At 45.1% G+C, this 57671-nt stretch carries 57 protein-coding genes, 1 pseudogene and 2 riboswitches (1 of these 60 running past the window's edge); of the genes and pseudogenes, 57 read left to right on the top strand and 1 reads right to left on the bottom strand.

The features are described 5' to 3' along the window. The 3 genes from NQ117_RS23405 to rsmI form a co-directional block, all read left to right on the top strand. Window positions 1-54, top strand: partial view of an initiation-control protein YabA gene (locus tag NQ117_RS23405; RefSeq protein WP_258280420.1) — the 3' portion only. 333 nt of this gene lie to the left of the window's left edge; the window shows 54 of its 387 coding nt (coding positions 334-387); its start codon lies off the left edge, out of view; its stop codon occupies window positions 52-54. A 106-nt stretch (window positions 55-160) separates the two neighbouring features. Next, entirely contained in the window at window positions 161-937 is a 777-nt protein-coding gene (locus tag NQ117_RS23400) for a tRNA1(Val) (adenine(37)-N6)-methyltransferase (protein ID WP_258280419.1), read from the top strand. Then, window positions 930-1838, top strand: a complete 909-nt coding sequence (rsmI, locus tag NQ117_RS23395) for a 16S rRNA (cytidine(1402)-2'-O)-methyltransferase (protein ID WP_258280418.1) — start codon at window positions 930-932, stop codon at window positions 1836-1838. Before NQ117_RS23400 ends, rsmI begins: the two co-directional genes overlap by 8 nt. A 306-nt stretch (window positions 1839-2144) precedes the next feature. Here the strand turns inward: rsmI and NQ117_RS23390 are convergent, their stop codons facing one another. Then, window positions 2145-2399 (bottom strand): AbrB/MazE/SpoVT family DNA-binding domain-containing protein, encoded by a 255-nt coding sequence (locus tag NQ117_RS23390; RefSeq protein WP_028595217.1) that lies wholly within the window; start codon window positions 2397-2399, stop codon window positions 2145-2147. Between the two features lie 347 nt (window positions 2400-2746). Between NQ117_RS23390 and NQ117_RS23385 the strand changes: the two genes are divergently transcribed. The 54 genes and pseudogenes from NQ117_RS23385 to lysS all read left to right on the top strand — a co-directional run bounded on the left by NQ117_RS23385 (window position 2747) and on the right by lysS (window position 57275). Next, the gene (locus NQ117_RS23385; RefSeq protein WP_258280417.1) at window positions 2747-4045 is read left to right on the top strand and encodes an HD domain-containing protein; all 1299 of its coding nucleotides are present in this window, start codon (window positions 2747-2749) and stop codon (window positions 4043-4045) included. A 47-nt stretch (window positions 4046-4092) separates the two neighbouring features. Next, on the top strand, window positions 4093-4857 hold the full coding sequence (locus tag NQ117_RS23380; protein WP_258280416.1) for a TatD family hydrolase: 765 nt from the start codon (window positions 4093-4095) through the stop codon (window positions 4855-4857). Between the two features lie 194 nt (window positions 4858-5051). Next, window positions 5052-5244: riboswitch (cyclic di-AMP (ydaO/yuaA leader) on the top strand. A gap of 292 nt (window positions 5245-5536) precedes the next feature. Next, entirely contained in the window at window positions 5537-6658 is a 1122-nt protein-coding gene (locus NQ117_RS23375; RefSeq protein WP_258280415.1) for a resuscitation-promoting factor, read from the top strand. Between the two features lie 147 nt (window positions 6659-6805). Further along, on the top strand, window positions 6806-7381 hold the full coding sequence (gene rnmV / locus NQ117_RS23370) for a ribonuclease M5 (RefSeq protein WP_258280414.1): 576 nt from the start codon (window positions 6806-6808) through the stop codon (window positions 7379-7381). 32 nt (window positions 7382-7413) lie between these two features. Continuing rightward, complete coding sequence (gene rsmA, locus NQ117_RS23365) at window positions 7414-8307, top strand: 16S rRNA (adenine(1518)-N(6)/adenine(1519)-N(6))-dimethyltransferase RsmA (protein ID WP_309137911.1); 894 nt, start codon at window positions 7414-7416, stop codon at window positions 8305-8307. A gap of 123 nt (window positions 8308-8430) precedes the next feature. Next, complete coding sequence (yabG, locus tag NQ117_RS23360) at window positions 8431-9327, top strand: sporulation peptidase YabG (RefSeq protein ID WP_258280413.1); 897 nt, start codon at window positions 8431-8433, stop codon at window positions 9325-9327. Between the two features lie 155 nt (window positions 9328-9482). Further along, window positions 9483-9758 carry a biofilm formation stimulator Veg gene (veg, locus tag NQ117_RS23355; RefSeq protein ID WP_144995400.1) on the top strand — a complete coding sequence of 92 codons (276 nt, stop codon included), beginning with the start codon at window positions 9483-9485 and terminating at the stop codon, window positions 9756-9758. Between the two features lie 188 nt (window positions 9759-9946). After that, on the top strand, window positions 9947-10126 hold the full coding sequence (locus tag NQ117_RS23350; protein WP_258280412.1) for a small, acid-soluble spore protein, alpha/beta type: 180 nt from the start codon (window positions 9947-9949) through the stop codon (window positions 10124-10126). A gap of 159 nt (window positions 10127-10285) precedes the next feature. Continuing rightward, window positions 10286-11140: a 4-(cytidine 5'-diphospho)-2-C-methyl-D-erythritol kinase gene (gene ispE, locus NQ117_RS23345; RefSeq protein WP_258280411.1), complete on the top strand. Its 855-nt coding sequence runs from the start codon at window positions 10286-10288 to the stop codon at window positions 11138-11140. A gap of 127 nt (window positions 11141-11267) precedes the next feature. Further along, the gene (purR, locus tag NQ117_RS23340) at window positions 11268-12122 is read left to right on the top strand and encodes a pur operon repressor (RefSeq protein ID WP_258280410.1); all 855 of its coding nucleotides are present in this window, start codon (window positions 11268-11270) and stop codon (window positions 12120-12122) included. A gap of 24 nt (window positions 12123-12146) precedes the next feature. Next, on the top strand, window positions 12147-12530 hold the full coding sequence (locus NQ117_RS23335) for a RidA family protein (RefSeq protein WP_258280409.1): 384 nt from the start codon (window positions 12147-12149) through the stop codon (window positions 12528-12530). A 138-nt stretch (window positions 12531-12668) separates the two neighbouring features. Beyond that, window positions 12669-12953 (top strand): septation regulator SpoVG, encoded by a 285-nt coding sequence (spoVG, locus tag NQ117_RS23330; protein ID WP_028595205.1) that lies wholly within the window; start codon window positions 12669-12671, stop codon window positions 12951-12953. A gap of 114 nt (window positions 12954-13067) precedes the next feature. Further along, entirely contained in the window at window positions 13068-14465 is a 1398-nt protein-coding gene (glmU, locus tag NQ117_RS23325; protein ID WP_309137910.1) for a bifunctional UDP-N-acetylglucosamine diphosphorylase/glucosamine-1-phosphate N-acetyltransferase GlmU, read from the top strand. 67 nt (window positions 14466-14532) lie between these two features. After that, window positions 14533-15486: a ribose-phosphate diphosphokinase gene (locus tag NQ117_RS23320; protein ID WP_144995412.1), complete on the top strand. Its 954-nt coding sequence runs from the start codon at window positions 14533-14535 to the stop codon at window positions 15484-15486. A gap of 150 nt (window positions 15487-15636) precedes the next feature. After that, window positions 15637-16197, top strand: coding sequence for an aminoacyl-tRNA hydrolase (gene pth / locus NQ117_RS23315; RefSeq protein WP_258280408.1), 561 nt, complete (start codon window positions 15637-15639; stop codon window positions 16195-16197). 64 nt (window positions 16198-16261) lie between these two features. Next, complete coding sequence (locus tag NQ117_RS23310; protein ID WP_144995416.1) at window positions 16262-16492, top strand: anti-sigma-F factor Fin; 231 nt, start codon at window positions 16262-16264, stop codon at window positions 16490-16492. A gap of 272 nt (window positions 16493-16764) precedes the next feature. Continuing rightward, on the top strand, window positions 16765-20292 hold the full coding sequence (mfd, locus tag NQ117_RS23305; RefSeq protein ID WP_258280433.1) for a transcription-repair coupling factor: 3528 nt from the start codon (window positions 16765-16767) through the stop codon (window positions 20290-20292). Beyond that, the gene (locus NQ117_RS23300; protein WP_258280407.1) at window positions 20279-21406 is read left to right on the top strand and encodes a peptidylprolyl isomerase; all 1128 of its coding nucleotides are present in this window, start codon (window positions 20279-20281) and stop codon (window positions 21404-21406) included. Before mfd ends, NQ117_RS23300 begins: the two co-directional genes overlap by 14 nt. 611 nt (window positions 21407-22017) lie before the next feature. Further along, a complete protein-coding gene (gene spoVT / locus NQ117_RS23295) occupies window positions 22018-22560 on the top strand; it encodes a stage V sporulation protein T (RefSeq protein ID WP_258280406.1) in 543 nt (180 codons plus the stop codon). A gap of 416 nt (window positions 22561-22976) precedes the next feature. Then, window positions 22977-24632 (top strand): putative polysaccharide biosynthesis protein, encoded by a 1656-nt coding sequence (locus NQ117_RS23290; protein ID WP_258280405.1) that lies wholly within the window; start codon window positions 22977-22979, stop codon window positions 24630-24632. Window positions 24633-24802: 170 nt separating this feature from the next. Further along, on the top strand, window positions 24803-26293 hold the full coding sequence (gene yabN / locus NQ117_RS23285) for a bifunctional methyltransferase/pyrophosphohydrolase YabN (protein ID WP_258280404.1): 1491 nt from the start codon (window positions 24803-24805) through the stop codon (window positions 26291-26293). Between the two features lie 201 nt (window positions 26294-26494). After that, the gene (locus NQ117_RS23280; RefSeq protein WP_028595195.1) at window positions 26495-26767 is read left to right on the top strand and encodes an HU family DNA-binding protein; all 273 of its coding nucleotides are present in this window, start codon (window positions 26495-26497) and stop codon (window positions 26765-26767) included. Then, a complete protein-coding gene (locus tag NQ117_RS23275) occupies window positions 26767-27045 on the top strand; it encodes an RNA-binding S4 domain-containing protein (protein WP_258280403.1) in 279 nt (92 codons plus the stop codon). Before NQ117_RS23280 ends, NQ117_RS23275 begins: the two co-directional genes overlap by 1 nt. A gap of 162 nt (window positions 27046-27207) precedes the next feature. Further along, entirely contained in the window at window positions 27208-27666 is a 459-nt protein-coding gene (locus NQ117_RS23270; protein WP_258280402.1) for a hypothetical protein, read from the top strand. A 34-nt stretch (window positions 27667-27700) separates the two neighbouring features. Then, window positions 27701-27744: riboswitch (PreQ1 riboswitch) on the top strand. Between the two features lie 153 nt (window positions 27745-27897). Beyond that, a pseudogene (queC, locus tag NQ117_RS23265) lies at window positions 27898-28542 on the top strand (7-cyano-7-deazaguanine synthase QueC); the annotation flags it as partial. Between the two features lie 80 nt (window positions 28543-28622). Then, complete coding sequence (queD, locus tag NQ117_RS23260; RefSeq protein WP_258280401.1) at window positions 28623-29111, top strand: 6-carboxytetrahydropterin synthase QueD; 489 nt, start codon at window positions 28623-28625, stop codon at window positions 29109-29111. Then, window positions 29108-29875 (top strand): 7-carboxy-7-deazaguanine synthase QueE, encoded by a 768-nt coding sequence (queE, locus tag NQ117_RS23255; RefSeq protein WP_258280400.1) that lies wholly within the window; start codon window positions 29108-29110, stop codon window positions 29873-29875. The genes queD and queE overlap by 4 nt, the downstream gene beginning before the upstream one ends. 68 nt (window positions 29876-29943) lie before the next feature. After that, window positions 29944-30435 carry a preQ(1) synthase gene (gene queF, locus NQ117_RS23250; RefSeq protein ID WP_192026949.1) on the top strand — a complete coding sequence of 164 codons (492 nt, stop codon included), beginning with the start codon at window positions 29944-29946 and terminating at the stop codon, window positions 30433-30435. A gap of 111 nt (window positions 30436-30546) precedes the next feature. Beyond that, window positions 30547-30831: a sporulation protein YabP gene (gene yabP / locus NQ117_RS23245; protein ID WP_028595190.1), complete on the top strand. Its 285-nt coding sequence runs from the start codon at window positions 30547-30549 to the stop codon at window positions 30829-30831. Then, the gene (yabQ, locus tag NQ117_RS23240; RefSeq protein WP_258280399.1) at window positions 30828-31496 is read left to right on the top strand and encodes a spore cortex biosynthesis protein YabQ; all 669 of its coding nucleotides are present in this window, start codon (window positions 30828-30830) and stop codon (window positions 31494-31496) included. Before yabP ends, yabQ begins: the two co-directional genes overlap by 4 nt. Window positions 31497-31510: 14 nt before the next feature. Beyond that, complete coding sequence (locus NQ117_RS23235) at window positions 31511-31879, top strand: FtsB family cell division protein (RefSeq protein WP_258280398.1); 369 nt, start codon at window positions 31511-31513, stop codon at window positions 31877-31879. A gap of 183 nt (window positions 31880-32062) precedes the next feature. Beyond that, window positions 32063-32557: a S1 domain-containing RNA-binding protein gene (locus NQ117_RS23230; RefSeq protein WP_258280397.1), complete on the top strand. Its 495-nt coding sequence runs from the start codon at window positions 32063-32065 to the stop codon at window positions 32555-32557. A gap of 534 nt (window positions 32558-33091) precedes the next feature. Then, window positions 33092-35593, top strand: coding sequence for a stage II sporulation protein E (spoIIE, locus tag NQ117_RS23225; protein WP_258280396.1), 2502 nt, complete (start codon window positions 33092-33094; stop codon window positions 35591-35593). Window positions 35594-35794: 201 nt separating this feature from the next. Next, window positions 35795-36565, top strand: a complete 771-nt coding sequence (locus NQ117_RS23220; protein ID WP_258280432.1) for a vWA domain-containing protein — start codon at window positions 35795-35797, stop codon at window positions 36563-36565. Further along, window positions 36549-37592 (top strand): protein kinase domain-containing protein, encoded by a 1044-nt coding sequence (locus NQ117_RS23215; protein WP_258280395.1) that lies wholly within the window; start codon window positions 36549-36551, stop codon window positions 37590-37592. The genes NQ117_RS23220 and NQ117_RS23215 overlap by 17 nt, the downstream gene beginning before the upstream one ends. A gap of 65 nt (window positions 37593-37657) precedes the next feature. Beyond that, window positions 37658-39238 (top strand): tRNA lysidine(34) synthetase TilS, encoded by a 1581-nt coding sequence (tilS, locus tag NQ117_RS23210; RefSeq protein ID WP_258280394.1) that lies wholly within the window; start codon window positions 37658-37660, stop codon window positions 39236-39238. A 168-nt stretch (window positions 39239-39406) separates the two neighbouring features. Continuing rightward, window positions 39407-39946 (top strand): hypoxanthine phosphoribosyltransferase, encoded by a 540-nt coding sequence (gene hpt / locus NQ117_RS23205; protein ID WP_258280393.1) that lies wholly within the window; start codon window positions 39407-39409, stop codon window positions 39944-39946. 96 nt (window positions 39947-40042) lie between these two features. Next, the gene (ftsH, locus tag NQ117_RS23200) at window positions 40043-42187 is read left to right on the top strand and encodes an ATP-dependent zinc metalloprotease FtsH (RefSeq protein ID WP_258280392.1); all 2145 of its coding nucleotides are present in this window, start codon (window positions 40043-40045) and stop codon (window positions 42185-42187) included. Between the two features lie 189 nt (window positions 42188-42376). Further along, complete coding sequence (nadA, locus tag NQ117_RS23195; RefSeq protein ID WP_258280431.1) at window positions 42377-43366, top strand: quinolinate synthase NadA; 990 nt, start codon at window positions 42377-42379, stop codon at window positions 43364-43366. A 69-nt stretch (window positions 43367-43435) separates the two neighbouring features. After that, the gene (gene nadB, locus NQ117_RS23190; RefSeq protein WP_258280391.1) at window positions 43436-45052 is read left to right on the top strand and encodes an L-aspartate oxidase; all 1617 of its coding nucleotides are present in this window, start codon (window positions 43436-43438) and stop codon (window positions 45050-45052) included. Then, window positions 45045-45908 carry a carboxylating nicotinate-nucleotide diphosphorylase gene (nadC, locus tag NQ117_RS23185; RefSeq protein WP_258280390.1) on the top strand — a complete coding sequence of 288 codons (864 nt, stop codon included), beginning with the start codon at window positions 45045-45047 and terminating at the stop codon, window positions 45906-45908. The genes nadB and nadC overlap by 8 nt, the downstream gene beginning before the upstream one ends. 4 nt (window positions 45909-45912) lie before the next feature. After that, the gene (locus tag NQ117_RS23180; protein ID WP_258280389.1) at window positions 45913-46683 is read left to right on the top strand and encodes a type III pantothenate kinase; all 771 of its coding nucleotides are present in this window, start codon (window positions 45913-45915) and stop codon (window positions 46681-46683) included. 117 nt (window positions 46684-46800) lie between these two features. Further along, entirely contained in the window at window positions 46801-47721 is a 921-nt protein-coding gene (gene hslO, locus NQ117_RS23175; protein WP_258280388.1) for an Hsp33 family molecular chaperone HslO, read from the top strand. A gap of 48 nt (window positions 47722-47769) precedes the next feature. Beyond that, the gene (locus NQ117_RS23170) at window positions 47770-48702 is read left to right on the top strand and encodes a peptidyl-prolyl cis-trans isomerase (protein WP_258280387.1); all 933 of its coding nucleotides are present in this window, start codon (window positions 47770-47772) and stop codon (window positions 48700-48702) included. Between the two features lie 172 nt (window positions 48703-48874). Next, window positions 48875-49813, top strand: a complete 939-nt coding sequence (cysK, locus tag NQ117_RS23165; RefSeq protein ID WP_258280386.1) for a cysteine synthase A — start codon at window positions 48875-48877, stop codon at window positions 49811-49813. A 233-nt stretch (window positions 49814-50046) separates the two neighbouring features. Continuing rightward, complete coding sequence (locus NQ117_RS23160; RefSeq protein WP_258280385.1) at window positions 50047-50622, top strand: anthranilate synthase component II; 576 nt, start codon at window positions 50047-50049, stop codon at window positions 50620-50622. After that, complete coding sequence (locus tag NQ117_RS23155; RefSeq protein ID WP_258280384.1) at window positions 50623-51504, top strand: aminotransferase class IV; 882 nt, start codon at window positions 50623-50625, stop codon at window positions 51502-51504. A 34-nt stretch (window positions 51505-51538) separates the two neighbouring features. Further along, a complete protein-coding gene (gene folP / locus NQ117_RS23150) occupies window positions 51539-52399 on the top strand; it encodes a dihydropteroate synthase (protein WP_258280430.1) in 861 nt (286 codons plus the stop codon). A gap of 164 nt (window positions 52400-52563) precedes the next feature. After that, a complete protein-coding gene (gene folB / locus NQ117_RS23145; RefSeq protein ID WP_258280429.1) occupies window positions 52564-52941 on the top strand; it encodes a dihydroneopterin aldolase in 378 nt (125 codons plus the stop codon). Beyond that, complete coding sequence (gene folK, locus NQ117_RS23140) at window positions 52942-53505, top strand: 2-amino-4-hydroxy-6-hydroxymethyldihydropteridine diphosphokinase (protein WP_258280383.1); 564 nt, start codon at window positions 52942-52944, stop codon at window positions 53503-53505. Further along, window positions 53502-53651 carry a helix-turn-helix domain-containing protein gene (locus NQ117_RS23135; protein ID WP_309137909.1) on the top strand — a complete coding sequence of 50 codons (150 nt, stop codon included), beginning with the start codon at window positions 53502-53504 and terminating at the stop codon, window positions 53649-53651. Before folK ends, NQ117_RS23135 begins: the two co-directional genes overlap by 4 nt. Window positions 53652-53707: 56 nt before the next feature. Further along, complete coding sequence (gene dusB, locus NQ117_RS23130) at window positions 53708-54739, top strand: tRNA dihydrouridine synthase DusB (protein WP_258280382.1); 1032 nt, start codon at window positions 53708-53710, stop codon at window positions 54737-54739. A 289-nt stretch (window positions 54740-55028) separates the two neighbouring features. After that, on the top strand, window positions 55029-55505 hold the full coding sequence (greA, locus tag NQ117_RS23125) for a transcription elongation factor GreA (RefSeq protein WP_258280381.1): 477 nt from the start codon (window positions 55029-55031) through the stop codon (window positions 55503-55505). A gap of 261 nt (window positions 55506-55766) precedes the next feature. After that, a complete protein-coding gene (gene lysS / locus NQ117_RS23120) occupies window positions 55767-57275 on the top strand; it encodes a lysine--tRNA ligase (protein ID WP_258280428.1) in 1509 nt (502 codons plus the stop codon). The last annotated feature ends 396 nt before the right edge of the window (window positions 57276-57671 follow it).

Raw genomic sequence — 57671 nt, 5'->3', positions numbered from 1 at the left:
CACTTGCGGACAGAGGGCGACTGTTTGTTCTGCCTTTCTTTCCTCAACAAATAAACAATGCCGTAGGTAAAGGAACTTGGCGTTCCTCGGCCTACGGTTTTTGTGTATTGATAGGCATGTAAGTTCCACTAACGATTTATGAAGGAGAAGCGCAATACAAATGACTGAAGATTCCGTTATGTTGGAGCCGTCCGAACGGCTAGATTATTTACTAACCCATGATATGCGTATTATTCAAAGTGATGAAGTATTTAGCTTTTCAATAGACGCAGTACTATTGGCTCGATTTGTCTCTCTTCCTCCACGTGGAAGAGTACTTGATCTTTGTACAGGCAATGGAGTTATCCCATTACTGCTCTCGACAAGAACATCCGCTCATATTGATGGGATTGAGATTCAACCGCGCCTTGCGAATATGGCTCAACGAAGTGTGCAGCTAAATGGATTAGAGTCACGTATTGAGATTAAGCAAGGGGACTTAAAGGAGCTAATGCCTGAAGGCGACAAATCGTATTATGACTGTATAACCGTGAATCCGCCTTATATGCCGCTTACAACAGGCGAAGCCAAGGAGAACACCTACAAAGCGATGGCTCGACATGAAATTGGATGCACGCTTGAGGATGTTATTGCCTGCGCAGCAAGATTGCTGCAAACGGGTGGCAAGTTGGCGATGGTGCATCGACCAGCTCGGTTAACGGATATATTGGACCTAATGCGTCGTTATAAATTAGAGCCAAAGCGTATTCGCTTTGTACATTCTCGCATAGATACGGAAGCCAATATGGTGCTTGTAGAAGCGATTCGCAATGGGAAGCCTGATGTTCGTTTGCTGCCGCCATTGATCGTATATACTGATACCAACGAGTATGTTGAAGAACTAAACGATATTTATTATGGCAGACGTAGTGAATTGAGGAATGGTGATCATGGATAAAAACTGCACAATTCAAAATAGTTATTTGTCCACGGACAGCAAGCAAGGTGAGTTGTATTTGGTTGCTACCCCTATAGGTAACTTGGAGGATATGACTTACCGTGCTGTACGTATGCTGCAGGAAGCGGATCTAATTGCTGCAGAGGATACACGTGAAACGAGGAAACTGCTTTCTCACTTTGAGATTCAAGGGAAGACCTTATACAGCTATCACGAGCATAACAAGGATGCAAGCGGACCAGAGCTTGTAAGGCTGATGCAGGAAGGGCGCAAATTGGCGCTTGTTAGCGATGCCGGACTTCCGGCAATATCAGATCCAGGTGCAGATCTTGTACGACTCGCTATTGAAGCGGGATTGTCTGTTATTCCTATACCAGGGGCGAACGCAGCGCTTAGCGCGTTAATTGCTTCTGGCTTGCCTACGGATCGATTTACTTTTGTTGGCTTCCTTCCACGCGATAAGAAGCGTCAGGAGGAAATACTGCAGTCTGTTCAACGCGATAGAAATACATTGCTTTTCTATGAATCTCCTCATCGCATTGTGAAGACAATTGAGCGTATGCTTGAACAGCTAGGAGATCGTGAAATAGCAGTTGCCAGAGAGCTTACCAAGCGTTATGAGCAGTTTGTACGTGGATCAATCAGTTCTTGTCTACGTCAATTTGAAGAAGTAGCCCCTATAGGTGAATGCTGTATTGTTGTGCAGGGGGCAGTCGGTCAATGGGAGCTTCCACCGGAACAATCGGCATGGTGGGAGTCGTTGTCTGTGGCTGAGCATGTAGCACGCTACGAAGAAGAGCAGGGTGTAACGCATAAAGAAGCTATGAAGCTTGCAGCGAAGGATCGCGGGGTCTCCAGACGTGATATTTATCAGCAGTTGCTTGCTGGGGAAGAGGCATAAGACTAGATAAGGGTATAAAATGATAATGCAGCAAGGATATATTACATTATCATGAAATAAAAGAGGGCTTAATTGTGAACGATTTGTGAACATTAAGTGAAAAAGCTAAAAAGTTTGGGGAAAACCACTTATTTACAGACTTTCATAGTGATTTTGAGTCATTTTAGCGTCTTTGGGATTGGTCCATTTCTTCATATTTGCAAAAAAAGACGCCTTCACGGTGGGTTCAAAACCGTGAAGGCGCAAGGAAGATATGAAAAAGGTTAGAATTAACATATGTGATAAAACTATTATAACCTATTTTTTTTATTTTGTCACAGGTTGTGGAATATCAGAAATACACTCGTGACAAACAATCTTACCTTTGAAGTATGTAACTTTTTCTGCATTACCACAGAAGATGCACGCAGGCTCATATTTCTTAAGCATGATGCGCTCACCATCTACATAGATTTCTAGCGCGTCTTTCTCACCGATTCCCAATGTCCGGCGTAGTTCAATTGGAATGACAACACGACCGAGTTCGTCGACCTTACGGACGATACCTGTTGACTTCATCATGAATCATCGCTCTCCTCTTTTAGAAACACATAATAGTGTCATTATTCGACAAATTTTGATGTTCTGTGCTTTATATCGTACCAACCATTCCCATATTAGTCAACATGCAAAATGATAGGTTCTTGTGTTAATTTATGGTTTTTATCATATTTTTAAGTTGTTGAACAGGTGAAAATGAGTCTATGAATTGAAATATCAGGAAATAAGAAGGCCGATAGCGCGAAAAATCAGGAACTTAAAGAATAATATGACAATTTAGTCGTAACGTCAACATTTATATGAGATTGTCGAATCTAGGCGCCAAATTACACAAGGAATCCCTAATTTGCACAAAGGAGGAACACGTCATGCACTCTTTATTAACAGAAGAGAAAGTATTTAAGGATCCAATTCATAATTATGTTCATGTTCAAGATCAGACCATCTGGGATCTTATTAATACGAAGGAGTTCCAAAGACTACGGCGGATACGTCAATTAGGGACGTCGTATTTTACTTTTCATGGAGCTGAGCATAGTCGGTTCTCTCATTCTTTAGGTGTATACGAGATTACAAGGCGCATTATTTCGCAATTTGAACGCCAGGGCTATGAGGATTGGTCTAAGGAAGAGAGACTCGTAACATTATGTGCCGCACTACTGCACGATGTTGGCCATGGCCCATTCTCTCATTCTATTGAGGAAGCGTTCGATATTCATCATGAGGATTGGACATGCCGCATTTTGCTTGAAAATACAGAAGTTCACCATGTCCTGGAACAGGTTGAAAAAGGGTTTTCAGAACGGGTTGCTTCTATTATATGCAAAACATACCCAAATCCGATTGTTGTTGATCTGGTGACAGGTCCATTAGATGCAGATCGTATGGATTATTTACTACGAGATGCGTATTATACAGGTGTTCACTATGGTACGTTTGATTTGGACCGCATATTGCGGGTATTGCGGCCATATAAGGGCAGGGTGGTCGTAAAAGAGAGCGGCATGCATGCCGTTGAACATTATTTAATGTCTCGCTATCAGATGTACTGGCAAGTGTATTTCCATCCAGTCACACGGAGCTCAGAACTTATGCTGAGGCTTATATTCCAGCGGGCCACGGAGCTGTATCGATCGGGATACCGTTTTAAATACTTTTTACCGCCACTTGATTCCTTATTTGAAGGGACTCTTAACGCGCAACAATATGTGCAGCTCGATGAGGCATTTGTACAAACCATGTTCACGCAGTGGATGTCAGAAGAAGATGAACGTTTGGCAGAGTTAAGTCAGCGGTTTATGGAACGTAAATTGTACAAGTACGTGGAGCTTGATGAAATGAAAGAATCGTACAAGACGCTTCTTCGTGAGCAATGGGAACGAGTTGGATTAGATCCAGCCTATGATCTATGGTTTGATTATCCTACAGATATGCCGTATGATGTGTATCGCTCGGGTGAAGTTCCTTCTCAACAGCATATAGTGCTGCTTGATCACCAGTATGAGCTGGTAGAGCTGTCGAAACGATCAGATATTGTACATTCGATTAGCGGCTTAAGACGAGGTAAGGCCTATATTTATTACCCGCTAGACAAGCTGATGCGTGTAAAAGATAAGCTGTCTGAAGAGGCGAAGCAGTTGTTGCGATTTGATCGACACATCAAATAAATACCCATTGTTCATCATGGAGAAACACAGCGTAAAGGAGATCATCCATGTTATTTGATACACATACCCATTTAGATAATGAAAAATTCAACGAAGATCGTCATGAGGTAATTACTCGTGCCTATGAGCAGGGTGTAACGCGTATGGTCAATATCGGATTCAATCGGGAGACGATTCCAACCACTATGGAGTTGGCTGAAAAGTATCCATTTATCTACGCAGCTGTTGGCTGGCATCCAGTTGATGCGATTGATATGCGACCAGAAGATATCGATTGGATCGCAAAGCTGACAGAGCATGAAAAAGTCGTTGCTATCGGAGAGATAGGTTTAGACTATTATTGGGATACGTCGCCAAAGGATGTTCAACAGCGTGTATTCCGTCAGCAAATCGGGCTGGCGCGTGAGTTGAAACTACCTATTATTATTCATAACCGCGACGCACACGAGGATGTCGTGCGTATACTAAAAGAAGAGAAGGCACATGAAGTTGGTGGTATTATGCATGCGTTCTCTGGTAGCTGGGAAACGGCCAAGCAGTGTTTGGACATGAACTTCTATATTTCCTTTGGTGGGCCAGTAACCTTTAAAAATGCAAAACAGCCAAAAGAGGTGCTAAAGCAAGTTCCAAATGATCGTTTATTAGTGGAAACAGATGCGCCTTATTTAACACCTCATCCATTCCGAGGGAAAAGGAATGAGTCCGCTTATGTTCGCTATGTTGCAGAAGTAGCTGCTGAGATTAAAAGTATGGAATTTGAAGAAATTTGCAAAATAACGACGACTAATGCTCTAACATGTTTTGACATGTAATGAAAATCGGTGAAAATAGCATGAAAAAAAGTTCTATGGCAAGAGATAAGTGGATTTCTTCGATAAAAAGCCGAATTGTTACTTTTTTTTAATCATTTTTAACGAAAAACGGAATTGCGGGGAACTTTACAACTTTGTCATAAAAACGTTATGATGCTCACAGATGTTTGAATCAACTTGAATAATATTCCAACTAACCAGTATCGCTGAGTCTCCAGTTATGGAGAGCGGGGGAACCAAAAGCTTGATGCGAGTGCCACGCATCGGTAGGATTGATTCCTTGGGGTGAATTGTGAATGGCCGAGCCATGAGCCGGGCATTTGCTTAGGGCGACTCTCATAGCCCGAACCCGACAGCTAACCTCGCAAGCGTTTGGAGAGAGGTCGCTCTTCTGAGTTCCTAAACGGTTACGTTTCGTTTGGGTCACCTATGAAGCCGTCACAGAGACACCTCTTGAGACAGGCTTCTTTTGTTATTTACGCCTCAAAAGCTTGCATAATAGTTACAGCAAGTTCATAGGTTGTAAGAAACAGGAGGTGAACTAGACCTTAGCTGCTAGTTGGCGTGGAGAGTTATGCAGCATAATCCTAGTAGGCTCTCTGCAAAAATACTTTATAGTCGCGTCAGATGTATCATGCACAACTCTCGACGGCGGGACTATGTAAGGAGGTCCGAGAAAGTGGGCAAACTCGTTCATAACGAACCCCATGAACCCCGATCATCCAGCAAGTCATTCGCAATGCGGTGGAAGCATGAAAATATGCGTATTATTTCAGTTATAACGCTTATAGTTGTTGCTATAACAGTCGTTAGTATTTTAGTCGGGTTCAGTTACGCAAAGAAATCCGTCTCTATCGTCATTGACGATGTTGAAAGACAGGTAGAGTCCCGTAAGCAGACGATTGGCGATGTTTTGGATGAGCATGCCATCGTTGTAGGTGCACATGATGAATTGTCACCTAAAATGGATACGAAAGTAGAAGAGGGGTCACGCATTACGATTGAGCGTGCGCTGCCTATCAACGTGAAAGTAGATGGCAAGAGTAAGAAGCTATTTACGACTAAGGATGAAGTAGGAGAAGCACTTCAATCGAACAAGATTCAGCTTAATAAAGCAGATAAGGTGTATCCAAGCCAAGATGCAGCCATCAAACGTGATATGAATATCCGTATTGTTCGAGTAAAGAAGGATATTGTAAAGCGTGAAGTGAAAGTTCCTTATACGGTCGTTAAGAAAGCCGACCCGAATATGAAAAAAGGAACGAAGAAGACGGTTCAAAAGGGCAAAGCAGGACTTGTCGTTCAGCAAGTTGAAAAGACGTATGAAGATGGTAAGCTCGTATATAAGAAGATGATTGATAAAAGCGTAAAGACGAAGGCAGTGCCTCAAGTCATTACGTATGGAACGAAGAAAGTTCCTGAAGTATCGGTTCTATCGGCAGATGGAGATATCGAAGGCAATGTGCTTAAAGATGGTGTTAACTTCGATTACAAGCGGAAGCTAGGCAATTTCCAATTAACTGCCTACACAGAAACGCCAGGCTCGGCTGGGGCAACAACTGCCTCCGGTACCAAAGTAACCGCAGGGAGAACGATATCTGTTGACCCGAAGGTTATCCCGCTTGGCTGGTGGGTCTATATTGAAGGTATCGGTTTCCGTCGTGCTGAGGACACAGGCGGTGCCGTTAAAGGAAAGATTATAGACCTATACTTTGACAGCTCTAAGCAAGTAAATCGCTTCGGTCGTAAGAAAGGGTATACGGTATACATTATCGGCCCTGTGAAACCGGAGGCAAACTAAACGATACAGACTGCACGTCGCTGTTTAAAATGCAGCTGTTGATTTAACATATAGTAATTCACAACGGTTTATGTCATGCTAAGAAGAGGGGACTCCCTCTTCTTTTTTGCGTAAATGGAGTTGACAAAGGAAAGGGGTACTATTTGCTTGATTCGGGAACTAATAGTAGTGGAAGGCAGAGATGATACCGTTGCCATTAAGCGTGCCGTAGAGGCGGATACGATTGAGACCGGAGGATCTGCACTCAATGAGATGACTTTCCGCAAAATTGCTCTTGCACAGGAGCGGCGAGGTGTCATTATCTTTACCGACCCTGATTTTGCAGGTGAGCGGATTCGAAAGGCGATCGCAGCAAGAGTGCCTGGCTGCAAGCATGCTTTTATCACAAGAGACAAAGCAACAGCCAACGGAGATATCGGGGTGGAAAATGCCTCCCCTGAACATATAAGAGAAGCGCTAGCCCGTGTAAAGAGTGAAATGGGTGCTTTCCAGGGCACAGTGTTGTCGTGGACAGATCTGATCGAAGCGGGATTAACTACGCATCCTGGTTCTGCCGACCGTCGCATGCGGCTCGGTGAGCTGCTCGGTATTGGCTATTGCAATGCTAAGCAATTTCTAAAACGTTGTACGGCATTCCAGATTAGTCGAGAAGAGTTCGAGGATGCTTTAACTCATTTGTATCGAGAGATTGAGCAAGCCAAGCATAAAGAAGAACAGCAGTAAGGATAGTAAGAGAGGATGGCTGGGAATACAAGATGACGCGTTCAATGATGGATATCGCGACACCGTCGCGTACGAAAGAGATTATTAAGAAGCACGGATTTTCCTTTAAGAAAAGTTTGGGGCAGAACTTCCTTGTCGATATGAATATTATGCGCAGAATTGTTCAATCTGCTGAGTTGGATGAAAAGACAGGGGCTCTAGAGATTGGCCCTGGTATTGGTGCATTAACAGAACAGCTAGCTCGTGAAGCAGGGAAAGTAACGGCTGTTGAGATCGATCAGCGTCTTATTCCGATACTCGCTGAGGTAATGGAGCCGTATGCTAACGTGAGTGTTGTAAATAATGATGTCCTTAAGGTGAATCTACAGGCTCTGTTTGAAGAGCAGTTCTCTGGAATGGAAAAGGTAAGTGTTGTCGCTAACTTACCGTATTATGTGACAACGCCTATTATGATGAAGTTGTTAGAAGAGCGATTGCCGCTTAAAAATATCGTCGTTATGATCCAAAAAGAAGTCGCTGAACGTATGGCGGCATCTCCGGGCAGCAAGGATTACGGCAGCTTAACGGTAGCTGTTCAATATTACAGCGAGCCGGAAATTGTATGTACGGTGCCTCATACGGTATTTATTCCACAGCCAAACGTAGAATCAGCTGTTATTCGCTTGAAGGTTCGTGAGAATCCACCTGTACAAGTGAATGACGAGAAGTTGTTCTTTGACGTGGTACAAGCCAGCTTCGCACAGCGCCGTAAAACGCTGTGGAACAACCTTAAGGCTCGATATGGTGCTGAGGCGGGCTTAGAGGGGCTTCAGGCAGCTTTAGAGACGGCTGAAATTAATCCGCAGCGTCGAGGAGAGACACTGTCACTTGAAGAGTTTGCGCGTCTTAGCGATGCAATTGGATCGCTGCCGAAGCAATCAGAATAGAAATGAACGGATAACGCACAATGGGAAGCAGGAACTGCTGCTTATACCTATTGTGCGTTTTTGTATTGGTCATGAACCAAATCAAGCTCTTGCCCATACCATAGTCAAAGAGGTGATGAACCTATGAAGGTAGGAGACTTGGTCGTGCGCAAGTCCTACGGCGGAGATATTACATTTCGTGTAGAGCAGGTTATGAACCAGATGACGCTCCTTAAAGGAACGGACTATCGTTTAATCGCAGATTCTCCGTTGAACGACCTCCTTACCGTGTCAGATACGACACTAAGGCGTCGCACAAGACAAGCGCAAATTAAGATGATACAGTCAGTTGAATCGATACAACAGCATCGCAAGCGTCAAACAGAACGCCGCAAGAATGATATCCAATCATCAGCAGAAACAACGAGTAAGGCCTCCTATTTTGAGATGCCAGGCAAAATTCTTCACTTGGATGGAGATGCTTCTTATTTACGTAAAAGCATGGCTGTATATCATCAACTGCGCGTACCGGCTGAGGGGCATTACGTGCCGGAGTCGAAGATGTCTGATACTGTTGCGCAGCTGCTTCCCCGTGTAAAGCCGGATATCCTCGTTATTACAGGACACGATGGTGTACTGAAGGGTTTAAAGCATCGCGACCTGTATAGCCTGCAAAGCTACAAAAACTCGCAGCATTTCGTGAATGCGGTAAGAACTGCTCGACAATATGAGAAGCATTATGATTTGCTCAATGTTGTTGCAGGGGCATGTCAGTCTCATTTTGAAGCATTACTGCAAATTGGAGCTAACTTCGCCAGTTCGCCTGGACGTATTATGATACATGCACTCGATCCTGTTTATGTAGCTGCTAAAGCAGCGTATACTTCTGTGAAAGATACGGTACAGATGGCCGATATTGCGCCACATATGATTACAGGCATGGAGGGCTTGGGAGGAGTTGAGACAAGAGGCAGCTACCGAGTTGGGATGCCAAAGTGGAAAGACCTTTCAAGTTTGCAGGTTACTCCATCCATGATATGAGATAGGAATAAAACAAGTAGGCATCGGGTAAGCTACAAAATTGGGTAAAAAATTAGATTGACATTAAAACATGGTTGTTGCTATAATTATTTGTTTAACTTGACATAACCTCTTTTGTTCGTTATAATGGGACAAGGAAAGAGGTGGTAGTACCAATGGCGAAAAATGCGCTTTTGGAAATACGACGCAATCTAGAATCTCACGTCGGCCAGAAGATTTTGCTTCGTGCAAATGGTGGCCGTCGCAAGACGATTGAGCGTACAGGCGTATTGGAAGAGACCTACCATTCTGTTTTTATTGTTAAGCTGGATGAGGAACAGAATGCGTTCAAACGAGTATCCTACAGCTATGCAGATATATTGACGGAGTCGGTAGAGATTACCGTCTGCGCAGATAACGGCGAATTAAAGATCGAATATATTCGTGGTTAAGTATAACCAGCTTCAATTGCAGCCCTTATGGGCTGCTTTTTTCTTTTACATGATGGCTTGTTGGTTAGACCCATCAGCTTTATAACCCATACATAATGGTCGCGTGGACGCACAAACTAATACAGGAGGTTATCCTACTCTGTTGCCATACGGTCTTATTACTTTTTATCCTGAGGGGGGGTTGTATCATGAGTCGACGCAGACGCAGTACGATGTCAGAAGAGCTAAAGATTGAATTAGCTAAAGAATTAGGTTTCTATGATACGGTCCAAAAGGAAGGTTGGGGCGGTATCCGCGCCAAGGATGCAGGCAATATGATCAAGCGAGCTATTCAAATAGCCGAGGAAGCAGCTGCGCGTAAAGGATAATGATTTTGGTGGAAGCGAGCCATGTCTCTTTGTTTCAGAAGAGCCGGTTCGCTTTCGTTGTATGACCGCTCGTTGTACAGGCTGTTCTCGAATGACTTGATTCGGAGAGTCTGTTATAATAACGAAAGCGATCCGTAGGATAAAGAAGGGTGAAGGCCGGTGAAAATATACGAGAAAGCGCCAGCTAAGATCAACTTGATGCTGGACGTATTGCATAAGCGGGAAGATGGCTTCCATGAGGTCGAAATGGTCATGACGATGGTTGATTTGGCAGACCGATTGGAAATGGAGGAACTTCCACGAGACACCATTATCATATCCAGCCAAGCAGGCTACATACCTCTTGATGAGAAGAACTTGGCTTTCCAAGCTGCGAAACTCATCAAGGAACGCTATGACGTCCGTAAGGGCGTATACATTCACTTGGATAAGCATATCCCAGTTGCAGCTGGACTTGCTGGTGGTAGTAGTGATGCAGCAGCAGCGCTGCGAGGACTAAATCGATTGTGGCAGCTCAATATCCCGCAAGAAGAGCTCTTGAAGCTAGGGGCTGAGCTTGGTTCTGATGTACCGTTCTGTGTCACAGGCGGAACAGCAATTGCACGTGGACGCGGTGAACAGTTAGAGCAAATCATCAATCCCCCGCAGTGCTGGGTTATTCTAGCTAAGCCACCTATTAACGTATCTACGGCAGATGTGTACGGGAACTTCAAGGTAGATCGAATTGATAAGCATCCAAGTTTAACTCATATGGTACAAGCGATTGAACAGCAATCTTTCGCAGATATATGCGCTCATGTAGGGAATGTATTGGAAGATGTCACGTTACCGATGCATCCGGAGGTGCTGCAGCTCAAAGAAGCGATGATTCGACTTGGTGCTGATGGAGTGCTTATGTCCGGAAGCGGACCTACTGTGTTTGGGCTTGTATCGAAAGAATCAAAGGTTGCAAGAATTTATAATGGCCTGCGCGGTTTTTGCAAAGAAGTGTACGCGGTGCGCATGCTTACGTAGGTTATATCTCTAAGTCATTTAAATATGTAAATAAATGAAAACTATACAATGCGGTTTTCCTTGAAAAATAACGAACATTAATGTATTATACCGAATATAATATTCGGTTTTAGCGAGGAAGAACGTGATGAAAAAATTAAAAAGAAGTGCCCGTCTTGTGGAAATGACGCAGTATTTAATGTCCAAACCGCATACGCTCATTCCATTGACTACGTTTGCAGAGCGTTATGGTGCAGCCAAGTCCTCTATAAGTGAAGACTTGGGGATCATTAAAGAAGTGTGCGAGAGCGAAGGTACGGGCGAGCTGCTTACCTTGGCGGGTGCAGCCGGCGGAGTAAAGTTTATCCCGAAGTGCTCCAAAGAAAAGGCACTTGAACTTATCGAAGGGCTCTGTAACGAATTGCAGCAGCCAGATCGAATGTTGCCAGGTGGATATTATTATTTGACTGATATACTCGGCCAGCCTGGCCTAATGAATGAAATTGGACGGATGTTTGCCTCTGTATTCGCAGGGCAAGATATCGATTGTGTGATGACAGTGGAGACAAAGGGCATTCCGATTGCGTATGCAACTGCTGCTCATCTCAATTTGCCCGTTGTGCTTGTCAGACGTGACCATGTCGTAACAGAAGGTTCTGCTGTAAGTATTAATTATGTATCCGGCTCGCAGAAGAGTATTCATACGATGACTTTGGCTCGTCGTGCGCTGAAGGAGCGCTCACGTGTGTTAGTTGTTGATGACTTCATGCGTGCAGGTGGAACAATAAACGGTATGATTGAACTGCTTAAGGAATTCAATGCTACCGTAGCGGGCGTAGGCGTGCTTGTAGAGTCCAAGGACGTGACAAGTGATGAACGACTGCTGCATGACTATGTATCGCTTATGCGTGTTGGAACGATTGACACAAGGACACGCCAGATGTCGGTGAAACCTGGTAACTTATTTGACAAGAATATGGAGTTCGGCACAGAAGAAGCTTAATCCATCCCAAGGAGAGTGTTTAAGATGTCTCAACTGATTCATACAGTAGCAACATCGGATGCACCGCAAGCTATTGGTCCTTATTCGCAAGCGGTTACTTATGGTGACCTTGTTCTTACTTCAGGTCAGATTGCGCTGCTTCCAGACGGTTCTCTCGTAGAGGGAGGTATCGAGGAACAGGCTCATCAAGTGTTCCAGAATTTGCAGGCTGTTCTACAGGAGGCAGGGTCTTCGTTCGATCGCGTATTGAAGGCGACCGTGTTTTTGAAAGATATGAATCAATTTGCACAAGTGAACGCAATCTATGAAACGTATTTCGGTTCGCATAAGCCATCACGTTCAACTGTTGAAGTGGCTAGGCTGCCTAAAGATGTACTTGTCGAAATCGAGTTAATTGCTACGAAGTGAATCGAACCCTGTCGAAATGATTAAAAACGAAGTAAAAGTTCAAACAAAAGTTAATTTCTTGGCAAAATAAAGAAGGATTTTGTTTGCGCGTGTGGAATATTACACCAAGTCTTGTATGGAAAAAGGTGGTGAACACACGTGCAAATTACTGATGTTAGACTCCGCCGCGTCAACACTGAGGGGAGAATGAAAGCAATCGCATCAATTACGATCGATAACGAGTTTGTAGTTCATGACATTCGAGTTATCGACGGCAACAACGGAATGTTTGTGGCAATGCCTAGCAAACGAACGCCAGATGGCGAATTCCGCGACATTGCCCATCCTATATCTTCAGGAACTCGCGAAAAGATTCAAGCTGCGGTACTGGCTGAATATGAGCGTGCTGCAACAGAAGAGGAAGTTATTGAAGAGGGCGCTTAATCAAGGGAATATTTGGGGTTACAAAGAAAGAGGGCCAATCATGGGGCTCTCTTTTCTTTTTTGCTATAATAGGATATATTCTAGTATGGATACAGGAGCAGGAGGTCGGACACTTTGAAAAGAATGGCCATTGTGCTAGCCGCAGGACAAGGCAAGCGAATGAAGTCTAAATTGTATAAAGTTCTGCATCCGGTATGCGGAATGCCGATGGTTGGTCATGTTATGACGGCTGTTGAGCAAGTACAGTGTGAACGTAAGGTTGTCGTTGTAGGACATGGTGCAGAAGCCGTTCAAGGCTACGTGGGGGATCGAGCAGAATTCGTCCTTCAAGCCGAACAGCTTGGTACGGGTCACGCGGTCAAGCAAGCAAAGGCTCTTCTTGATGAAGAGCAAGGTACGACAATTGTGATCTGTGGTGATACACCGCTCGTTACATCTGTTACACTAGAGATGTTAATGAAGCTGCATCAAGAATCAGGCGCTTCGGCAACGATTTTGACGGCTGAACTGGATAATCCTCAAGGATATGGGCGTATTATTCGAGCAGAAGATGGTTCGGTCATGAAAATTGTTGAGCAGAAAGATGCGACAGAGCAAGAACAACTCGTTAACGAAATTAATACAGGTACGTATTGCTTCGATAATGCTAAGCTGTTTGCCGCGCTTGAACAGGTGACGAATGCGAATGCACAGCAAGAGTACTATTTGACAGATGTCATCGGCATCATGAAGGCGCAAGGTGATATTGTGCGTGCTTACTGCACGGCAGATGCTGGAGAGTCTATTGGAGTAAATGATCGCCTGGCTCTGTCTGAAGCAGAACGACTCATGAAAGAGCGTATTAATAAGCAGCATATGTTGAATGGTGTAACCATTATCGATCCAGCTCAGACGTATATTGAGTCTACTGTAAGCATTGGAGCAGATACGATTCTGTATCCTGGAACGATGCTTAAAGGCAATACAGTAATCGGTATTGATTCCACGATTGGTCCTAACGTCGAGATTGCAGATTCTACAATTGGTGATCGAGTGAGCGTGAAACAATCTGTACTTACAGAGGCTGAGGTTGGGCATGACAGCTCAATTGGTCCGTATGCTTACTTGCGTCCAGGTTCACGTATTGGACAAGACGTAAAGATCGGTGACTTCGTAGAAATCAAAAATGCGACAATAGATGATCATTCCAAAGTATCGCATCTTAGTTATATTGGCGATGCTAAGGTTGGCAAGAATGTAAACATTGGCTGTGGTGCAATAACCGTAAACTATGACGGATATAATAAATCTGTTACAGAGATTGGCGATGATGCTTTTGTAGGCAGCAATGTCAATTTGATTGCCCCTATAACAGTCGGTAATGGTGCTTACGTCGTTGCTGGGTCTACAATTACGCAAAATGTCGAAGACAATGATTTGGCGATTGCGCGTGAAAGACAAGTAAACAAGCCAGGTTATGCTGAGAAGCTTCGTTCTCGTGCGAAAGCGAAGAAAGCAAGAACAGATTCTTAATTGCTATTAGTAATAAGTAATTTTAAAATAAATTGAACTTAAACCAGCCGGAGGGTAAACAACGATTATGACGTATTGTGATTCCAAGCTGAAACTATTCACTTGTAACTCGAATCCTAAGCTAGCACAGCAAATTGCCGATTATATTGGTATTCCACTAGGAGATGCGAATACAAATAGCTTTAGTGATGGTGAGATCCAGACGAATTTGCATGAAAGTGTGCGCGGTTGCGACGTATATGTTGTCCAATCAACTTGTGCACCTGTAAACGATAACTTAATGGAACTTCTCGTCATGGTAGACGCGTTGAAGCGTGCTTCTGCAAAGAGCATCAACGTCGTTATTCCTTACTATGGCTATGCTCGTCAAGACCGTAAGGCACGTTCCCGTGATCCTATCACTGCGAAATTGGTTGCGAACTTGATCGAGACAGCAGGAGCTCATCGCGTCATTACGATGGATTTGCATGCTACACAGATTCAAGGCTTCTTCGATATTCCGGTTGATCATTTGCTTGGTGTACCAATCTTGGCACAATACTTCCGCTCCAAACAAATGGAGAACGTTGTGGTTGTTTCTCCTGACCATGGCGGTGTTGTTCGTGCACGTAAATTGGCAGACTTCTTGAACGCTCCGCTTGCGATTATTGACAAGCGTCGTCCAGAGCCAAACGTGAGCGAAGTTATGAATATCATCGGAGATATTAAAGGCAAAACAGCTATCATTATCGATGATATTATCGATACAGCAGGTACAATTGTACTTGGTGCAAATGCACTCGTTGAAGCTGGTGTGAAAGAAGTTTATGCTGCTTGTACTCACCCTGTATTGTCAGGTCCTGCTATGCAGCGTATTGAAGACTCTCCATTTAAGGAAGTCGTTGTAACGGACACAATTCCGGTTACCCATCCTAACCCATCAAGTAAAATTCGCACGTTGTCAGTGGCTCCGCTTATGGGCGAAGCTATCATTCGTGTTCATGAAGAAATTTCAATCAGTAAATTGTTCGAGATTGAGTAATACCGTATAGGGATTTATTCCCATAGCAGAAGGGTTACATCAACCGGTTCATCATCGGTAGATGTAACCCTTGTCAGCATTCTCCAGCAGCTCCAATAGGAATCCCTTTAGGAGCTAGGGGGTGCAAGATGCTTAGAAGGGTGAGAGAGCATGAAGTGGATTGTTGGACTCGGGAATCCGGGTGCAAAATATGCGAATACACGCCATAATATTGGATTTATGGCGGTCGATGAGTTGGCAAGAAGATTCAATATTGAAGTGAAAGAAAGTAAGTTTAAGGCTTTATTCGGAGAAGGACGTGTAGGTACGGAGAAGGTTGTATTAATCAAGCCGATGACTTATATGAATTTGTCAGGTGAATCGATCCGTGCTTATATGGATTTTTACAAAGCGAGTCTTGATGATTTTATCGTATTGTATGATGATATGGATACAGAGCTTGGAAAAGTACGTCTCCGTTATCAAGGCAGCGCAGGTGGACATAACGGGATTAAGTCTATTATTGCGCATACAGGGACGCAGTCCTTTAATCGAGTGCGTATGGGTATTTCCCGGCCGATGCCTGGGCGCGATATTGCGGATTATGTACTGGAAGCGTTTCCGAAGGCAGATGCTTCTTTATTGGAGCAGACTGTTGAGCGTACTTGTGACGCGGTGCAATATGCATTAACCAATAGCTTTGAGCAGACGATGGCAAAATACAACGGTTAATCGGCTAATGATGGCAACTGTGGGGCATAATAGACGGTATATTGCGTTCTGAGGAGGCATATACATGTCGGTGAATTATGTTTGCGAGCATTGCCACTCGCTGCTAGGTCGACTAGAAGCAGCGATAGCAGATGATGAGAGGCTTGGATTCCATCAGCTCACGGAGGAGGAGCGCCGTCACTATGTTCAGCATCAAGAAGATGGCAACATAACGGTGCGAATGACATGTGATTTATGTCAGGAAGCTTATACCAGACATCCAGAACTAGCATTTCTAGCTTCTCCCCTTCAATAGTGATATGGCTTCGCCTATTTTCGTTAAGGTCGTTCTGCTAGCCTTGGCTAATTAGCCGAGGCTCTTTTGGTGCGAATGTCATAAGCATGTACCTATTGTTTATCCGTACTACAGCAAGATAGGCTTTCATGAGACGGAGCACAACATGGTTGTTAGTCAATTGAATATGGCGATGATGATCGCAATCATATTCGTAATGATATAGGAGCATGGATTCCCGAGGGGGCTTTGCTCGTTATTTCTTGGTTGGTTACAGAAAGAGGTGCCTATCTTTGTTAAATGCACTCATGCAAGCATTATCTACTGAGAGCGATATGAATTCTATCGTATCTGGCGTTCGTGCCGGTATGAAAGAACAACTTGTATCTGGCTTATCCGGCTCTGCACGTCAAGTGATGATGGCATCATTGGCAGAGCAACTAGACCGTCCAGTACTTGTGGTGACACATAATATGTTCTCTGCACAGAAAGTAACGGAAGATTTACAAGAGTGTCTATCTCCAGACCAAGTCCTCTTATACCCTGCCAATGAATTGGTAGCGGCTGAAGCAGCCATTTCAAGCCCAGAAGTAATTGCCCAGAGAATTGAAGCAATGACACGCTTGGCTAAAGGTTTCCGAGGGATTGTTGTAACTCCTTATGCCGGGCTGCGCAGATATTTACCAGCTAAGGAAGTAATGGCAAAGGTAGAAATGACGATTGCTGTTGATCAAGAACAGCCGCTTGAACAATTACTTTCATTTTTGGTATCAGTCGGCTATGAGCGTACAGAACGCGTTGAGTCCAAGGGTGAGATGAGTGTTCGCGGTGGAATATTGGATATTTATCCATACACCTCGGAACTGCCATATCGTTTGGAATGGTTTGATGATACGGTAGAGTCTATTCGTTCTTTCGATCCAACTGATCAGCGATCATTGGAAAAATTGGACCGTTTACTTATTACGCCTAGCAAAGAGCTAATTGGCGAACGCAGCCAGTTCGAACAGGCTGCTGATCGAGCAGCGCAATTACTGGAGGAGCAGCTTGCGAAGATGAGCGATCGCCAAGTAAAAGATCGACTGCGCCAAGAAATTCATCATGAGATCGATCGCTTACGTGAAGGTATGTATTTCAATGAGATGTACAAATATGTAACCTTGATGTATCCAGAAGGTAATACATTGTATGACTACATGCCTAATGACACGCTACTTATCATTGATGAACCTGCACGTGTGTTGGAAACGGCTAAGCAGCTAGAGCGGGATGAAGTAGAGTGGAATACTCATTTGCTTCAGCATGGCAAGACACTGCCTGCATTGGGGCTTGGGAAATCTTCCGATGAAGTGTTGACGAAGAGACCATTCCAGACCATTTTCGTTGCGTTGTTCCTTCGCCAAGTACCTAATACACATCCTCAAAATATCGTCAATGTCATGTGCCGTTCCATGCAGAACTTCCATGGGCAAATGAATGTGCTAAAAGCAGAGATGGAGCGTTGGAGAAAGTCGAATGCGAAAGTCATTATTTTAGCTAATGGAGACGAGCGTGTAGATCGAGTGCGCCGGGTGTTAGAAGACTATCAAATTCCTGAACCAACAATTATGAAGGGGAATTTGCAAAGTGGCTTTGAGCTTCCTTCGATCCATTTAATCGTCATTACTGAAGCGGAAATGTTCTCGCAGAAGCAGCGAAAAACAGTGCGCAGAACTGATGCCAAAGTAGATAATGCTGAGAGAATCAGAAGCTATTCTGAATTGAAGGTGGGCGATTATGTCGTTCATCACAATCACGGAATCGGCAAATATGTAGGTATAGGTACACTTGAGATTAACGGTATCCATAAAGACTACCTGCATATTTTGTATGCTGGGGGCGATAAGTTATCCGTCCCTGTTGATCAGTTGCACCTGATTCAGCGTTATGTAAGCTCTGAAGAAAAAGAACCGAAGATTAATAAGCTTGGTGGTACGGAATGGACGAAAGTAAAAAATAAAGTTCGTTCTTCGGTTAAAGATATCGCAGATGATTTAATTAAATTGTATGCTTCAAGGCAGTCTTCACCAGGCTATGCTTTTGAAAAAGATACATCCGAGCAGCAGCAGTTTGAGGATATGTTCCCTTATGACGAGACACGGGATCAAGTTCGCGCCATTGAGGAAATTAAGAAAGATATGGAGATGTCTCGTCCAATGGATCGTTTACTGTGCGGAGACGTAGGATACGGAAAGACGGAGGTAGCGATTCGTGCTGCTTTCAAGTCAGCTATTGAAGGTAAACAGGTAGCTGTGCTCGTTCCTACAACAATTTTAGCACAGCAGCACTACGAAACGTTCCGTGAGCGCTTTGCCGACTATCCATTCAACATACAGGTATTAAGTCGCTTCCGCTCTCGTAAGGAGCAAAATGAAACGATGAAGGGCATTAAGTCAGGTGTTGTTGATGTCATTATTGGCACGCATCGCTTGCTTTCCCAAGACGTTGTATTTAAGGACCTTGGCTTGCTGATTGTAGATGAAGAGCAGCGCTTTGGTGTTACGCATAAAGAGAAGCTGAAGAAGCTGAAAATGAACGTGGACGTGCTGACGTTAACGGCTACTCCAATTCCTAGAACGTTGCATATGTCGATGCTTGGTGTTCGGGATTTGTCTGTTATTGAAACACCGCCAGAAAATCGCTTCCCGGTCCAGACCTACGTATTGGAACACAGTGATGCGCTTGTGCGAGAAGCAATAGAACGTGAGCTGGCGCGCGGTGGACAGGTGTATTATTTGTATAACCGTGTACAAGGGATAACACAAATGGCGGATCATATTAAAATGCTCGTTCCTGAAGCAAAAGTAACCGTTGGACATGGGCAAATGTCTGAACAGGAGCTGGAGAAGGCGATTCTTGATTTCCTAGATGGCGAGCATGACGTGTTGGTAAGCACAAGTATTATCGAGACTGGTGTTGATATACCTAACGTAAATACACTTATTGTTCATGATGCAGATAAAATGGGCCTTTCTCAGTTGTATCAGCTGAGGGGCCGCGTTGGGCGCTCGAATCGGATTGCTTATGCGTACTTTACGTATCAGCGCGACAAAGTACTAAACGAATTAGCAGAGAAGCGTCTCCAGTCCATTAAAGAGTTCACCGAGCTAGGATCGGGCTTTAAGATCGCAATGCGTGATCTATCTATTCGTGGTGCTGGCAATTTATTAGGTGCAGAACAACACGGGTTTATTGCGTCAGTCGGCTTTGATTTGTACTCTCAAATGTTGAGCGATGAAGTGGCGAAGCGCAAAGCGGAGTTGGATGGCATCGTTATGGAGGAACAGCAGGATTGGACAACGTTAATCGATCTGAACATTGATGCCTATTTGCCCGGCGATTATATTTATGATAGTATTCAAAAGATTGAAATATATAAAAAAGTTGCTGGCCTTTCTTCACTTGATGAAGTTGAGGGGCTGCGTGATGAGTTGGTCGATCGCTTCGGTGAGCCACCGCTTGCAGTGCTGCAATTGCTAGCTGTTTCGCGTCTAAAATGGTACGCGAAGCAGTATGGCTTTGAAGCGCTGTCACAGCGCGGTGATGATGTGCAGCTGAAGGTACATCCTTTGGCAGAAGCGCGTCTTGATCGTAAGAAGATGGCTGCTTTAGCCACTGGTATCGACAGACGCTTCGTCGTAGACCAAAATGTCAACGGTCCAATTAAGTTGCAAGCTCGAGGCTACGATGGAATGCAGCTCTTGATGAAGCTAGAGCAATTGATGCAAGAAGCAAAAGATGCAATAAAATCGAAGGGAGAACTCCAAAATGTCACAAAATAACAAAAAACGTTCCTGGAAAGGAATGCTGATGACACTAACGCTTGTATTTGCGCTTGTCGTAACAGGCTGTGGAGCTGGTTCTGATAACAACGCTGGAGAGACTAAAGAAGGCACAAAGACAGAAGCTAAAAAAGACAACAGCAAAGTGGTTGCTACGTATGAGGGCGGCCAACTTACAGAAAACGAGTTCAATAAAGAAATTGCAATTCGCTCTATTTTCGACCCGCAATCTGCACAGTTACTTCAAATTGAGCAATTCCGTGAGCATTTTGCAAAAGAAACGATCGCTTATAAGTATCTAGCTGAGAAAGCAACAGATAAAGCGAAAGAAGAAGGAAAGAAAAAAGCGAACGAGCAAATCGATGCAATTAAGAAACAGCTTGGTGATGAGCAGTTCAAAAAGATGCTTGAAGCTCAAAAAGTAACAGAAGCTGAAATGAGAGATTTCACAGCCCGTATCTTGACGGTTGTAGCAGATATGAATCAAAAAGTAACAGACGAGCAGTTGAAGGCTGAGTTCGAGAAAGTTAAGAACGAAATGACTACAGCAAGCGTGCGTCACATTCTTGTACAATTCAAGCCTGAAGGCGGTAAAGAGCGTACAAAGGAAGAAGCACTGAAAATTGCTAAAGGGTATGAGGCTCGTCTGAAGAAGGGTGAAGACTTCGCGAAGCTTGCTAGCGAAGTATCCGAAGACGGCGGTTCTAAGGCTAATGGCGGCTTGTATGCAGATGCACAAGTAGGACAATGGGTACCTGCTTTCAAGGAAGCGGCATTGACATTGGAACTAAATAAAATTTCTGAGCCGGTTGAGACAGAGTATGGCTATCATGTTATGCGTGTCGAAAAGCGTACAGAGAAACAGTTTGATAAGTTGACAGAGGAAGAAATGAACATGGTGCGTGCAACTGCTGCTACGCAATACATGGATAAGTTCATGAAAGATGAGTTGCCAAAACTTATTAAGAAACTTGAGCTTCCTCCTGTTCCACAGCCAGAAGCACCTAAAGCTGAAGAGCCTAAGGCTGAGCAACCAAAAGCAGAGCAACCAGCTGATAACAAAGAAGCTGACAAACCTGCTGCAGGTACAGAAGCGGACAAGCCAGCTGAATAAGCAGACAAAAAATAGTTCTTAGGACCTATTTGTGAATAAATATTACTACATGGTTCTAAATAATCGACAGCCATCCTTTCAAAAAAGGATGGCTGTTTTCTTGTGTAACGAAAAGGAGAACGTAAATAACGGACAAGATATTACCTAAAAATTGTCTACTCACAATAGACGTAAATACATTCCAGGTAAACACTCTAATGATTGAAATTGGTAACAATGTTGATTTATCGGTATAAAACTTACGTTATTTATGCAAGAATGTAAAAAAATCGTCCTCCAAAGGTGGACATTTTTGGGATAATCGAGTAAGATGTCAAAGGTGGATTTTTGAAAGGGATACTTGACCTATTTTCTGGTTTTTTCATAAATGATAGATGAATATGTGAAAACTTTTTGAAAACAGCAATGTTTTTTGTCGCACAGTGTCGAAAAATGTGATTTTATTTGTAACCTGGATCAGTTTCCCTACGTATTATGAAGTATGTATAAGAACATGGAGGCAGTTGAATACTATGGTCAGTTTAACAGTCCATATCGTTATCGCCTCTGATTACCAATAATACTTAAGCAAGTCCTAACCACACACATTGTGAAAGCGAGGCATATATGTCATGAAAGCTACTGGTATTGTTCGTCGTATTGATGATCTTGGACGTGTCGTTATCCCTAAGGAAATTCGTCGCACGTTGCGCATCCGCGAGGGAGATCCGCTTGAGATCTTCGTTGACCGTGATGGAGAAGTAATCTTGAAGAAATACTCCCCAATCGGTGAGTTGGGCGACTTCGCTAAGGAGTACGCAGAGTCTCTTTATGAGAGCACAAACCACATTACAATTATTTCTGACCGTGATACGGTAATTACATTGGCTGGTGGATCCAAGAAAGAATTTTTGGACAAGCAGATCGGCATGTTGTTGGAAAACTGCATGGAAAACCGCAAGACAGTTACAGAAACAAATGCTGGTTCTTATGAAATTGTAAAAGATGGCAGTGAGGCGTTGTCTTCCTATGTTATCGCTCCAATTATCTCCGGTGGAGACCCAATTGGTACAGTTGTATTGATGAACAAAGACGAGTCTGTAAAAATGGGACTTATGGAACAAAAAATGGCTGAAACAGCTGCTGCTTTCTTGGGCAAGCAAATGGAACAATAAGATTCATCTTATGAAACAGCCAGAAACACTCGCATCTTGCATGATGAGTGGTTCAACCTATACTTAAGCGATAAAGACTCCTTGTCGTAAAACGTGAGCGCATGCGAAAACGTTAATACGGCGGGGGTTTTTTCACGTTAAGGGGAACAAAAAGGCGTAATTTTTTTGGATCGTTGATAGTAAGTGCAGTGTACAGCGGGGCTTCAATGATGCTTAGTTAGAGCGATTTAGAAGGGCACACGTATAAAGGTGTCCGTACTGACACATCTTGAAGATAAGAACACATGCAGATGCGTTGCTCAGCTCATTACTACAGCTAATCTCTCCTATAAAGGTATCGTTGGTGGACTTGGGCATATTAAATGCTTATAATACTTCACGAAATGATTCGAACTTTATCAAAGGCGTGATTGGTCGTGAAGGAACAACATACGGCCCATACAGGGGTTGTTGTGCAGGGGGCCTTATTGCTGGGCTTGGCTACAGTTACCTCCAAGCTGCTAGGGACACTGCAGAAGATTCCACTGCAAAATATTGCGGGCGATGGTGTGTTTGGTATTTATAACACGGTCTACCCGTTCTATATTTTATTAACGGTCATTGCGACGGCAGGCATACCTGTCGCAGTTGCTAGATTGGTGGCGGATGCGGAAGCTGATCATGATCGTACAAGCTCATATCAAATAGCCGCTGCTGGCCTTATGATGATGTCTATTTCTGGTGTTGTTGGGTTTATCGCGATGTATTTGGGAGCAGGGACGCTTGCAGGTTGGATTGGAAACATGCATACAGAAGCAGCAATACGAGCATCTTCATTCGCGATGCTGATTCTTCCGGTGCTAGCGGTTCTGCGCGGTTATGATCAAGGCCGTGGCCGCATGGTAACCACCGCCGTATCACAGGTTATTGAGCAAACAGCTCGTGTCATCGTCATGATCATGCTGCTGTTTCTCTTATATATTTATGAGTCGACGGAAGCAGAAATGGCTGCAGGAGCGACATTTGGTTCCTTTGCAGGCGCATTGTTTGCCTTTATTGTACTTCTAATTACAATGGGCCGGAGAAGATGGCGAGCCGTACAGGACATACATGCGGTAGGCGAAAGCTCTGATTCAAATATCATCACTTCGGTATTTAATGTATCTGGAATTTGGTTGTGGATGAAGCGGCTTGCGTGGACTGCATTGCCCATATGTCTTGGTGCTATCGTCGTTCCTATGATGAATGTGGTGGATACGTTCACACTGCCACGCTTGCTGCATAGCAGTGGCTGGAGTGAGATGGAGGCTATGGAACAGCTCGGTGTGTATAGTCGAGCGTTCCCACTGGTACAGCTCGTTACGATGGTCGCTAGTTCGCTGGCCGTTGGTCTTGTGCCAGCGCTTGTGTTGGCTCGGCGGAGTGGTGACGCCAAGCAGGTACAAGCTTTGACGGCGGCCGCGATGAAGTGGACGTGGCTGCTTGCCGCTGCTTCTGCGGTCGGATTGACCGCCTTAGCGGCGCATGTAAACGCCGCGCTGTATATGGAGGACAAGGGCACGCTTGTATTCGTGCTCGTGTCCTGCACAGCGCTGCCAGGCGCCCTGCAGGCGGTGTGTGCCGCGATGCTGCAGGGCGTCGGTGCAGTGGTTGCACCAGCGCTGCATCTGTTAGCAGCGGCGCTGGTGAAGGTGAGCCTGAACGTCTGGCTTGTGCCGACGTTGGGCTTGGAAGGCGCGGCGTTGTCCGCGCTGGCATCGCTTACGGTTGCGGCGATGCTAGGAGCACGCGCACTTGCGCGTGCAGGCGGCGCAGGCCCTGCCGTATGGGCGTGGGGCCCGGCGCGCTTAGCGCTGGCGCTAGCCGCTATGGGCGGCGCGGTGTGGCTAACCGCCAGCGCGGTTGCCCACCTTTGCGGCGGCGGCCGTGGCGGTGCCAGTGCCGCTACCGCCATAGGCGTCCTGCTCGGCGCGATTCTATTCGGCGCGCTCGCAGTGACGCTGCGGCTTGTGCGGCCGGCTGAGCTTGCCGCACTGCCTAAAGTAGGCCAGCGTCTAGCTGCGCTGGCTGCGCGCTTAACACGCGTCAAATAGGCTGTGGTGCAATGCGCCACAGCCTAAGCAAATGCACGAAACTCGCGCTGCAGCGTCGTACATCCTAGAACGTCAGGGATTCGTCCTTACGTATTAGCTCATGTGCATCGCTTTCGCGTGTTTTAACTTATTTCTACTATCCTTAGCCCTAGAAGGAGGCTGCATTCACGATGAGCGGACAATTGATCGCCGTCGGCCTAGGCTCCGGCGACGAGAGCCAGCTGACGCTTGGCATTGCAAGGCAGCTGCGCAACGCAGCACATCTATACCTTCGAACAGAAGACCATCCTGTTGTCGAATGGCTCCGTGCAGAAGGCATCTCATATACAACTTTTGATAGTGTATATACGGAGCATGACAGCTTCCCAGCGGTATACGACGATATCGCTGAGCGACTTATTGCGCAAGCGCGTGCTACTGAAGGAACGATCGTTTACGCGGTGCCGGGGCATCCGCGAGTAGCGGAGTCAACGGTCAGCCTATTGTCTGAACGCTGTCCATCCCAAGGCATTGAATTAACTGTGCTTGGGGGAGAAAGCTTCCTTGATCAAGCCTTTGTTCGACTTGGCTTTGATCCCATCGATGGTTTCCAATTGCTTGATGCAACGATGCTAAATCCAGCGTCTCTATCTCCCCGTTTGCATATCGTCATCGGACAGGTGTACGATATGTTTACGGCTTCAGATGTAAAGCTCAGTCTGATGGAAGTATACCCTGATGACTACGAGGTCGTTGTAGGACATGCACTTGGTATTCATGGAGCAGAACAAATTCTTCGCGTGCCGCTGTATGAGCTGGACCGTGTAGAAGGATATGGAAATCTTTCTCTCATATATGTCCCGCGTACAGAAGATGAAGCGGTGCGCAATAGGACCTTTGAACGATTGCATGAAATCATCGGTATTTTGCGCAGTCCAGATGGCTGTCCATGGGATCAAGAGCAGACCCATCAATCGATTCGTAAGAACTTGATCGAAGAAACGTATGAAGTGTTAGAGACGATTGATGATGATGATCCGACTGCGATGCAGGAGGAGCTTGGCGATCTAATGCTTCAAATTATGCTTCACTCCCAGATGGAAGAAGAAGTAGGAAGTTTTACGGTGTATGATGTTATCCAGAGTTTGAATGAAAAGCTGCTCTTCCGTCACCCGCATGTGTTTGGCGACAAATCGGCGAATGATGCTGAAGCTGCGCTCAAAAATTGGGAGCAAATGAAGGCAGAAGAGAAGCGTTTGAAGGGAACCGATCAGGCTTCTGCGTCCGTTTTAGACGGTATACCGCGTGATATTCCAGCCCTTATGAAAGCTTACAAAATCCAGAAGAAGGCATCAAAAGTTGGATTTGATTGGGAGCGCGTAGAAGATGTACTTGACAAAGTAGCTGAAGAATTGCAAGAATTGCGAGAGGCAATTCTTTCAGACGACACAAGTCAAGAGGATACGCTGCTAGAGCTGGGCGACTTGCTGTTCGCTGCTGTGAATGTATCGCGCTTTATCGAGGGAGATCCTGAAGAAGCCCTTACAGGCACGAATCGCAAGTTTGTAAAAAGATTTCGTTATATAGAAGATCAGCTTCGTATAAACGGAAAATCTTTTGACCAGACTGATTTACTAGAAATGGAGAAGTGGTGGCAAGAGGCTAAACTGATAGAATCGTAATCCAAGCGAGTGCTGGCTCTTATAATTCTTTAATTTTCGTCAAATTTCGAAAAAGTGCCGTGCTTGGGGAGGAATTTACTAATTAAGCAAGAATACATACATGCAACGTATTTCATATTGCTTGTTAGTAAAGACGATTGCAGGTCTGCGGTTGCCGCAACGACTCTATTATTGATTTAAAAAATTGGGAGGCCAATAGACATGAACAAAACAGATTTGGTGAACAACATTGCAACGAAAAGCGGTTTGACTAAGAAAGACGTAGAAGCAGTATTGAACGGTTTCTTCGGCGAAGTAACTGACGCACTTGTTAAAGGTGACAAAGTTCAATTGATCGGCTTCGGTACATTCGAAACTCGCAAACGCGCTGGCCGTACTGGTCGCAACCCACAAACAGGTAAAACAATCGAGATCCCAGAATCCACAATTCCTGCATTCAAAGCAGGTAACAAGCTTAAAGAAGCAGTTAAGTAATGAGACTCGATAAGTTCCTGAAAGTATCTAGACTCATCAAGCGACGGACTGTTGCTAAGGATGTATCTGGACAAGGGCGCGTTGTGTTGAATGGCCGCGAAGCGAAGCCTAGCAGTACCGTAAAAGTAGGCGACGAAATTATGGTTCAGTTCGGGCAGAAATACGTAACCATCCGTGTTGAGCGTCTCCAAGAGACGACCAAGAAGGATGAGGCCGCTGGCATGTATACGCTGCTGCGAGAGGAACCGATTCCAAAGCAAGATGACTTTGGATGGTAAATGAGTAATGAATAGAGGCAATCGTGATGCTGTTGGAAGGCGGCTCACGGTTGCCTTTTTGTTATTTTGGGATTAATCTATAGTAGGATTTATATGGAAAACTTGCGGGTTGTAACAATTTCATCTCAATACATAACCTGAATGAGAGGGTGGATAGCATCTATGACTGACATCACTTTTGATAAGCCCAAATCTTACTCAATTGTCCTTTTTATTTTGTGGTTTAATTTTTTAGTTAGTGTTCTGTTTTTGTTGTTAGGGACATCGGTTCTGATCCCCTATCAGCAAGAAATATGGGCAGTTTTTCGCGAGGGATGGGTATACGGTGCTTTTGGCATATCATTTGAGCAATATCAAGCTGAGTTTGCTTATTACTTCGTTTTGTTGATTGCTCCTGTTCTTATTGCAATAGGGACGCTTTATGCTTCTCGAAAATCGTCGATTGCCCTGATCTTCCTACTTGCACTTTTATTTATCACGTCTGTTGGAAGAGGATCGGAAGTTTTTGTCATGATCGATTTCGTATCCGTTGCCTGTGCAGCAAGCAGATCGTCAAGACAGTACATTCGCAGTGTAAGGTTGAGAGGGGTAGCAGATGATTGCAAGGGTATGATATACTGACCCTTACAACTTCATCAAATCCGTACGAATTCGTACGGGAGAGGTTCGCAATCTCCCTCTATAAAAAACTAAGGCCACAGCTCTGGACGGGTGAAATTTTACTTGGATCCATGCTGTATATTTGTTGACGTTTAGTTTAAGGAGATGTGCGATGCGCATCTCCTTTTTTGCGTTTACATAGCAGGTCTGCCTTTCACCGATTGAGGGAAACGAAAGGATGAGACAATCAAGATGAAACAAGACAAAGCGGTCGTCGTCTTTAGCGGCGGTCAAGACAGCACCACCTGCTTATGGTGGGCATTGAAGCAATTTAAAGAAGTTGAGGCTATTTCATTCGACTATGGCCAAAGGCATCATACGGAGCTGGAGTATGCAAGTCGCATCGCAGAGGAGTTGAATATTCCACATCGTATTTTGGATATGTCCCTGCTTAATCAGCTGGCCCCAAATGCACTTACACGCAGTGATATGGCAATTGAACATGAAGATGGGGAACTGCCGAATACATTTGTAGATGGGAGAAACTTGCTCTTTATTTCCTTTGCAGCGGTCTATGCGAAGCAATTAGGCGCTAAGCATCTAATTGTAGGTGTTTGCGAAACAGACTTTAGCGGTTATCCAGACTGTCGAGATGTATTTATTAAGTCATTAAACGTAACGCTCAATTTATCGATGGATACGAACTTTGTTATTCATACGCCGCTCATGTGGCTTGATAAGGCGCAAACATGGCGTATGGCAGATGAGTTGGGGGCGCTTGACTTCATCCGCGAAAAGACGGTTACGTGCTATGAAGGATTGGCTGGGGATGGCTGTGGAGAGTGTCCAGCGTGCAAATTGCGTCGAGCTGGCTTGGAAGCTTATTTGAATGAGCGGGGCCAGGAGCAAGAATGTACGATAAAGCCGCAGGGCCAAGAGAGCGCTGCAACTACAGCGGAATCAGTGGAGGCGGGTCGATGAAACAGCCAGGGGCATTTCATATTGTTGATCAACTTCAGCGCTACGGTGTAGATATTGAGGAGCATCAGTTGCGTTACAAGCAGAAGCGGGTCATGGTCAGCAAGGCATTTACCTTTGATGCTGCACATCATTTGCATGCTTACGAGGGCAAGTGCAAAAATCTGCATGGCCATACGTATAAAGTCGAATTTGGTATTAGCAGCATGATTAATGACATTGGTCTGGCGCTTGATTTCGGCGACATTAAACATATATGGAAAGAGCGGATCGAACCTTATCTGGATCACCGCTATTTAAATGAAACGCTGCCGCCTATGAATACGACCGCAGAAAATATGGTGATTTGGCTGTTTGAGCAGATAGATGCTGCATTAGCCGTAGAGCCATACAAGAGCAGTTGTATAGGAGGCAGAACAGAATTTGTGCGTTTGTATGAAACCCCGACGAGCTATGCGGAAGCTAGACGGGAGTGGATGATGGAATGAGTGTGCTAGAACGGGAGCTGCGAGATAGGGAGAAGCAGAAGGTACGCCTCCCTGTACTTGAGATATTCGGTCCTACCGTACAGGGGGAAGGCCTGCTTGTTGGACAAAAGACGATGTTTGTGCGAACAGCAGGCTGTGATTATCGTTGTTCTTGGTGCGATTCTGCATTTACGTGGGACGGGAGCGCCAAAAATGAGATACAGATGCTCACAGCAGAACAAGTATGGGAGCAATTACAGCAGCTAGCTGCTGACCGATTTTCGCATGTGACGATATCTGGTGGCAATCCAGCATTGTTGCCGCAGCTTGGTGAGCTTGTCGGCCTTCTGCAACAGCGAGGAATCCGCACGGCTGTCGAGACGCAGGGCTCCAAGTGGCAGCCTTGGCTTGCGGAGATAGACGATGTAACGGTGTCACCGAAACCGCCTAGTTCAGGTATGGAAACGAATTGGGAACTGCTCGATGAAGTCATGGATCATTTATCCGATGCTGAGCGAACGGCGGTATGCTTGAAAGTTGTCGTATTCAATGAGGAGGACATTTGTTATGCCATCGCTGTTCATGAGCGCTACCCAGCCGTACCATTCGTCCTGCAAACGGGTAACGACGCTGTGCAGGCTGATGGTGATATGGCGTTAGTAGAAAGCTTGCTGCGGCGTTATGAATGGCTTATCGAGCAGGTATCAGCAGAATCGAGGCTGAATGATGCTAGAGTATTGCCCCAACTGCATACACTTGTATGGGGCAATAAGCGCGGGGTATAGGTTTACAGGTGGTCTGTAATTTCAAAGCAATATTTCCGATAAATAAAGGAGTATGAATTATCATGACAATGGCAGGACGTACGGAAGCTGAGCTTCCATTAACTCACTTGGGTCAACATACAACTTATAAGTCGACTTATGCACCAGAGGTGCTAGAATCATTCCCAAATAAACACCCATATCGGGACTACTTCATCAAGTTCAACTGTCCGGAGTTCACCAGCTTATGTCCTATTACAGGACAGCCGGATTTTGCGACCATTTACATTAGCTACATTGCGGATGAGCGCTGTGTAGAGAGCAAGTCGTTAAAATTGTATTTGTTTAGTTTCCGCAACCAAGGTGATTTCCATGAAGACTGTGTCAATATTATTATGAATGACTTAATTAAGCTCATGGATCCACGGTATATAGAAGTATGGGGCAAGTTTACACCACGTGGAGGCATTTCTATAGATCCTTACTGCAACTATGGTAAGCCCGGAACGAAGTATGAACAGATGGCCGAGCAGCGTTTGATGCAGCATGATCTATATCCTGAAAAGGTCGATAATCGATAGTGTAGTATCGTTCAACTTATATAGCTGCAGCTTTTGGTATGAGATAGACAAACAGTTCTATTTCCGCTCCCCTCCTTCATAGGTTAGTAAAGAGAAGGAGGGGTACATGCCATGTTAGAACCGAACAAGGCTGGCAAGCGGCAAGAAATTAAGATGATGAATCGAAAAGTATTAGAAATAAGTGGCGTTAGTAATGTCGAAAGCTTTGATAGTGAGGAGTTTCTGCTGGAGACCGACAGCGGATTCTTGACGATTAAGGGTCATAATCTTCATATTAAGAATTTGAGCTTGGAACAAGGCCTTGTAGCGATCGAAGGCGTGGTCAACTCCCTGACCTATTTGGATGCGAATCAAACGGATAAATCAAAAGGCTTTTTTGGGAAGTTATTTAAGTGAGCCTCTCTCTACATAACCAGTGGATAACGATGCTATTTATGTTCATTAGCGGGATTACACTTGGCATCGCCTATGATGCTATTCGTGTTGTTGCAGGACAACTTCGCTTTCCTCGATGGACACTGCCCGTTATGGACATCCTATACTGGATAGTGGCGACTTGGTTCGTCTTTCATATGCTCGTTAAGGGCAATCAGGGAGAATTTCGGTTCTATGTCATACTTGGGCTGGCTGTTGGTGGATGGGCTTATGTCGTTTTGTTTAGCCGAATGACGGTTGTTGTTGTAAACTGGCTTGTCCAAACAATTAAAGTAATCGTGCGAATGATACAAAAATTGCTATATATTACGGTCTTTCTCCCCTTGAAAGGGGTCTTGTTTTTCATATATTATATATTCCGTATATTGGTAAAGGCGGCTACTTTCCTCGGAAAAGTTATGCTAAAATGTATTCAGCCCTTATGGTGGCTCCTGCAATGGTTATTGCGCCCGCTTGTAGAGCCGGTATGGCGTCGCCTTGGTATGACTGAGCGACTGATTCGTCTTAAGCAATATGGGGGAAGAAAGGTAAGAGCTGCTTCACAATTGTGCAGACGAGCAACAACATGGTGTGCAAAATGCTGGAATCGATTGCGCAACTGGCCTAACCGGAACAACCAAGCTTGAAAGGGGGACAACCTATGCGAGACTACCGGAAAGATAATAAAAGCAGCCGTTCAACACCACGAATGACATCGAACAGATCCAATACGGGGGCACCTTCTGGTGTGCATAAGACAGTGAAGCGCCGTCTTCAACTGTGGCTGTTGTTCATGGTCGTGTTCTTGGGTTGGGCAGGGTATACGTATGTCAGTCAGGTTTTCCAATTGGAGGATATGCAGAAAGAGTATGCCCAGAATGAGGTTGAGAAAAAGAAAGCAGAACAGATTCGCAATGATCTTCAACATGAAGTGAATCGACTAGATGATCCAGAGTATTTACTTGATATCGCACGCAGCAAAGGTATGACTTTGCCAGATGAGCGATTAATCCGTACTGAAGAAGAATAGGCTCACAATCAGGACATGCGTCAGTTGACCAAACTTGCGCCATTACAGTATAATCACGACATAAGCTGTACTTTGCATATGATATACAGATCTCTTTGTTCAGATGAATTTACAGTGAGCGGAGGTTCTGGTTATTCAGAGCAATGTATCGTTTAACATTTTAAGGGAGGAACGTTTTATTCTATGACAATTGAAGTGGGCACCAAGTTAGAAGGCAAAGTGACAGGCATTACGCATTTCGGAGCGTTCGTTGATCTGTCGGGAGGTGTCACGGGACTGGTTCACATCTCTGAGATTGCCGATAACTACGTCAAGGACGTCAATGACCATCTGAAGATCGACGATGTCGTTATGGTCAAAGTTATTAACGTCGATAAGGACGGTAAGATCGGTTTGTCTATTAAGCAAGCGGTCGATAAACCTGCATCTGAACAGCAGCAGCAACGACCACCAAGAGGTCCACGTATGGATCGTCCAAGTGGCGGCGGCGGCAGAGAAGGCGGAGGAAGACCAGGAGGATTTGGGAATCGGGATCGGGGAGGACGTAGACCGTCATATAACACCCCTTCTTTTGAGGATAAAATGTCACGTTTCCTTAAAGACAGCGAAGAGCGCATTTCATCGCTCAAGAAGAACACAGAAGGCAAACGCGGTGGCCGTGGCGCTCGCCGAGTGTAGTTCGGTTTAGCTTACCGCATTCCATATATAACACACAGAACCGCTGAGGGATTATGCCCTCAGCGGTTTTTTCTTATTTTTTCGCTTGTTCTTCTGCGAACGACAGTTGTAACAGGACTTTACATGAATAACCAAAAATATGTGATGCGCCCTATCGTGGGGCACTTTATAGGGAAACCTCCCGTCTACATGTAAAAGTAACGACAAGTAGAGCGGTGACAAAATGTCACAACACTACTTTTGTCGCCCTGCTCGCTCTTTGCGACAGCTTCTCCCTTGATAATTTGCAAGATAGGGGCGTTTTACTGTTCAAGGGTGAAGCGAATTGCGACAAACAGTCAGCGCCTTCATAAGGCATCGTGTATTGGGTGAGGGCTATAATCCCTTGACGCATCTATAATCGACGGCCGCGCGCAAGCGGCTCAGTACGTGTCGGAAACTTTTTGGAATATAGGATCATGTTCTGACAAACGTTTCCTATTTGTCTATCTATAATAAGAGACACAAATTAAGAGATTAGGTGGTGCATCGAACATGAGCAAGACGAAAGTGATTCCTTTTCCAGTTAATAGATTGAATGAGGCATTCCAGCAGCATGCTACTACATTGGAAGCCGGGGCTAACCGTTGGCGTTATGAACGGTTCAAGCAATTGATCGGCACACGCAAATGGACCATTATCATTCTATGTGTTGGGTTTTTACTAGGAAGGGCTGTCATTTTAGAAGACTTGTTCCCGTTTGCTTCTGCCTTCTTTGCGGTTATGTATTTTACTAGACCAGAAATGGCGATATGGAGCGGGACAGCTGTGCTGGCGGGCAGCTTGTTCGCTTCAGAACCGACGACTGTCATGATCGCGATGCAGCTTCTCGTTATTGTACTTTTGCAGCGTGGCTTAAAGGCCTATGAGAAATCTGAATTGAACTATGCACCGTTTATGGTGTTCGGTGCTAACTTATTGGTTCACTTGTTTATGACGTTTGTTGTGGATCGCTTCACCTGGTATGGGTTTACGATGGATGTTACAGATGCAATGCTCGGTTTTATGCTTACGCTTGTATTTGTTCAAGCGCTTCCTGTCCTCACGCTATCTAAGCGTAACTACACCCTTCGTATAGACGAGGTTATCTGCCTGATGATTTTACTCGCCTCATTAATGACAGGAGCTGTGGGCTGGATTATACAAGGGCTCCAAGTTGACCACGTGTTATCCCGTTACCTCGTCATGCTCTTTGCCTTTGTTGGTGGAGCACCATTGGGCGCATCTGTCGGCGTTGTATTAGGGCTTATTTTGAGTCTAGCCGCACCAGGTTCAATGATGCAGATGAGCTTACTGGCATTTGCCGGCTTGTTAGCTGGTTTAATGAGAGAAGGCCGGCGCTGGGCAGTCGCGTTCGGCATGCTTCTAGGGACTGCCATCTTGTCCGTTTATTTAGGCCCAGCCAATGGGGCACTTACTTCAACTTGGGAAACGATCGCTGCCGCCGCCCTATTCCTGCTTACTCCGCGTGGATTAACCCTTACCCTAGCGAAATATATCCCTGGGACACAGGAACATCTTAAGTCCCAACATGAATATGCCAAAAGAGTCCGAGATATGACTGCTGAACGTGTCATGCAGTTCTCTGAGTTATTCCAGCAGTTATCCAAAAGCTTCAATCAGCTGACGGGATATGGAGAAATGCGCCGTAAGGAGGAGGAATACAATTCGTTCATCGCGGCTGCATGCGATAAGACATGCAGTGGCTGCCCGCGTCAAAATGCTTGCTGGAGCAGTAAGTATTTGCAAACCGTAACATGGATGAATGAAATGCTGCATGCCGTGGAGGAGGATCCGGATTTCCGTGAAAGGCAAATTCCGAAACGATGGAAAGATGCTTGCCCGAAAACAGGACAAGTGCTGCACGTCATGAAGGATCAAGTGGAGCGCTATCGATCCGATCAAGTGTGGCGCAAGCAAATTCAAGACAGCCGTACGTTCGTGTCTGAGCAGTTAGCAGGCGTGTCCAAAGTGATGGATGATCTTGCGCAAGAGATACAGCGGGAAGGGCGAGAAATGTTTATGCAGGAGGAACAGATCCGGCATGCGATGGAGGAGTTAGGCCTGTCTGTACATCATGTAGATATTCTATCGCTTGATAGGGGCCATGTGGAAATTGAAATGGTACATTCATTCACGGAAGGATATGATGAATGCCGTAAATTAATTGCGCCTTTATTATCGGATATTTTGGGTGAACAAATATCGGTTCGAGATGAGCGATCGACTACCGTGGAAGGAGAAGGACTTGTTACATTTGTATCAGCAAAATCATTCGAAGTAGCTGTGGGTGTAGCAGCAGCAGCCAAAGGGGGAGGAATATTGTCTGGAGACAGCCATCATGCTGTTGAACTCGGTGGAGGGAAATATGCAGTCGCCTTGAGTGATGGGATGGGAAATGGGGAGAGAGCCCAATTAGAGAGTAGTACGGCCTTAACCGTGTTGTCTCAGTTGCTGCAGTCTGGTATGGATGAGAAGCTAGCCATTCAATCCGTGAACTCGATTCTAATGGTGCGTTCACCAGAGGAGGTATATGCTACGGTAGATCTTGCTGTCATCGATCTATATTCTGCACAAACTACCTTAATGAAAAGCGGTTCTATACCAAGCTTTGTGAAGAGTGGAGGAGATGTTCATGCGGTGGCGATCGGCAATTTGCCGCTCGGTATTTTACAAGATATAGATGTAGAAGCTATGCACATGACATTGAAGCCAGGAGATCTGCTCATTATGATGTCAGATGGTGTATATGATGCCCCGGGCCCGGCTCTGAATAAAGATATTTGGCTGAAACGGCTTATTGCCGAGCTGGAGACGGATGATCCACAGCAAATTGCGGATGTATTGCTGGATACCGTTGTTCGATTTTCAAAAGGACAAATTATTGATGATATGACCGTAGTTGTCGCGCGGCTAGACCGTCATATACCGCAATGGGCGACGCTGCAATGGACAGGAGGGGAAAAACAGTTTGAACGACCGCTTACAGTAAGCTAGATATTTTAGACCAAACGAAAAATGGCTGCAAAAATGAATAGAATTGAGGTGAAATTGCTAGAGAAATTAGTAAGATACTCATTCAATAGTATGTCTAAATGCGATAAACATGAGGTGATATAAGGTTAAAGCTCTCTCTAATCGGCAACACTAGTAGCGTAATAGAAGCTAGTAACTATCGATAGGAGGGCAATACCTATGTTGAAACAAATACTACTTATTACGGATGGATGTTCGAACGTTGGCATACAGCCAGCAGTAGCTGCGGCTCAAGCACGTGAGGCTGGCATGACTGTAAATGTAGTGGGGATTGTGGACGATGGTACCATTGGCGAATATGGAGCGGCTGAAATAGAAGAGATTGCTAGAATGGGAGGCGGTGTCAGTCGAATTGTGCACCAGAAAGATCTGTCCTATACGATTCAGCAGATGACTCGTAAGACGGTTGTCCAAACGATTCATCAAGTTGTTAATCATGAACTGAAGCATATTTTGGGGAAGCAGGAGGGGGGAACGACTGTTGAAGCTTTGCCGCCTTCGCAACGAGCAGAGGTGGTTCGAGTTATGGATGAAATGAGCGAGCAATCCTCTTTAAGAGTTGCTCTGCTTATTGATGCAAGTGCAAGTATGAAACCTAAACTTCCATCTGTGGAAGAGGCAATACGTGATTTGATGCTTAGTTTGCAGGCACGACAGGGCAAGAGTGAGATTGCAGTATTTCATTTTCCAGGTAATCATAGTGATGAGCCGGCTAAATTGGATGTCGAATGGGCGAGTGATTTGAGTAAAATGAAACGACTGTTGCACCGAATTCCGATGCGAGGGACGACGCCAACTGGGCCTGCCCTCTTGCATGTGCTGGACTATTGCCAATATGATAGTAAATATATTCATAGTGAACAATACGGCGACATACCTGCTCGCCAACATGAACATGGAACGGACGGGGTATGGAGTGACTACGTCTTATAATCGAAGTGATAGACAACTTCAAATGAAGCAGCTGCGCAATGATAAGCTTGGCGCAGGGGCTGTCATTACAGGGATATGGAATAAACGAAGCTATCGTGTTGAGCGATGTCTTGGACAGGGCTCTAATGGAGTCGTCTATCTTGTCGCGGCGTTAGCTGAGGATGACACCGTTAAGACGGGGAGTACGCGCTATGCGTTGAAGCTGGGGGCTGATACGATCGAGTTTCAGTCGGAGATCAATGTTATACGTGCTTTAGAGCAAGGACTAAAAGAGGGGTTGAATCGTCATCGAAGCAACCCCCAATTACCGTATTTCATTGAAGCAGATGACTGGGAGACGGGTATCGGCAGGCGTCCTTTTTATGTGATGCGGTACGTATCAGGGCAATCGGTGCAGTCATTTGTAAGCAGTCGAGGCTCTGACTGGTTCGGGCCCTTGTGTGGTCAAGTGCTGGAACGACTTGTGACGCTTCATGAGCAAGGTTTTATATTTGGAGATTTGAAGCTGGAGCATATTAAGGTTAAGCCAAATGGCGAGGTAGATCTGATCGATTACGGCGGGCTTACTCAGCTGGGGAAAAGTGTTAAGCAATTTACGGAATGGTACGATCGCGGATTCTGGAATGCAGGCTCCCGAGCTGCTGATGTCGGGTATGATCTGTTTTCATTTGCCGTGATGACGATTCATTTATGTCAGGACAGCGCATTTAAGCGGGTAATGAAGGGGTCTCTCCCACAGACTCGTCAAGTGGAAGAGCTGCTTCATATCATTGACTCGAACACTGTGCTTGCCCCCTATCGAGAATGGTACTATAGGGCCTTGTCAGGCAAATTCAATGATTCAAGAAGGGCTTTTCAAGAATGGCAGCGAATAACAAGGCAAGTAGGGCGAACCATACCGCGTAGACCTATACCTACCCCAAGCTGGTTGAAATGGTCATTCGGCGTCTCCCTTCTTTTGTTGTTAATTAGTATCGGATATTGGGCTTGGCATGAACGTTGGCTACAAGATCTGCTGATGTCATGAGTATTTAATTTGTAAATGGATGAATAAACCATGTTAGTATTGGTTAATAGGCTGGAGGACCAACAATGACAGCGAGTAAGGCAAATCACACGACGGAATGGGAGCATTGGCTTGAGGAACGGGCACAATTGCTACAGCAGCAATGCTTATGGAAGCAAGGAGATAGCGTGGTGCTGGCTGTATCTGGGGGTCCTGATTCAATGCTGATGATGCATATGTTTGCCGCCCTACGTCAACATGCAGAGATTGCCCCAAGGCATGTCATTGTCGCTCATGTTCATCACGGGTTTCGTGGAGAAGAATCGGATGAAGAAGCCGAGCTTGTCTGTAGAGAGGCACAGTTACTCGGACTTCCCTGTGAGGTTGCAAGGGTAGATGCACCTTCTTATGCAACAGAACAAAAGATGAATGCCCAGGCAGCAGCACGAGAGCTGCGTTATACATATTTGTGTCAAATGGCAGAAAAGCACGGAGCTTCCTACATAGCTTTAGCTCACCATGCGGACGATCAGGCGGAAACCGTACTGATGCGTTTGCTGCGCGGGGCAGGAGCGGGCGGTTTGTCGGGTATGTCTTGGAGGCGGGCAGATGACACGCAAGGAAACAGCACTTCTTCTAGTAATAAACATATACTCAATTACATAAGACCTCTTCTCGATTTGCGCAAAAAGGACATCATCCAATTATGCGCACAGGAACAAATTAAATATGCTGAAGATAGCAGCAATGAGAAGCGTACTTATTTGCGCAATCGGTTAAGGATGGACATTATGCCGCTGCTTGAACAGGAGAACCCACAAGCTGTACAATCCATTTGTCGAATTGCAGATACGCTTCGTGCTGATCATGATTGGATGGAGCAAGAAGCAAATGCATGGTATAACAGCTTTGTTGAGAAGTGGGATGCAGAAGCAGGAGTACATATTTCGAGTGTCGGGAATCGTATTTCGAGTGTTGAGGTATATCGAACGCTCTATGAAGCGGGATGTATCGTGGCAAGAGAGGACTTTTTGAAGCTACATGTCGCTTTACAACGCAGATTGATTAAACTAATATTAACTTATCTTTATAAAGTAGCGGATCCGATCGATTATGACACCATTGAGCGCGTTCGACTAGCAACGCTGCGTGACGTACCTTCCACTTGGAAGACGGATATAGGTCAAGGCATGGAATGCCGACGCGAATATGGCCAACTGCTCTGGCTACGACCATTTCCCCGCATGGAACAGTTGAATGCGGAACATACCATAACTTTGCTGCGTCCTAATGAAGCAGGTTATACGGTTATTCCCTTTCACGCCTCGACTCTTCATTGGCGTATTACATCGCGGAAATTAAGCAGCTCAGCAGCACTTGGGATATATGATGCAGCATTCGATGCAGATGCATTGGAATGGCCACTCCACATACGCACAAGGCAGTCTGGTGACCGGATGCGGATTCAAGGACTAAATGGAAGCAAAAAGGTGCAAGATATGTTCGTCGATGCTAAAGTTCCTGCATCACTACGTGAGGTTTATCCGATCGTAACGGATCGTAATGGAACGGTACTTTGGGTGCCGGGCATACGTCGCTCTGATCAGGCACTGGTGCAGGTTCATACCGACACATTGCTTTATTTGTCTTTGGAGCCTAACATTTAGGTAATGTGCTTGGCGGATTCCCGTTATCTTGTATGCAGCGCGGCAGATGCCTGCTTGCTGGTTATATGGGTCTATTTCTAATTTTTGTATCGTCTATCGATGTGAATGGCGTATCAAGGCGGAATGGACTACATAAGTATTAGTATTCACTCTAGGAGGGGCCCATCATTGCATAACGACATTGAGAAAGTTGTAATAAGTGAAGAAGAAATTCAGGCGCGAGTGAAAGAGCTGGGCGAACAGCTGACTCGCGACTATGCTGGCAAGAAGCCGCTAGTTATTTGTATACTTAAAGGTGCATTTATCTTTATGGCGGATCTAGTTAAGCGCATTGAAGTTCCAATGGAAATGGACTTCATGGCTGTTTCCAGCTATGGCGCATCCACAGAGTCTTCTGGAGTCGTTCGTATTTTGAAGGACTTGGATGTATCTGTCGAAGGTCGAGATGTACTTATTGTGGAAGACATTATTGATACAGGGCTTACATTGAGCTATCTAATCAATATTCTTGAAGGACGCAGCGCAGCATCTATTAAAGTGGTCACGTTGTTTGATAAGCCTGCAAGACGTTCAGCGAACATGGAAGCCGACTATAAAGGCTTCGTACTTCCTGATGAGTTTATCGTAGGCTATGGTCTTGATTATGCCGAAGAATATCGCAACCTCCCTTACATTGGTGTTTTGAAGCCGCACGTCTATAGTAAATAATCAGGAGCATGTCACTCATATTTGCTTTTGCATCGAGTTGTGATGGCGAGACATGCTATGATACAATAATTTCGTGTCTTTGAGAGGAGGTAGGGGATGAGTCGCTTCATCAAGAACTCTGGTTTTTATCTAATTATTTTTCTGGTTGTAGTGGGGATCGCCCAGTTTTTAGGTAGTGGGAAAGAAGCCGCTCACAACCCAAGATACGACCAGTTCCGTAAAGAACTAGCAGCCGGTAATATAGAAGAACTTAAAGTTCAATATGAAGGTCGATCCAACCTAGTCATCGGTAAATATAAGAACATTCCTAAAGATGCCCCTGCAGGGACTAAGTCCAAGGAATTCGTTACTTACATACCGGATACTGATTCGGCTGTAGAAGAGATTACTAAAGCTACTGATACGCAGAAGGATCTTAAGGTTGATTGGGTGAAGATGAAGGAGCCTAGCATCTGGTTAACGCTCTTAACTTCCTTCCTTCCGTTAATTATTATGTTCATCCTGTTCTTCTTCTTGTTCAATCAAGCCCAAGGTGGCGGCGGCAAGGTTATGAACTTCGGTAAGAGCCGTGCTCGCTTGTACAATGAAGAGAAGAAGAAAGTTACGTTTGAGGACGTAGCTGGTGCAGATGAAGAGAAGCAGGAGCTTGTTGAGGTAGTTGAGTTCCTTAAAGACCCTCGCAAGTTCGCGGCGCTTGGAGCCCGTATTCCAAAAGGTGTCCTGTTGAACGGTCCTCCGGGAACAGGTAAGACGCTTCTTGCACGCGCGGTAGCAGGTGAAGCAGGTGTGCCATTCTTCAGCATCTCTGGTTCTGACTTCGTCGAAATGTTCGTCGGTGTCGGTGCATCCCGTGTAAGGGATTTGTTCGAGAATGCAAAGAAGAATGCACCATGTATTATCTTTATTGATGAGATTGACGCAGTTGGTCGCCAGCGTGGAGCTGGAGTCGGCGGTGGTCATGATGAGCGTGAACAGACGCTTAACCAATTGCTTGTTGAGATGGATGGATTCGGTGCTAATGAAGGTATTATTATCGTGGCAGCAACGAACCGCCCTGATATTTTGGACCCAGCCTTGCTTCGTCCGGGACGTTTTGACCGTCAAATTACGGTAGATCGCCCAGATGTTAAAGGTCGTGAATCCGTGTTGCTTGTACATGCACGAAACAAGCCACTGGCTAAGGACGTCAACTTGAACACAATCGCGAAGCGGACAACTGGATTCACAGGTGCAGACCTTGAGAATTTGTTGAATGAAGCAGCGCTTCTAGCCGCTCGCAAGAACCATAAAGAAATTATCATGCAAGACGTGGATGAGGCGATTGACCGCGTCATCGTCGGCACTGAGAAGCGCAGCCGCATGATCAGTGATCGTGAGAAGCGAATTGTCGCTTATCACGAAGCAGGTCATACGATTATTGGCTACTTCTTGGAGCATGCTGATATGGTTCACAAAGTTACGATTATTCCACGCGGTAAAGCAGGCGGATACGTCATCATGCTTCCGAAAGAAGATCGTATGCTCGTAACGAAGCAGGAATTGTTGGATAAAGTAACAGGACTCCTCGGTGGTCGTGTTGCTGAGGAAATCTTTATTGGTGAGATTGGCACTGGAGCATATAGTGACTTCCAGCAAGCTACTCGTATCGTACGCAGTATGATTATGGAATACGGTATGAGCGATAAGCTTGGTCCGATGCAGTTCGGTACACGTCAAGGCGAAGTGTTCCTCGGTCGTGATCTTGGACACGAGCAGAACTATTCGGATACAATTGCTTATCAAATCGACCAAGAGATGCAAAATATGATTAACTCTTGCTACGATATTGCAAGAAACCTGCTTAAGAAGCACGAGCGTGAAGTTCATCTTATCGCACAGACGCTTCTTGAGAAGGAGACGCTTGATTTCGAACAGATTAAAGAACTTATCGACACTGGTAAGTTGGCTGATTCGGAAACAGCATCTAACGGTCCATCCGTGACACTGAGCAAGAAGGAAACAACGGTTATAGCTGAAGATAACGCTGAGCAAGCTCCAACTTCTGTGGAGCAGCCAACAGAATCTAAGGCAGAACCGCATGTGGATATTCTTCCTCCAACGGATAAGACTCGTACAAGTGATGTGAAGATTAATCTAGTTGGTAAGCCTGACAATGAGGTAGAGCCAGCAGGTAATCTTGAACCAACAACTACGAATGATTCTTCAACTCCTGATGTGGAGAAGAAGGATGAAGATAAGTAACAGTGGCTTAATCTGCTGTTTATCCTGATAAGAGCACACCCTGCGGGGCGTGCTCTTATTTTTATATATGTTCAATTTAGAAAAAATTAGTTTTCGGCGCATCAGGGCGGCTGACGTTGATTAAGCGCGATTTATCAGGGTATTAGATGTTGCATAAGCTGTATTTGTGAATTGACACACGTACTACCGTTGTGTAAATTAAGTGTTAATGACAAGGCCAAGGAGTGGGTCTACTTGCAATTGGAAGCATTGGCACTAGCACGCAAAGAAGAGCAGAATCGCGAGCTGCGCGAGCGGCTTGAGCAGTTGAAGAAAGAAAGAAACGCTATTATTTTAGCTCATTATTATCAACGAGATGAGATTCAAGAAGTGGCAGATTTTCGAGGAGATTCTTTTTTATTGGCTCAAAAAGCTGCACAGACAGATGCGGAAGTGATTGTATTTTGTGGTGTTCATTTCATGGGGGAGAGCGCCAAAATACTGGCACCGAATAAAACGGTCATTATTCCTGACGAACGTGCCGGCTGTCCAATGGCAGATATGGTCCATGTTGATGGTCTTCGCAAGTTGAAGGCTCAGCATCCGAATGCTAAGGTAGTTACGTATATTAATTCATCTGCTGATATAAAGGCGGAGACAGATATATGCTGCACTTCATCCAATGCGGTGAAAGTCATCGAATCGTTGGATGCGGAAGAAATTATTTGGGTACCTGACAAGAATCTAGGTCATTATGTACAGCAGAAGACAGGTCGAGAAATGATTATTTGGGAAGGATATTGCAATACACACGACATGCTTACAGTCAAAGATGTTGTGGAAATGAAAGCGCAGTATCCGAACGCCCAATTCGTTGTTCATCCAGAGTGCCGCCCTGAAGTGGTTGCGATGGGTGACTTTGTAGGTAGTACGACAGCTATTCTTGAATATTGTAGAGATTCAGATTGTACAGAGTTTATTGTGGGTACCGAGGACGGAACCGGATATCAGCTTCGTAAAGACAGTCCGCATAAGGCATTCCACTTTGCTACGAAATATTTGGTATGTCCGAATATGAAAGTAAACAATTTAAAGAAGCTAGTGAAGTGTTTGGAGAACATGTCGCCGCAGATTTATGTGCCGCCGCATGTTGCTGAGCAAGCACGGCTATCATTGGAGCGCATGTTACAGGTAAAGTAGCATGCGCTACTCTTCTGTTCAAGCCTATCGTATGTTAGTGGAGGTATAAAATAGAAGGAGTGAACGGTCATGATACCGCGTTACTTAGTTGATTTCTCCTTAGATACCCTGCCAGAAGTGAAGACAGACGTTATTATTATCGGAGCTGGTATAGCTGGCTTGTATACCGCTATTTTGGCGAGCAAGCATTATCATGTAACGCTTATTACGAAGAAATCGCTATTCGACAGCAATACGCGTTATGCGCAGGGTGGCATTGCCGCCGTTATTGCAGATGATGATTCGCCGTTATATCACCGACAAGACACGATTTTTGCTGGAGCAGGTCTATGTGTAGAAGGGGCAGTAGATGCACTTGTACACGAAGGTCCAGAAGGTGTGAAAGAGCTCATGAAGATGGGTACAACATTCGATCTTGAAAATGGTGAGCTGGCATTAACAAAAGAAGGGGCTCATAGTCACCGTCGTATTTTGCATGCTCAAGGTGATGCTACGGGCTATGAAATTGTCCGCGCACTTGCTGATAAAGTAGGAACGATCCCGAATATTGAAGTATGGGATGATCATTTTGCCATTGACTTGATGGTTCATGAGGGAGAATGTCGAGGTGCTCTTATTCAGCGTCCAACGGGAGAACGCTTATACTTAACTGGGAAAGCGACTGTGTTGTGTACTGGCGGAGCAGGACAGATGTATCGCTATACAACCAACCCGGAGGTTGCTACTGGAGATGGCATTGCGATGGCATATCGAGCTGGTGCAGTTATTCAGGATATGGAGTTTATTCAGTTCCATCCTACAGCCCTCTGTTATCCAAGCGCTCCACGCTTTTTAGTCTCGGAAGCTGTGCGTGGTGAAGGGGCAATTTTACGCAATATTAAGGGAGAGCGCTTTATGAGTAACTACCATCCACAACTGGAGTTGGCCCCGCGTGATATCGTAGCGCGAGCTATTGTAAGTGAGATGGAAGCGACGAAGTCAACCTTTGTATACTTAGATATGACGCATGAATCAGAAGAGATGGTAAAGCATCGTTTCCCAACTATTTATGAGACATGCCTACAGTATGGACTCGATTTATCTAGTGATTGGATTCCTGTTGCACCAGCTGCTCATTATACGATGGGTGGCGTTAAGACAGATCTAAATGGTGAGACCAATCTAACGCGATTATTTGCTTGTGGTGAGGCATCATCTACAGGTGTGCACGGTGCTAATCGTCTAGCGAGCAATTCGCTGTCGGAGGCAATCGTATTTGGACGTCGGATCGTAGAGCGTATTGATACGCTTGATCCTTTGTCGAAGTTAAATATAAAACTTGAGTATGATGCTGGGCGCAGGGACTTGCCAATTCAGGCTGTCGTGGAGCGTCGTTTGAAGCTGCAAAAGGTCATGGTTCGTTATGCTGGGCTGCATCGTGACGAACAAAGCCTCAGTAAAGGTCAAGAAGAATTGCAGCGTCAGTTTGGTTTTTTACAAACTCGATTAACTCGGCGAGAAGATTTTGAATTTGCGAATTTGCTTACTTGTGCGAAGCTGACGACAGATAGTGCACTGTGGCGGCAAGAGAGCCGCGGTGCTCATTATCGGCTGGATTATCCAGAGCGCATGGATGAACATTGGTTGAAGCATACTCTTGTTCAACGGGAACAAGGGATAACAGAGGAGAGAATTGCTCATGTTTAATGTCGAACGGCTTATGTTGCGTGATCAAATTTCAGCATGGTTGCGGGAGGATATTGGTACAGGGGATGTAACGACTGCGTTTACCATTCCTCAAGGCCATCAATCGAAAGGTATCATTCACGCGAAAGAAGATGGAATCATTGCTGGCTTGCCTGTTGCAGAAGCTGTATTTGAGGTAGTTGATCCTAGTTTGCAATTTCGTGCCCTTGTACATGAAGGAGATCGTATCTCCAGAGGGACGGTACTGGCTGAGGTGGAAGGCAATACAGCTAGTATTTTGCAAGGTGAGCGGTTAGCATTAAATATGATGCAGCGTTTGTCTGGCATTGCTACTAAAACATCTGCTTACGTGCAGGCGATAGCTGATCTTGAGGTTAGACTCGTTGATACTCGTAAGACGACACCTGGTCATCGTGCGTTGGAAAAGTACGCAGTTCGAGTAGGCGGCGGCTCAAATCATCGTTATGGGTTGTATGATGCGGTCATGATCAAGGATAATCATATTAAGGGTGCTGGCGGCATTCGCGAGGCAGTTACTCGTGCCAAAGAACAAATCCCTTACACCATGAAAGTGGAAGTAGAGACGGAGTCATTGGTGCAAGTTCAGGAAGCGCTGGAGGCACAAGCTGATATTATTATGCTCGATAATATGCAGCTGGAACAGATGCGTGAAGCAGTCCAAGTTATCCGATCCCATTCTCCTCATATATTGATTGAGGCATCTGGGGGAGTAAATCTGGATACAATTCGTGATAAGGCACTGACTGGTGTTGATATTATTTCAGTAGGTGCACTTACGTATTCGTTCCATGCTTTAGATATCAGTCTTGATTTGAATGAACAGAAAGAAGGTTAACGTTGTGATATTGGTCGTCGATATAGGCAATACCAACATAGTACTAGGTGTGTATGAAGAGAGCACGCTGCTCCATCATTGGCGCTTATCGACTAATCGTCAAGCAACTTCAGATGAGTATGGTGTCATGATACACAATTTGTTCTCGATGGCAGGAGTGTCTATTAATAATCTCCATGGGGTCATCATATCATCTGTTGTTCCGCCTATTGTGCGTACAATTGAGGAAATGTGCACGAAGTATTTGAAGCACACGCCGCTTGTTGTAGGTCCTGGTGTAAAGACCGGATTGAACATACGCTATGAGAATCCGAAAGAAGTAGGCGCAGATCGCATCGTGAATGCGGTTGCTGCGATTGACCAATATGGTGGACATGGGCCGCTTGTCGTTGTTGACTTTGGTACAGCAACAACTTTTGATGTAATTGATGAGCAGGGCAGCTATTTGGGTGGAGCAATTCTCCCCGGTATTGGGATCTCAACGGAGGCACTTTATCAACGTGCAGCCAAGCTGCCGCGTATAGAGCTGACGAAGCCGAAATCGGTCATTGGAAGAAATACGGTTCATTCGATGCAGGCGGGTATTATTTTCGGTTATGCTGGACAGGTTGATGGTATTGTAGGTCGTATTGAAGAAGAGCTTGGCACAAAGCCGCTTGTAATTGCAACTGGCGGGCTAGCTGAGATGATAGCGAGCGAGTCCAAATCCATTGAGAAGACAGATCCGCTGTTAACGTTGGAAGGATTGCGCTTAATTTATCTTCGGAACAAATAAAGTCGATATAAATAACAAACACAACAAATAGTAAATATAAAGAAAGCTTATAGATGCGTAACCTAAGTGGCTTTATTTGCGTCTAAGTGTATGTAGGAACGGGAGGCATCAATTGAAATGACAGAAGTAAATACAGAACAAACACCAACAGAAGATCGTTCAGACATGCTCGTACGTGGTATGGCTATGCAAGGACAGGTACGTGTATTTGCAGTTCGTACAACGAAGCTAGTTAATGAGTTGCAACGCCGTCATCAGACTTATCCGACAGCAACAGCTGCGCTTGGACGTACAGCTACTGCCGCTGCAATGATGGGAGCCATGCTCAAAGGCAACGAGAAGTTGACCGTACAAGTAAAGGGCGATGGCCCGATTGGTCAAATTGTGGCGGATGCCAATGCAAAAGGGGAAGTGCGTGGTTATGTCACACATCCACAAGTTCATCTTGCAAGCAATAGTGCAGGCAAGCTAGATGTTGCAGGTGCCGTTGGTCGTGATGGATTCATCCACGTCACTAAAGATTTGGGTCTTAAGGAGCCTTATCGAGGGAGTTCCCCAATTGTTTCAGGTGAGCTGGGTGAAGACTTTACGTATTACTTCGTTACATCCGAGCAGACGCCATCAGCTGTAGGGTTAGGTGTGCTTGTAGATGCTGACAACTCGGTTCTTCATGCGGGCGGATTTATTATACAGCTCTTGCCTGGATTGAGCGATGAGCAGATTACGAAGATTGAGAAGTCGCTAAGCGTGCTGCCGCCAGTAACGGCGTTGTTGGATCAAGGGTTGGAGCTTGAAGAGCTACTCGCTAGGATCGTAGATGATGTAAAAATTATGGACACACTTCCGATTGCGTTCCGTTGCCAATGTTCCCGTGATCGAGTGGAAGCAACATTAATTAGCCTAGGCAAGCAGGAATTGAACGAGCTTATTGAAGAAGAAGGTCAGGCAGAAGTCGTTTGCCATTTCTGTAACGAGGCTTATCAGTTTAATAAAGAAGATTTAACTGCTTTGGTTGAGCGACTAGATACTGATACTTAGGAAGTAAGAGATAAAGAAGCCAATTCACAAGGACAGGGAAGCTGCCATATGACAAAGGAAGTTAAAAGCTTATGGGGCTGTATTATCGTGTTGTTTACTTGCGTACTTGTGCTGGGATGTGTGCTCTTGTTTCGTCTAATTGATCGGTCAGATGTTGGCACGATTCGTCTTCCAGGTGGTGGTTCATCAGTCGTCGCCTCTGTTGGCAGCGACCAGATTACAGAATCACAGTGGGTAGAAGAGCTGAAGAAGCAATACGGCCCTTTAGTAATGGAGCAAATGCTTAATAAGCGGGCAGTGGATCAGGAGGCGCAAGCACTGGATGTGCAAGTAACGGGCAAGGAAGTTGAGGCAGAGATTCGCAAACAGATGGCGGGTTATGAAAGTATGGAAGCGTACTATTTAGCCATGCAGGAACAATTAGGATTGACGCCTGAACAGATTCGAGAGGATGCAACGTACAATTTGCTGCTTGAGAAAATTGCAATACGGGACATCAGCGTAACAGAAGAAGAGATTAGTCAGTACCTAAAAGAAAATCGTCAAGAGTATCATCCTGTCGCTTATGAATTGTCGCATATAGTAGTCGATACATTTGGAGATGCAGAGCAAGCCCTGAAACGGCTGGGTGAGGGTGTCTCATTTGGCACATTAGCTGGTCAAATATCTACCGATCCGTACACAGTTGAGCAAGAAGGCAAGTTAGGCTGGGTTGAGGATGATGATCCGTTCATTGATTCCAATGAACTTGCAGCAGCAGCAGCTATGGAGGTCGGTGAGTATTCAAGGCCAATTAAGGTGAAGGACGGCTATGCCATTATTTTATTGTCCGGCAGAAAAGATGTTGAACCTGAGGATCGAAAGACGATCCGAGAGCAGGTATCTCGTGATCTAGCTCTTTCAAAGGCACCTCCTCTGCGGGAGGTAGAGAATCAGCTCCGAGACAAGTACGCCGCGCAATGGAAAGGCACGCATTCATAGAACAAGAAAAGAGCTCTTATAAGAAAACGGCAGTCGTTCTTATAAGAGCTCTTTTCCTTATTTTACAAACAAGTTATTGACATCGAGGATTATCGTTGATATATTATTAGTAATTAAAACCAAGTGAATTACTCGGAAATAACATTATATGGTCATAGTAGGAGGGTTACTTATGGCAAGAGTCGTGAACAATGTAACAGAATTAATTGGGGATACGCCGCTTGTGCGTTTGAATCGTGTAGTGCCAGAAGGCAGCGCTGAAGTTTACGTGAAGCTGGAGTATCAAAATCCAGGTGCTAGCGTTAAAGATCGGATTGCAATTAGCATGATTAATGTTGCGGAGCAAGAGGGAATCATCAAGCCAGGTGATACGATTGTGGAGCCTACGAGTGGCAATACCGGTATCGGTCTCGCAATGGTAGCAGCTGCAAAAGGCTACCGTGCCATTCTTGTTATGCCTGAAACGATGAGCTTGGAGCGTCGTAACTTGCTTCGTGCTTACGGTGCTGAGCTTGTGTTGACTCCTGGATCTGAAGGGATGAATGGTGCAGTACGCAAAGCAGAGGAGCTTGCAGCAGAGAATCCTAATTACTTTATTCCTCAACAATTTAAGAATCAAGCTAATGTAAAGATCCACCGTGAAACAACAGGGCCAGAAATCGTTGAGGCGATTAACTCACTTGATGGTAAATTGGATGGATTTGTGGCTGGTATTGGTACAGGTGGAACGATCTCTGGTACAGGCGAAGTGTTGAAAAAGAACTACCCAGACATCCGTATCGTTGCAGTAGAGCCAGCGGCATCTCCTATTTTATCTGGAGGCAAGCCAGGTCCGCACAAGATTCAAGGTATCGGTGCGAACTTTATCCCGGATATTTTGGATCGTGATATTTATGACGAAGTTACTGCTGTAGAAAATGATGATGCTTTCGAGCTTGCTCGTCGTGTAGCTAAGGAAGAGGGTATTTTGTGCGGTATCTCCTCTGGTGCGGCGATTCTTGCGGCATTGAAGCTAGCTAAAGAGTTAGGCCCTGGCAAGCGTGTCGTGGCTGTTGTTCCAAGTAACGGCGAGCGTTACTTGAGTACACCATTGTTCAGCTTCGATAACTAATACAGTTTAACGTCATTCTATAGTATATCTTTTACGATAACATCCCTGCTAGGTGGACACTGCGTATGATAAGTGTCTATCTAACAGGGATTTTTCATCATTATACATTTCCTCCCTTATTTTATAATGGTTACTAGAATGATTGACTATGGCGATGAGATCGCATTAAATATTAATATTCGCTAGCGATCATGAGTGTTGCGGATAGAAAAGGATAGGCTGGGGGTGTCATCTTGATACTCGTAATTGATAATTATGATTCCTTTACGTATAATCTCGTACAATATTTATCGGAACTTGGAGAAGAAGTTACCGTTTACCGTAATGATGAAATAGATCTGGCAGGAATTGAACAGCTGGCTCCTGATCATATTTTGCTGTCGCCAGGACCAAGTACACCAAATGAGGCAGGAATAACGCTTGCTGTCATTGAACGTTTCAAAGGTCGGATCCCGATTTTGGGCGTTTGTTTGGGACATCAAGCTATTGGACAAGCGTTCGGTGGATCTGTCATCCGTGCGGAACAACCGATGCACGGCAAAACCTCAACGATTTATCATAAGGGGCTTTCTGTGTTTGAAGGACTTCCGAATCCTTTTACAGCTACTAGGTATCATTCGCTTGTTGTAGAGCTTGATTCATTGCCTGATGCTCTTGAAATAACGGCGCAAACTGCTAAAGGTGAAATTATGGGTATGCGTCATAGGGAATACTTAATAGAAAGTGTGCAATTCCATCCAGAATCTATTATTACAGAGCATGGCCATCACATGCTGAAAAACTTCCTTAGCAGGAGGGTGGGTAGTTAGATGGTGACTATCGGTTGGAATGGAGAATTAAAGTCGACGGACGAAGCCATGATTTCAGTAGCGGATCACGGTTTTTTGTACGGAATGACCTTATTTGAGACCATCAGGACTTATGGTGGTAAGCCATTTCTATGGGAGAAGCACTTAGAGCGTTTGTATTGCTCTTGTCATGAAATCGGAATTACATTGCAACTTGATGAAGAGAAATTGAGTCAGCATATTCGAGATGTTATGGATGCGAATGGACTGCCGGAGGCATATATTCGTTTGACCATTAGTGCAGGCGAGCAGGGGGACGGATTGCCAATTGGGGATTATACTAACCCGCAAGTAATTGTATTTGCTAAGCCGTTGCCTCAGTTGCCCGAATCTTTATATGAGACAGGTAAGCCATTACAGCTATTGAATACGAGACGCAGCAGTCCTGAGACGGCAACTCGAGTAAAATCTGGCCATTACATGAACAATATCATGGCAAAGCGGGAATTAAGTAAGTACCCTTCGGCTCTACAAGGAGCGGAAGGACTGATGTTGAACGCTGCTTGTAATATTACAGAGGGTATTGTAAGTAATGTGTTTTGGATCAAAGCAGGGCAGCTGTATACACCTGCAATCGAAACAGGTATATTGCCCGGGATTACTCGTGCTGCTGTATTGGCATTGGCTGAACAGCAAGGTATTCGTTATGAAGAAGGGGCGTATACTTGGTCTCATCTACTAGAAGCAGATGAGGTATTTCTGACAACCTCCATTCAAGAATTAGTCCCCGTCACACTATTATGCGATACAGAGCAGCAGCAATATGTTGTTGGGGATGGGACAATTGGTAGGTTGACTGAGGAGCTGCTTAAGCGATATCGCCAGATGACGACAAGCGGCTAAGCAACTAGAATGACAGTAAGGGGTGGGGCTTGTGCTGAAACCGACTATATATAAGCATCAGTATGCATTAGGTAAGCAAGGTGAGGTAGTGCTAACACTTGCCGAGCGGACTTTAGTTATGGGAATACTAAATGTAACACCAGATTCCTTTTCTGACGGGGGCAGCTATACAGATGTGGGACGAGCATTGGAACATGCGCATCGCATGGTAGCTGAGGGGGCCGACATATTGGATGTTGGTGGAGAATCTACTCGTCCAGGTTCAGCTCCAGTTGGGCTGGAGGAAGAGCTTCGTCGTGTGATTCCAGTCATTGAGGCGTTGAGGCGTGAGCTTCCGCACATTGCTATTTCAGTAGATACGTACAAAGCTGAAGTTGCACTGCAAGCACTGGAGGCAGGGGCCCATATTATGAATGATATTTGGGGTGGCAAGCTAGATCCAGATATGGTGCGAGTAGCAGCTGCTTACCAATGCCCGATTATATTAATGCATAACCGCTCGGAACGAAATTACGAGAATTATATAGAGGATGTATTGCAGGATCTGCGCGAAAGTGCTGCTTTGGCGATGGAAGCGGGAGTGAAGCGCGAAAATATTTGGCTTGATCCAGGCATGGGGTTTGCCAAAACAGGTGAAGACAATCTTCAATTGATGCATCATCTTGATGAAATGGTTGCTTTAGGGTATCCAGTGTTGCTTGCAACATCGCGAAAACGGTTCATACAGAACATATTAGAATCTCCTGCTAATGATGTAATTGAGGGTACAGCGGCTACAGTTGCTTTGGGCATTGCCCAAGGTTGTCAAATGGTACGCGTCCATGATGTAAAGCAAATTGTTCGTACAGCTCGGATGTGTGATGCGATGCTGCATAAAGACTGTATTAAGATATAAATTCAATCCAATAAGTTGAAACATGGTGGGTGCAACAACCGTCTATGACTGAGTATAGACAGGAAATAATAAGGGAGGAACGTGATCTCATGTTACATAAAGAAAGTGACCAGCAATCGAAGCTGCCTCCAACTACACGCAAAAGAGTGATACGTCCAGATCGAATGAAGATGGATCGTATGTCTTTCTTCGGTAAGCATGGTGTTTTTGAAGAAGAGCGGAAATTAGGCCAACGCTGGTACGTCGATTTGGATATGCAAATGAGTTTGCAAGAAGCGGGTCTCTATGACGATCTGGAGCAATCGATTAATTACGCGCTTATTCATGAAACTGTTCGTGTCATTATGGAGGAAGAGTCGTATTTGCTAGTAGAGGCACTTGCTGAGCGTGTTGCTTCTGTATTACTGGATACGTATGATCGAATTGAGGAAATAACAGTACGTGTGACCAAGCCCAACCCGCCGTTTGACATTCGCTTCGAAGGTGTTACCATGGAGATTGTGCGTGCGCGCGTGGAAGAAGTAGAGAGGGGCGAAGGTTAAATGCCCGAAGAGCATACTTCTTCATCAAATAGAGGTTGGGTAAAAGCGTTCATTGCGCTTGGAGCTAACCTTGGAGATCGTGAGCGTACGCTAAGCGAGGGACTCGGCCATCTTCACCTAAATGAAGATGTGAATGTCCTCCATTGTTCTTCTTTATATGAAACAGATCCTGTGGGGTATGTTGACCAACCTGCATTTTTGAACATGGCTGCTGTCGTAGAGACAAGGTTAAGTCCAGAGCAATTGCTTGATGCCATGCTTAATATTGAACAAAAGTTAGGAAGAGTTCGTGAGATTCGTTGGGGTCCACGGACACTGGATCTGGATTTACTCTCGATGCAGGGAGTAAAGATGGAAACAGAGAAGCTTATTTTGCCTCACCCCCGAATGGGTGAGCGGTTGTTCGTACTAGTTCCGCTTGCTGATATTGTAACTTCTTCGGATGAACTGTACGCATTCGTCCATGATGCCTTGGGCACAATGGAAGGAAAGGAAGGAATTCGGCTGTGGAAGCGAATCGATTCAGCAAGCGAATTCGTGCGTTCCGAAAGCTTCGTGGAATGACGCAAATTGAACTTGCCGAAATGACAGATGTATCGATCACGGTAATTGGTGAGATTGAGCGCGGCAATCGCTCAATCGATGATCGTCTCCTTCAGCGTATTGCGCAAGCCTTGCGCGTAACAGTAGAAGAACTCGTTGGCAGCTAAAATAATGAATAGATAAGACAGCATAGAATGCTGACAGGTAAAGGAGCGAGAGCACCGTGTTGAAAATTGCAAATATCGAAATGAAAAACCAGGTGGTACTTGCTCCGATGGCGGGTGTGTGCAACCCTGCGTTTCGTCTAATTGCTAAAGAATTCGGAGCGGGCTTAGTCTGTGCGGAAATGGTTAGCGACAAGGCGCTCGTTCACGGTAATGAAAGAACACGAGAAATGTTGTATGTTGACGACCGTGAGAAGCCACTCAGCTTGCAAATATTCGGAGGCGATCGTGCGTCGCTTGTCGAAGCAGCGAAAATTGTAGATAAGGATTCTAATGCCGATATCATTGATATTAATATGGGCTGTCCTGTACCAAAAATTACGAAGTGTGATGCAGGGGCGCGTTGGCTGCTTGATCCAAACAAAATTTACGAGATGGTGTCATCCGTTGTTGATGCTGTTGATAAACCAGTAACGGTTAAGATGCGTATCGGCTGGGATGATGACCACATTTATGTAGTCGAAAATGCGCAAGCTGTTGAACGTGCTGGTGGCCAAGCTGTAAGTGTGCATGGACGAACACGTGAGCAACTATACTCTGGAATGGCGGACTGGAGCTACATTAAGCAAGTAAAAGAAGCGGTTAACATTCCAGTCATCGGAAACGGTGATGTATTCTCACCAGAAGATGCGAAGCGTATGTTGGATACGACAGGTTGCGATGGTGTCATGATTGGAAGAGGTGCGCTCGGAAATCCATGGATGCTTTATCGTACGATCGAATATTTGACAACAGGAGAGTTGCTGCCTGATCCTGTGCCAGAAGAGAAAGTCCGTATTGCTTTGTTGCATATGGACCGCCTAATCGCCCTGAAGGGCGAAAAGGTTGCTGTAAAAGAGATGCGTAAGCATTTGGCATGGTATCTGAAAGGTCTTCCTGGTGCGGCTCGTGTCAAAGACGCTATTATGGAAGAGAGTCATCGTGACGAAGTGGAACGTATGCTGGGTGAATATGTCGATCAAGTGAAAGCTGGGGTGTTTGACCGTATGACAAACTCTAATGCAGCTATAGATACTTCGGCTGTTCACTAGTAGGTTGCACTGTGATGAAGCGTTTACACAGATGAGTGTTTACGCTCATTGACTTTTACTAATCCATCCCATATAATTCAACATTAGAAAATTCGCCTCATACCTTGAAGTGAAAAAGGTTGACATGCTTCCGCGTTCCAACCATGTTCAAGGCAGTCATCATGATAGCTTGACGCCATATGATGAGAGTAGGGATTCGCATGGATGTGCGGGTAACCGCTCCAAAACGACCGGGGCCATAGGTAGGTCGGAGTGCGAAAATATTGATCATGACAGGAGAATCGGTAAGATGAGCGATAAACAAGTTATTCTGACTCAGGACGGTCTGAAGAAGCTGGAGGAAGAGCTGGATAACCTCAAATCCGTTAAACGTCGCGAGGTAGCAGAACGGATTAAAGTAGCTATCGGGTACGGAGATATTAGTGAGAACTCCGAATATGAAGATGCGAAGAACGAGCAGGCGTTTATCGAAGGTCGTGTTCTTACTTTAGAGAAGATGCTTCGCAATGCGCGCATTATTAACAATGATGAGATCAACACAGATACAGTAAGCATTGGATCTACTGTCATTGTAGAAGACTTGGAGTTCGGTGACACGATGGAGTACACAATCGTAGGTACTGCTGAATCTGATCCGTTGAAGAATAAAATTTCAAATGAAAGCCCGGTTGGGAAGGCAATTCTCGGCAAACAAAAAGGAACAGTCGTAGAAGTAAGTGTTCCAGCGGGCGTTATTCAATACAAGATTGTAGATATTAAGCTGTAAAAATCGTTGCTGCGGTTAAGAGGTTTTTAGCTTGGGAATGAGAACGAGGTGAAGAAGCTTCCATCAGGGGGCTTTTTTCCGTGGTTGTCATATGGAATGATGGCTAACCTTTAATTAGTGGCTTTGAAACGCATTAGAGCGGTATTCGGTTGATCTTCATTTAGAAGGACAAGCCGTTACCGCCTTATGCATTTATAAGACTAAACAGTTAAGCCTTAGCCACTATGAAGTGGGCAGGTTACTGGTAAGGAGTGAACGATGATGACGGATGTCGTTAATCAGGAAGTAGAGTTAAGTGAATTGTTGCAGATTCGCCGTAACAAGTTGGATGAACTGCGTAAGCTGGGAATCGATCCGTTTGGTGCGAAGTACACGCGTACACATACGGCAAATGATATTCTAAGCAAATATGCGGAAACAACGAAAGAAGAGTTGGAAGAGCTTAAAGTAGAAGTTAGCATTGCTGGCCGAATTATGGCGAAGCGTGGAATGGGTAAGGCAAGCTTTTCTCATATTCAGGACTTGTCTGGCCGCATTCAAATTTATGCGCGTCAAGATACGGTTCCTGCAGATAAATACACAGCATTCGATATGCTTGATCTAGGAGATATCGTAGGCGTTCGTGGTATCGTGTTCAAAACAAAGACTGGTGAGACGTCCATCAAGGTACTTGATTTGGAAGTGTTGTCGAAGTCTTTATATCCGCTACCTGAGAAATATCATGGCCTTAAAGACGTCGAGCTACGCTACCGTCAACGTTATGTAGACCTAATTATGAATCAAGACGTTCAACAAACGTTTATTGCACGTTCTCGTATTATTCAATCGATGCGTCGTTATTTGGATTCTCTTGGCTACTTAGAAGTTGAAACACCGACGCTTCATACGATCGCAGGTGGAGCTGCTGCTCGTCCGTTCGTAACACACCATAATGCACTCGATATGCAATTGTACATGCGTATTGCGATTGAACTTCATTTGAAACGACTTATCGTAGGCGGCTTGGAAAAAGTATATGAAATTGGTCGTGTATATCGTAATGAAGGTATCTCAACACGTCATAACCCTGAATTCACGATGATCGAGCTGTACGAGGCATATGCTGATTACAAAGACATCATGAGTTTGACTGAGAATATGGTTGCTCATATCGCTCAAGAAGTATTGGGAACAACGAAGGTGAATTACCAAGGTAACGAAATTGATTTGACACCACAATGGCGTCGAGTATCCATGGTTGATGCAGTTAAAGAAGTCGTTGGAGCAGATTTCTCCAAGCATATGACGACTGAAGAAGCTCATCAGTTGGCGAAAGAGCATAAGGTACATGTGGAACCGCATTGGACATTTGGCCACATTTTAAATGCTTTCTTCGAGCAATTTGTTGAAGAGACACTTATTCAACCAACGTTTATTACAGGGCATCCATTGGAGATTTCTCCATTGGCTAAGAAAAACGATCAAGATCCGCGTTTCACAGATCGTTTCGAACTGTTCATCGTTGCTCGTGAGCATGCAAATGCATTTACAGAGCTTAATGATCCAATTGATCAGCGTCAACGCTTTGAAGCTCAGCTTCAAGAGCGTGAACATGGTAATGACGAGGCACATGAAATGGATGATGACTTCATCCGTGCATTGGAGTACGGTATGCCGCCAACAGGCGGACTTGGTATCGGAATAGACCGACTCGTTATGTTGCTTACTAACGCACCGTCCATTCGTGACGTATTATTGTTCCCGCATATGCGTGATCGTTCTAACAACTAATTGATGGTTTAGACCGCGTCGTCGAGACGCGGTCTTTATTTATAATGTTGTGATATTCTCATGAAGTGGATTTGTATCGTTAATTAGGAATGAAAGAATGCTATTATAGGATCAGGGATACGGTCTGACTCCGCAAGGTTCTTACCATAATATGGATTGATGTAAAAGGTTGACGTTGAAAGTGTTAATGTGATAAATTAATCAAGTCGCTTCGGTGCGTAACAAAAATTAAAAACGAGTTGCTGAAAAGCGACAATGAATTTTTTAAAAAAAGTTGTTGACATCGAAAACACAAAATGATATATTATAAAGGTCGCCACTGAGAAACACGGCGAACGAGAGCGAAAGAAAACGAATCGTAAGATGAGTGATCTGGAGCGAAATTGTTCTTTGAAA

The organism is Paenibacillus sp. SC116, from assembly GCF_024733555.1.
Taxonomy (GTDB): domain Bacteria; phylum Bacillota; class Bacilli; order Paenibacillales; family Paenibacillaceae; genus Paenibacillus_B.
This window is presented reverse-complemented; position numbering and strand designations above follow the sequence as displayed.

Excerpts from the sequence above, each read along its gene's own strand:
- NQ117_RS23400 (WP_258280419.1), top strand. The coding sequence starts at position 161 with ATGACTGAAGATTCCGTTATGTTGGAGCCGTCCGAACGGCTAGATTAT.
- rsmI (WP_258280418.1), top strand. The coding sequence starts at position 930 with ATGGATAAAAACTGCACAATTCAAAATAGTTATTTGTCCACGGACAGC.
- NQ117_RS23390 (WP_028595217.1), bottom strand. The coding sequence starts at position 2,399 with ATGATGAAGTCAACAGGTATCGTCCGTAAGGTCGACGAACTCGGTCGT.
- NQ117_RS23385 (WP_258280417.1), top strand. The coding sequence starts at position 2,747 with ATGCACTCTTTATTAACAGAAGAGAAAGTATTTAAGGATCCAATTCAT.
- NQ117_RS23380 (WP_258280416.1), top strand. The coding sequence starts at position 4,093 with ATGTTATTTGATACACATACCCATTTAGATAATGAAAAATTCAACGAA.
- rsmA (WP_309137911.1), top strand. The coding sequence starts at position 7,414 with ATGACGCGTTCAATGATGGATATCGCGACACCGTCGCGTACGAAAGAG.
- yabG (WP_258280413.1), top strand. The coding sequence starts at position 8,431 with ATGAAGGTAGGAGACTTGGTCGTGCGCAAGTCCTACGGCGGAGATATT.
- veg (WP_144995400.1), top strand. The coding sequence starts at position 9,483 with ATGGCGAAAAATGCGCTTTTGGAAATACGACGCAATCTAGAATCTCAC.
- NQ117_RS23350 (WP_258280412.1), top strand. The coding sequence starts at position 9,947 with ATGAGTCGACGCAGACGCAGTACGATGTCAGAAGAGCTAAAGATTGAA.
- purR (WP_258280410.1), top strand. The coding sequence starts at position 11,268 with ATGAAAAAATTAAAAAGAAGTGCCCGTCTTGTGGAAATGACGCAGTAT.
- NQ117_RS23335 (WP_258280409.1), top strand. The coding sequence starts at position 12,147 with ATGTCTCAACTGATTCATACAGTAGCAACATCGGATGCACCGCAAGCT.
- NQ117_RS23320 (WP_144995412.1), top strand. The coding sequence starts at position 14,533 with ATGACGTATTGTGATTCCAAGCTGAAACTATTCACTTGTAACTCGAAT.
- pth (WP_258280408.1), top strand. The coding sequence starts at position 15,637 with ATGAAGTGGATTGTTGGACTCGGGAATCCGGGTGCAAAATATGCGAAT.
- NQ117_RS23310 (WP_144995416.1), top strand. The coding sequence starts at position 16,262 with ATGTCGGTGAATTATGTTTGCGAGCATTGCCACTCGCTGCTAGGTCGA.
- NQ117_RS23300 (WP_258280407.1), top strand. The coding sequence starts at position 20,279 with ATGTCACAAAATAACAAAAAACGTTCCTGGAAAGGAATGCTGATGACA.
- spoVT (WP_258280406.1), top strand. The coding sequence starts at position 22,018 with ATGAAAGCTACTGGTATTGTTCGTCGTATTGATGATCTTGGACGTGTC.
- yabN (WP_258280404.1), top strand. The coding sequence starts at position 24,803 with ATGAGCGGACAATTGATCGCCGTCGGCCTAGGCTCCGGCGACGAGAGC.
- NQ117_RS23280 (WP_028595195.1), top strand. The coding sequence starts at position 26,495 with ATGAACAAAACAGATTTGGTGAACAACATTGCAACGAAAAGCGGTTTG.
- NQ117_RS23275 (WP_258280403.1), top strand. The coding sequence starts at position 26,767 with ATGAGACTCGATAAGTTCCTGAAAGTATCTAGACTCATCAAGCGACGG.
- NQ117_RS23270 (WP_258280402.1), top strand. The coding sequence starts at position 27,208 with ATGACTGACATCACTTTTGATAAGCCCAAATCTTACTCAATTGTCCTT.
- queD (WP_258280401.1), top strand. The coding sequence starts at position 28,623 with ATGAAACAGCCAGGGGCATTTCATATTGTTGATCAACTTCAGCGCTAC.
- queE (WP_258280400.1), top strand. The coding sequence starts at position 29,108 with ATGAGTGTGCTAGAACGGGAGCTGCGAGATAGGGAGAAGCAGAAGGTA.
- queF (WP_192026949.1), top strand. The coding sequence starts at position 29,944 with ATGGCAGGACGTACGGAAGCTGAGCTTCCATTAACTCACTTGGGTCAA.
- yabP (WP_028595190.1), top strand. The coding sequence starts at position 30,547 with ATGTTAGAACCGAACAAGGCTGGCAAGCGGCAAGAAATTAAGATGATG.
- NQ117_RS23235 (WP_258280398.1), top strand. The coding sequence starts at position 31,511 with ATGCGAGACTACCGGAAAGATAATAAAAGCAGCCGTTCAACACCACGA.
- NQ117_RS23230 (WP_258280397.1), top strand. The coding sequence starts at position 32,063 with ATGACAATTGAAGTGGGCACCAAGTTAGAAGGCAAAGTGACAGGCATT.
- spoIIE (WP_258280396.1), top strand. The coding sequence starts at position 33,092 with ATGAGCAAGACGAAAGTGATTCCTTTTCCAGTTAATAGATTGAATGAG.
- tilS (WP_258280394.1), top strand. The coding sequence starts at position 37,658 with ATGACAGCGAGTAAGGCAAATCACACGACGGAATGGGAGCATTGGCTT.
- ftsH (WP_258280392.1), top strand. The coding sequence starts at position 40,043 with ATGAGTCGCTTCATCAAGAACTCTGGTTTTTATCTAATTATTTTTCTG.
- nadB (WP_258280391.1), top strand. The coding sequence starts at position 43,436 with ATGATACCGCGTTACTTAGTTGATTTCTCCTTAGATACCCTGCCAGAA.
- nadC (WP_258280390.1), top strand. The coding sequence starts at position 45,045 with ATGTTTAATGTCGAACGGCTTATGTTGCGTGATCAAATTTCAGCATGG.
- hslO (WP_258280388.1), top strand. The coding sequence starts at position 46,801 with ATGACAGAAGTAAATACAGAACAAACACCAACAGAAGATCGTTCAGAC.
- NQ117_RS23170 (WP_258280387.1), top strand. The coding sequence starts at position 47,770 with ATGACAAAGGAAGTTAAAAGCTTATGGGGCTGTATTATCGTGTTGTTT.
- cysK (WP_258280386.1), top strand. The coding sequence starts at position 48,875 with ATGGCAAGAGTCGTGAACAATGTAACAGAATTAATTGGGGATACGCCG.
- NQ117_RS23155 (WP_258280384.1), top strand. The coding sequence starts at position 50,623 with ATGGTGACTATCGGTTGGAATGGAGAATTAAAGTCGACGGACGAAGCC.
- folB (WP_258280429.1), top strand. The coding sequence starts at position 52,564 with ATGAAGATGGATCGTATGTCTTTCTTCGGTAAGCATGGTGTTTTTGAA.
- folK (WP_258280383.1), top strand. The coding sequence starts at position 52,942 with ATGCCCGAAGAGCATACTTCTTCATCAAATAGAGGTTGGGTAAAAGCG.
- NQ117_RS23135 (WP_309137909.1), top strand. The coding sequence starts at position 53,502 with ATGACGCAAATTGAACTTGCCGAAATGACAGATGTATCGATCACGGTA.
- greA (WP_258280381.1), top strand. The coding sequence starts at position 55,029 with ATGAGCGATAAACAAGTTATTCTGACTCAGGACGGTCTGAAGAAGCTG.
- lysS (WP_258280428.1), top strand. The coding sequence starts at position 55,767 with ATGACGGATGTCGTTAATCAGGAAGTAGAGTTAAGTGAATTGTTGCAG.